The sequence below is a fragment of the Hymenobacter algoricola genome, assembly GCF_039539525.1.
Lineage (GTDB): Bacteria > Bacteroidota > Bacteroidia > Cytophagales > Hymenobacteraceae > Hymenobacter > Hymenobacter algoricola.
Genome location: NZ_BAABDH010000013.1, coordinates 1 through 53,456, shown reverse-complemented (window position 1 = coordinate 53,456; position 53,456 = coordinate 1). Strand labels below are relative to the sequence as shown.

The following is a 53,456-nucleotide window of genomic DNA, read 5'->3' as shown; positions in this document are numbered from 1 at the left end:
CGGAATTTAAGGGTCGAAATTTTGCTGCACTTATAGTAGCGGTTAGCAGGCTGCATAACAGTAAGTTACGCCCATTCTCTTGACTTCTGCTTCCTAAGCCCCTTCCTTTTTATCGACGCTCAGAAAGCGCAGCCGGCTGGCCTTGACCACGAATTCCTGGCGCAGCGGGGCCAGCGCGTAGCTCAGGCGGCGGTTGTTGTCGGTGAGGAAGGGCCGCTCGGTCTGGGCGCGCACCGTGAGCACGCGGGCCCCCAGCGCGTTGGCCACCACCCGCAGGCGCAGCTGACCCTGTTCCTGCACCAACCGGTAGTCGATGTCCTGCCCCCGGGTCCACTCACCGGACACGCGCACGTTCTTGGGGTTGTTGCTGGTCAGGTCAAACACCTTTTCCTCCCCGATAAACAGCTCCGGGTCGGTGGCCTTGAGCTCCAGCGTGGTGCGCGTGACGGGCAGCAGGCTCACGGTCTGGCTCCGCGGCGGCCGGCCCGCGCTGTCGTTGGCCTGCACGAACGTGAGCTGCAGAAAGCGCGCGGCCGTGAGGTCCCTGAAGCGGACTTTGGTGCGATAATACTGGTTGCCGACGGCCGTCAGCGAGTCGAGCAGGGTGAAGTCGGCGGAGCGGCGCAGGCGCAGCGGCGTCTGGGGCCGCCAGGTCTGCGGGTACACCAGCAGCTCGGCGGTTTCGTCGTCCTGGCGGTAGGCGAAGTACAGGTGGGGCTCATTCTGGACCAGCACCGTCTGCCGGCTCAGCGCGGCGCGGGCCGTATCGGTGCGGATAACCAGGTCGCGCAGCAGCGGCGCCTGGGCCCGGGCCGCGAAAGGGCCGCCTGCCAGCCCCAGCAGGGCGGCAAGCTTCAGGAAAAGACGAAAACCAGACAAAGCGGGCAAAAAAAGGCGGGACGGCCGCGGCCGCATACAAGAGCGGGCAAAGGTAGGGGCGGGGGCGGTTGACGGGAAAGTAATCAGAAAAATAAGCGGCGGCCCCGGTCCGGGGGAACGGTAGCCCTGCTTTCCCCGTACTGGCTGCAGGCCGTCGAAATCCCACCGGTTGCCGCGGCTGAAAATTGACCGCGGTCAGTAGCCGGGCCTGACAAGGGCCATTTTATTGCCTGAAGCAGCGGGTGACCTTTGCTTAATCAGGTTCTCAGGTTCAGAGCCCGCCGGCTGCTTTGGGCATCTCATTAGCTAGTTGCCTTCGCCTTATGGTCTTATCCGCATCCCTCCGGCCCACGGAGGAAGCCCTTGTACAACGCCTGTATGCCCGCGACGAGACAGCCATGACGCTGTTCTACGACGCTTACGGCAAGGCACTGCACAGCACCATCTGGCGCATTGTGAAGCAGGAGCAGCTGGCGCAGGATGTGCTGCAGGAGAGTATGGTCAAAATCTGGTTTTCCTTCGCCAGCTACGATGCCCAGCGCGGCCGGCTGTTTACCTGGGCCCTCAACGTGTGCCGCAACGTGGCCATCGACCACATCCGCACCAAGCGCCACCAGGCCGCGGTCCGCACCGAGGAGCTGGAAAAAAGCATGGCCCAGCACCAGGCGGCCCCGCCCACGTTTCAGCCCGAGCACATTGGCCTGCGCGAGCTGGTGGCCCGGCTCAGCCCCGCCGACCAGCACCTGATCGACCTGCTGTATTTCAACGGCTTCACCCAGGCGGAGGCGGCGCACGAGCTGGCCATTCCTCTGGGCACCATCAAAACCCGCGCCCGCAAAGCCATCGGCGCCCTGTCGCGCGCCGTGCGGTAAGCGCCCCTACCCGCGGATGCGGCGCAGCTTGCCCAGGTCGGGAATGATGATGCGGCCCCCGTCGATGGCAATCAGCTGGGCCTCGGCCCGATTGAGGTGGTAGAGCTGCGGGTAGCTGATCAGGGCATCGGCCAGGCGCTTGCCCACCGAGTGGTAGGCCAGCCGCAGCCGTAGCTGGTCGCGGGCTACCAGGTGCTGCGAGAGCAGGGCGGTAAACTGCCGGGAGGCCGCCGCCGGCTGGCCCAGCAGTGCCCGGAACCCCTGGAGCGGAAAAAAAATGATGACGCACTCTTCCAGGGTGCCGGCCGAGTGGGGGTAGGTAGGGCGTGTCGTCGAGGGAGTTGATGTGGCCCGCGTATTCGCCGGCCCCGCTCAGGCTGGTCACGTACGCGTTGCTGCCCTCGGCGGTTTTGAAGGTTTTGAGCCGGCCCGCGCGCAAAAAGTACACTCCCACCGGCACGTCGCCTTCCTGCAACAGCAGCGTGCGCTTCTTGTAGCGCGTCAGGCGGTGCTCGGCGGGCCGCCGCGTCTGCAGCTCGGTGAAGGCCAGCGCCGCCCCGGGCGGGCAGTGCCGGGCGGGCCGCCTGCTTGCGAAACCGTACCTCCACGGCCCGCCCGGTTATCTTCGATCAGCAGAATAGTTTTCATAGCGTGGGCGCGTGCAGCGGCAGGCAGACGGGAAACACGGAGCCCTGCTCCAGGGGGCTGGTAAAGTCGAGCTGGCCGCGCATCAGCTCCACGTAGCGGCGCACCATGTACAGCCCCAGCCCTGTGCCTGCGTCGAGCAGGTCTACAAACCCCAGGGATTCGGCTTCGGGCATGCACCCGGCCAGGGCGTGCCCCAGCCGGGCCCGGTCTTCTACCAGCGCGTCGTCGCCGGGGTTGGTGAAGGTGAAGCGGTGCTCCGGCCCTTCGAGCGTAGCAATCAGGGCCGGGCTTTGCCGCAGGAGCTGCCGGAGCTGCCGGTTCTGGTCGGTCAGGAAGGGGAGAGGATTGTGCGCCGGAATGTCGTCGGCAGGACCCGTGGGCGGGAAGAAAAGGCAGTGCAGGGGCTTACCGTACTTGCGGGCCAGCCCCCAGTAGACGGGCACCAGCGCCATGAAGTCGGCCGGCGCGGCGCGCAGGGGGGCAGCTCCCCGGTGGTGGCCGTGCTCGACTATCCGGAACTCGTCACCAAGCCCGGCCGGAACCTGCTCTGCACGCCCGGCAACGACGTGGAATCGACCACGGCCGAAGTAGGCTCGGGCGCCAATGTCGTGCTCCTCACCACCGGCCTGGGCCCGCCTACCGGCAACCCGATTGCGCCCGTGGTCAGGATTTCGAGCAACACGGCCCGGGCCCGGCGCATGCCCGATATCATCGACCTCAACCCCGGCTCGGTCATCGACGGCGAGGAAACCATCGGGCAGGCCGGGGACAGAATCCTGGACTACGTTGTCCGCGCCGCCAGCGGGGAGGAGGTCAGCGCCGTGCGCCACGGCCAGACCGACTTCATCCCCTGGAAGCGCGGCGTGTCGCTGTAGAGCTGCCGCCGGGTACCGAAAACGTTTCCGTTAATAAATCCGCCGGGCCTCACCCGGCTCCGGTGCTCCCCCGAATACCTTTACCCACCCTGCCGCCCGCGGCAACCACTTCGTTTTCATTGCCACTGCTATGAAAAAGCCTTTTTTGAACGACGACTTCCTGCTCCAGACCGAGACGGCCCGGCAGCTCTACCACGACTTCGCCCAGTCGATGCCCATCATCGACTACCACAACCACCTGCTGCCCGACCAGATTGCCCAGGACAAGCAGTTCGACAACCTGACCCAGATCTGGCTCTCCGGCGACCACTACAAGTGGCGGGCCATGCGCGCCCACGGCGTGCCCGAGCGCTACATCACCGGCGCCGCCTCCGACTGGGAGAAGTTCGAGAAGTGGGCCGAAACGGTGCCCTTCACCGTGCGCAACCCGCTCTACCACTGGACCCACCTGGAGCTGCAGCGCTACTTCGGCATCCACGAGCTGCTCAACAAGGACAGCGCCCGCCGCATCTACGACGAGTGCTCGGCCAAGCTGCGCACCCCCGAGTATTCGGTGCGCCGGCTGCTGCTGAAGATGAACGTGGAGACGCTCTGCACCACCGACGACCCGGCCGATTCGCTCGAACACCACCAGGCCATTGCCGCCGACCCGTTCGGGGTGCGCGTGCTGCCCACTTTCCGGCCCGACAAGGCCATGGCGGTGGAAGACGTGCCGGCCTACAATGCCTACCTCGACAAGCTGGCCGCCGCGGCCGGCGTGGTCATCCAGACCTACGACGACTTGCTGACGGCCCTCAAGCTCCGCCACGACTTCTTCCACGCGCTGGGCGCCCGCCTGTCGGACCACGGGCTGGAGCGCATGTACGCGGCCGAGTTTAGCGCCCGGCAGGTGGCGGCCGCCTTTCTGAAAGTGCGCGGCGGCAAGGCCCTGAACCAGGCGGAGGCGGAGGCGTTTAAGTCAAGCATCCTGCTCGACCTGGCGCGGCTGGATCACGCCCGCGGCTGGACCCAGCAGTTTCACCTCGGCGCCCTGCGCAACAACAACTCCCGCATGCTGCGCGCGCTGGGCCCCGACACCGGCTGGGACTCTATCGGCGACTTCGCCCAGGGCCGCCGCCTGTCCGCCTTCCTCGACCGGCTCGACAGCGAGGACCAGCTGGCCAAAACCATCCTCTACAACCTCAACCCCGGCGACAACGAGCTGATGGCCACGATGGTCGGCAACTTCAACGACGGCTCGGTGGCGGGCAAGGTGCAGCTCGGCTCCGGCTGGTGGTTCCTCGACCAGAAGGACGGTATGGAAAAGCAGCTCAACGCGCTGTCGAACATGGGGCTGCTGAGCCAGTTCGTGGGCATGCTCACCGACTCGCGCAGTTTTCTTTCCTACCCGCGCCACGAGTACTTCCGCCGCGTGCTCTGCAACCTGCTGGGCACCGACGTGGAAAACGGCGAGCTGCCCGACGACATGGCGCTGCTGGGCCAGATCGTGCAGAACATCTGCTACGGCAACGCCAAAAAGTACTTCGGCTTCGGTGCCGTGCCCAAAGCGGTGGTGGCGTCGGAGTTGGCGTAAGAAATATCAAAACCTCCTGTCATCCTGAGCAAAGCGAAGGACCTTCTGCCAATTGAACGATTAGCGTAGTTACGACTCGTGCAAGCGTGATAAGGTCCTTCGCAAGCTCAGGATGACAGGCGATAAAAAGTCAAGCCCCCCCCCAAAAAAATGAAGCAAGTCGTCACGTTCGGGGAAATCATGATGCGGCTTTCGCCCCCGCTGAACTACCGCTTTGCCCAGGCCGCCACGCTGGAAGTCAACTACGGCGGCGGCGACGCCAACGTGGCGGCGGCCCTGGCCGGCCTGGGCGTGCCCGCGGCCCACGTCACCTGCTTTCCCGCCAACGAGCTGGGCCAGGCCGCGGCCTCGCAGTTTCGCCGCTTTGGCGTGAACATGGACCACTGCGTATTTCAGGGCCAGCGCCTGGGCCTGTACTTTCTGGAAGTGGGCGCCTCGCTGCGGGCCAGCAAAGTGGTGTACGACCGCGCCGACTCGGCCTTTGCCAACCTCGACCCGGAATCGTTTGACTGGGCCGAAATCCTGAAAGACGCGCAGTGGCTGCACTGGACCGGCATCACGCCCGCCATTTCGGCCGCCGCCGCCCGGGCTACGGCGGATGCCATTCGCGTGGCCCGGCAGCTGGGCCTCACCGTGTCGGCCGACGTGAACTACCGCCGCAACCTGTGGCAGTACGGGCCGCGCGCCCAGGACGTGATGCCCGCGCTGGTGGCCGGCTGCGACGTGGTGGTGTGCTCGGAAAACGATGCCGCCGACCTGTTCGGCATCCAGGCCGCGGCCGGGGCCGAAAACAGCTTCGCCTCGATGGCCGCGCAGCTCATGGCCCGCTTTCCGCAGATCCGGCGGGTGATTTCGACCAGGCGCAAAACCCAGAGCGCCTCCCACGAGCGGATCAAGGGCCTGCTCTACGACGGCACCTACGTCGAAACGCCCTACTACGACATCACCCCCGTGGTGGACCGTATCGGCGGCGGCGACGCCTTTTTGAGCGGCTTCATCTACGGCTCTCTGCACTACGCCACCACCCGGGAGGCGCTGAATTTCGCCGTGGTAGCCTCGGCCCTCAAGCACACCATTCCCGGCGACGTGAACCTGATTACGGCCGCCGAAGTCGAGCACATCATGCTGGGCAATACCACCGGCCGCCTGGTCCGGTAAGCGCGTTTTTGGTTATTCGTTTTTGGCCCCAATGCCAACGCCGGAACGAAGGCCAAAAATGAATAACCAGATGGTTTTTAGTGGGTGACTTTTGGCTCTCAGCCCAAATACTGCCGGAACGATAGCCAAAAACCAAAAACGAATAACCAAAAACCAAAACATGCCCCGATTTACGCCCGCCCAAGCTTTCGACACCGTGCTGCGCACGCCCGTGGTGCCGGTGTTCTACCACGCCGACGCGGCCTACGCCCAGCGCATGCTGCGGGCCTGCTACGCGGCGGGCCTGCGGGTGTTCGAATTCACCAACCGCGGCGAGCAGGCCTTTGACGTCTTCACCGCGCTGGTCGGGTTCGTGCGGGCCGAGTGCCCGGAGCTGCTGCTGGGCATCGGCACGATTTACACCGCCGAGGATGCGGAGCGCTTCATTGCCGCCGGCGCCGACTTCGTGGTGCAGCCCTGCCTGACGGCCGAAGTGGCCGAAGTCTGCCACCGGCACGGCATCCCGTGGCTGCCGGGCACGATGACGATTTCCGAAGTCTACCAGGCCACCCGGCTGGGGGCGGCCATCGTCAAGATCTTCCCCGGCAACGTGGTGGGCCCCGGCTTTGTCAAAAGCCTGCGCGGGCCGATGCCGAACGTGCCGCTGATGGTGACGGGCGGCGTGGAGCCCACCGAGGACAGCCTGCGCGAGTGGTTCGGGGCCGGCGTGAATGTGGTGGGCATGGGCTCCCAGCTCTTCAGGGACGCCGACGATACCGCGGCCCTGACCCAGAAGATTGCCGGCCTGCTGGCTTTCGTGGGCACGCTGAAAAAGTAAGCTTTCGAGTACCGGCCGCCGCCCCTTGGCGCGGCCGTAGTTCCGCCCTCTGACTCCTGTTTCGATGATCCAGACTCCCGCCGCTGCTCCGCCCCCCTCCTCCACGGTAAACCAGACCATCGGCAAGTACCGCTGGACCATCTGCGGGCTGGTGTTTTTTGCCACCACGATCAACTACCTCGACCGGGCCGTTATCTCGCTGCTCAAGCCCTACCTGGAAACCGAGTTCAGGTGGAACTCCGGCGACTACGCCAACATCGAGCTGGCCTTCAAGGTGGCCTACGCCTTCGGCATGATGGGCGTGGGCCGCATCATCGACCGGCTGGGCACCAAGCTGGGCTACGCGCTGTCGACGCTGCTGTGGAGCCTGGCGGCCATGGGCCACGCCCTGGTCAGCAGCACCATCGGCTTCAGCGTGGCCCGGGCGTTTCTGGGCGTGTTCGAAGCGGGCAACTTTCCGGCCGCCATCAAGACGACGGCTGAGTGGTTTCCGCAGCGGGAGCGGGCCCTGGCCACGGGCATCTTCAACTCGGGCTCCAACGTGGGCGCCATCGTGGCCCCGCTGACGGTGCCGCTCATTGCCGAAACCATCGGCTGGAAGTGGGCCTTCCTCATCACCGGCGCCCTGGGCTTCGGGTGGCTGATTCTGTGGTTTATCTACTACGAAGTGCCTGCCCGCCACGCCAGGCTCACCAAAGCCGAGTTTGACTACATCCACACCGACGTCGACGACCTGGCCGCCGTGGCCGTCGAAAACCAGCCCAAGATTTCGTGGAGCCAGCTGCTGAAAGTGCGGCAGACCTACGCCTTCATCTTCGGCAAGTTCCTCACCGACCCGATCTGGTGGTTTTACCTGTTCTGGCTGCCCGACTTCCTCAACAAGCAGTATGGGCTGAAAGGCACCCAGGTGTCGTTGCCGGTGGCCATTGTCTACATCCTGTCGAGCATCGGCAGCGTGGGCGGCGGCTGGCTGCCGATGCGCTTCATCAAAGCCGGCATGCCGGCCTTCCGGGCCCGCAAAACGGCCATGCTGGTCATTGCCTTCTGCGTGCTGCCCATCGTGGCGGTGCAGTATCTGGGCCGCATCGACATGTGGCTGGCGGTGCTCGTTATCGGTATTGCCGCCGCGGCCCACCAGGCCTGGAGCGCCAACATCTTCACCACCGCCTCCGACATGTTTCCCAAGCGCGCCGTGGCCTCGGTGACGGGCCTGGGCGGCATGGCCGGCGGCCTGGGCGGCATCCTGCTCACGGCCCTGGTGCAGAAGCGCATGTTCGTCTACTACGAAAGCATCGGCCAGCTCGACAAGGCCTACTTCATCATGTTCCTGATCTGCGGCGGGGCCTACCTGACGGCCTGGCTGCTGATGCAGTTCTTCGCGCCCCGCATGAAGATGGTCAACTTCGACGCCGACGGCAACGCGTACTAATTCCCGAATTGTCTTCTCCCGGCGCTATGAAAAAACTGCCCTTGCTGCTGGCTTTGCTGCTGCTGGCGCTGCCGGCTCTCACGTTTGCCCAATCCAGGAAACAGATGGCCGCCGTGAAAGAAGTAGTGGGCCTGGAGCGGCCGCGCTTCGAGGCCCAGGTGAAAAAGGACTACGCCCTGCTGGATAAGTTCTGCGCCGCCGACCTGGTGTACACCCACTCCAACGGCCAGCAGAACAACAAAACGGAGGACGTGCAGTCCATATCCGGGACGGCAGGAGCGTGGACGACAAAATCGCGGTGGAAGCGCTGACCGTGCGCGTGCAGGCCGACGAGAAAACCGCCGTCGTCAAGGGCCCCGTCACCATCTGCCAGCCCAGCAGGCCCGACGGCTCGCCCAACGCAGTCCCCCTGAAGTAGGGGGTGTGCAGATGAAAGATGCCGGCAAAGGCTGGCAGGTTGTACTTTGGCAGTCGCAGAAGCAGCCGGAAGTCAAAAGCGAAGTCCCGGTTTCTTGCCCGCCCGGCCGGTTTCTCTCCTCTGTTCGGGGTGAGCCGGCCTTATAGTACCATTCCCACCCCGTTCCCCTCTCTCCTCAGCCCATGAGTACGCCCCACGAAAACACCCTGGCCCTGCCGGTCGGCACCACCCTCGACCGGTTTATCATGCGCAAGCAGGAAGACTTTCCCTACGCCACCGGGGAGCTCAGCCAGCTGCTGCGCGACCTGGCCCTGGCGGCCAAAATCGTGAACCGGGACGTCAACCGCGCGGGGCTGAGCAGCATCATCGGCAGCATGGGCCAGGAAAACGTGCAGGGCGAGCAGCAGCAGAAGCTCGACGTGGAAGCCAACATCCGCTTTATCCGGGCCCTGACCAACGGGCAGGAAGCCTGCGCCGTGCTCAGCGAGGAAGAGGACGACATCATCCATACCGGCAACTGCCAGGGCCGCTACGTGGTAGCCATCGACCCGCTCGACGGCTCCTCCAACATCGACGTGAACGTGAGCATCGGCACGATCTTCAGCATCTACCGCCGCGTGTCGCCCGCCGGGCAGCAGGCTACCCGCGAAGACTTTCTGCAGGGCGGCCGCGCCCAGGTGGCCGCCGGCTATATTCTCTACGGCTCCAGCACCATGATGGTGTACACTACCGGCGCGGGCGTGGTGGGCTTCACGTATGAGAATTCGCTGGGCGAGTTTTTCCTGTCCCACCCCAGCATCAGCATCCCGCGGGCCGGGCAGGTGTTCAGCTGCAACGAAGGCTACTGGTTCGACTACCCCGCGTACGTGCGCGAGTACCTGACCCAGTGCAAGCGCGACCAGCTCAGCGGCCGCTACGTGGGCTCGTTGGTGGCCGACTACCACCGCAACCTGCTCAAGGGCGGCATCTACCTGTATCCGCCCACCAAAAAGACGCCCGAGGGCAAGCTGCGCCTGCTCTACGAAGGCTTCCCGCTGGCGTTCCTCATCGAGCAGGCCGGCGGCCTGGCCTACGCCGGCACCACGCCCGTGCTCGACATCGTGCCCACCGACTTTCACCAGCGCAGCCCGCTGTTTATCGGCTCCGCCGACCAGGTGGCAAGCCTGCTGGCCTACGCCGCCGAGACGGCCTCGGCCCAGCGGGGTTTAGTAGCCCCCGCCGCCGAAAACTAATCTGCGCTAAGCTGCTTGTAGGAGGGTTCCAACCTTTGCTGCCTCTTTCTTTCGCCATGCCCAAAATCATTTCCCCCCAGGTCGAGTTCAGCAGCCTGCTGAGCCAGATGAAAACGGTTACGCCCGAAGTCTTTTCGGCCGACGGTAAATTCCTGAACCTGCTGGAAGGCCGCTGGCAGGAAATCGGCACGCCCCGCGAGTTCACCTCGCCCATCGACGGCACCCAGCTGGGCTGGATGCCGATGCTCGGCCACGACACGGCCCTGCGCGCCGTGCGCTTTGCCAAGGGCGAAGCCGCCGCCTGGGCTGCCACCGACCTCGACGAGCGCAAAGCCAAAGTGCAGGACTGCCTCAACCAGCTGCGCGAGCACGTGGAGCTGATCGGCAAGCTGGTGATGTGGGAAATCGGCAAAACCTACAAGCTCGGCTTCACCGACATCGACCGCTGCATCGACGGCGCCCAGTGGTACGTGGATACCATCGAAGGCATGCTGGGCAAGCGCACCCCGCTGGGGCTGGTGAGCAACATTGCCTCCTGGAACTACCCGTTTTCGGTGCTGCTGCACGCGGTGCTGGTGCAGGTGCTGGCCGGCAACTCGGTCATTGCCAAGACGCCCACCGACGGGGGCTTTATCTCGCTGAGCCTGTCGTTTGCCCTGGCCCGCCGCTGCGGGCTGCCCGTCACGCTGGTCAGCGGCTCGGGCGGGGAGCTGAGCGAAGTGCTGGTGAAGAACGACGCCGTCGACTGCATCTCCTTCGTGGGCGGGCGCTACAACGGCCGCAACATCGCCGACGCCCTGGCCTCCCAGGACAAGCGCTACATGCTCGAAATGGAAGGCGTGAACACCTACGGCATCTGGGACTACAGCGACTGGGACAGCCTGGCCGACCAGCTCAAGAAGGGCTACGACTACGGCAAGCAGCGCTGCACGGCTTACGTGCGCTTCGTGGTGGAGCGCCGCCTGTTCCCGCAGTTCGTCGAAACCTACTGGAACGCCATCAAGAGCCTGAAAGTGGGCAACCCCACGCTGGTCGACAACGCCGATGACAAGCTGCCCGAGCTGGCCTTTGGCCCCGTCATCAACCGGGCCCAGGCCGAAGACCTCGACCGGCTGTACGCCGATGCGCTGAAAACCGGCGCCACGCCCATCTACGAAGGCAAGCTCGACGAGAGCCTGTTTTTGCCCGGCCAGGACATGAGCGCCTACCGCGCCCCGCGGGCTTTGGTGAACCTGCCGCGGCAGAGCGAGCTGTACTTCAAGGAGCCCTTCGGCCCCATCGACTCCATCATCCTGGTCGACCGCGTCGAGGAGCTGGTAGGCGAGATGAACATCAGCAACGGCGCCCTGGTAGCCGCCGTGGCCTCCGACGACGCGAAGTGGGCCGCCCGCACCGCCAAGGAAGTGCGCGCCTTCAAGGTGGGCGTGAATAAGCTCCGCTCCCGCGGCGACCGGGAAGAAGTGTTCGGCGGCCTGGGCGAGTCCTGGAAAGGCGCTTTCGTGGGCGGCGCCCTGCTGGTGGAGGCCGTAACCCAGGGCGACAAAGCCGTGCGGGGCAACTTCGAAGACGCCCTGCTGCTGCCCGAGAAAATCTAGCTTCGTTAATTCTGAAAAAGGGAAAGACCCGGCTGATGCATCAGCCGGGTCTTTCCCTTTTACTCCTTTTAAGCAGCGCGTCATGCTCATCTGGCGTCCGCTAAGTCGCCGCATCTCGCGTGCTGACGTTGGATTGCTAGCCTGACATCAGCACGCGAGATTCCTCGGCAAGCTCGGAATGACGTTCTGGTTTTCTCCCTGCTAATACCCCCGACTTAAATCCACGAGGTTTTCCAGCTCTTCACCCGCCTGAAACCGGCGCAGATTAGTCAGAAACAGGTCGACTTTGCCCCAATCCTCGTTTTGCTGGCCGCCGCCGGAGTGCTGGGTCAGAATAACGTTCGGCAGCGTCCAGAGCGGGCTGGCGGCGGGCAGGGGCTCCACGGCCGTCACGTCGAGCACGGCGCCGCCGAGGTGGCCGCTGTGCAGGGCCCGGATCAGGGCGGGCTCGTCGGTGGTAGCGCCCCGGCCGATGCTGGCGTACACGCTGCCCGGGCGCATGGCGGCCACCATTGCCGCCGAGAAAAAGCCCGGTACGGTCCCCGGCAGGCAGTTGATAACCAGATCGGTAGCCGGCAGCGCGGCCCGCAGCTGCTCCGGTGTGTGCAGCTCGGCCAGGGCGCTGGTGCGGGCCAGCAGCTGCACCCGGCAGTCGAAGCCGCTGAGCTGCTGGTGCACGGCCCGCCCAATGGCACCCGCACCCAGGATAATGACTTTTTTGTGGCGCAGCAGCTGCAGCCGGGGCCGGATGGGCGCGCCCATCCACCGGTGCTGGCTCTGCAGCCGGGTCAGCTCGTGAATGTGCCGGTACAAAGCCAGGATGCCCGCCACGATGGTTTCGGCGCAGGGCCAGGCAAAGTAGTCGCCCACGTTGGCTACCGGGAAGGGCAGGCGCAGGGCCGCGTACCGCTCGAAGCCGGCCGAGTCGAGCTGCCAGAACTGCAGCTTCGGGGCCAGGGGCGCAAACCAGGCCGGCGGCGGGTTGCCCAGCAGCAGGTCGGCGGCCTGGAATTCGGCCGTTTGCGCCTCTTGCGGCAGCTCACTGGCGAATACGGCTTCAAGGGTGGGCGGCAGCTGCTGGCGCAGGTTAGCGCGGTTAACGGAGTCGAGAGCAGTATAAACGAAGAGCTTCATAGCGGGAGAGGGGCGCGGGGTAGTTGGCTGCAAGTACGCAGAACCCCGGCGGTAGATGCACCCGCCAGCGCGGCCCGCACCCATAAATTCAGGCGGGCCAAGCTTCTTTCCGAGAAAATTGGCGGGCCCATACGGAGCGCCATCATTTCTTTCCTGAACTTTGGCCTTTCCCAAAGCTGACGTTTATGAACCCACTTGTTGCTATCCGCGACTTCGACCAAAGCCTGTGGCTGGACTTTATCAGCCGCCCCATCCTCATCGACGGCAAGCTGCAGCGCCGCATCACCGACGAAGCCCTGCGCGGGGTGACCTCGAATCCGGCCATCTTCGCCAAGGCCATCGGCGACAGCACCGACTACGACTCGGCCATCAAGGCCCTGGCCCTGCAGGGCAAGACTACCGACGAAATCTACACCGCCCTGGCCGTGGCCGACGTGCAGGCCGCCTGCGACCTGTTTCGCCCCCTCTACGACGGCCCCGACCACGGCTCCGACGGCTACGTGAGCCTCGAAGTATCGCCCGAGCTGGTCAACGACACCGACGGCACCATCGCCGAGGGCCTGGCCCTCTGGCAAGCCGTGGACCGGCCCAACGTGATGATTAAGGTGCCGGCCACCCTCGAAGGGCTGCCCGCCATCCGCCGCCTCATTGCCGAGGGCGTGAACGTGAACGTGACCCTGATTTTCGGCCTGGAGCGCTACCAGCTGGTGGCCGAAGCCTTTATCCAGGGCCTCGAAGACCGGGCGAAAGCCGGCCGGCCGCTCCGCCGCATCGACTCGGTGGCCAGCTTCTTCCTCTCCCGCATCGATGTACTCATCGACCCCCAGCTGGAAACGATGGCGGCCGCCGGTGGTGAGAAAGGAGAGCTGGCGCAAAGCCTGGTGGGCGAGGTGGCCCTGGCCAGCGCTAAGCAGGCCTACCAGCTCTACAAGCAGATTTTCAGTGGCCCGCGCTGGGAAGCCCTGGCGGCCGAAGGTGCCGCAACCCAGCGCCTGCTCTGGGCCAGCACCGGCAACAAAAATCCCAAGTACGACAACCTGCGCTACGTCGACGGCCTCATCGGCCCGCACACGGTGAACACCGTGCCCGTCGAGACGCTGGACCTGTTCCGCACCCACGGCCAGGTGGCCGTGACGCTGGAAGACAACCTCGACCAGACCCGCGAAGTACTGCGCCGCCTGCCCGAGCTGGGCCTCGACCTGGAAGTCCTGACCCAGCACCTGGAAGAAGACGGCGCCACCAAGTTCAAGGAGCCCTTCGCCAAGCTGATGCAGTCCATCGAGCAGAAGCGCGCCCTGGCCACGGAGGCCACCGTGACCGGGCAAACCCTGCAGCTGGGCCCGTACCAGCCCGCCGTCGACGCCAAGCTTCAGGAGCTCAATGCCCAAGACTTCACCACTGGCTTCTGGGACAAGAAAGCTGACCTGTGGGTGCCGGACGAAGCCGGGCAGCACAGCATCCGCTCGTTTATGGGCTGGCTGCGCGTGGCCGAAACGATGGTGGGCGCCGTGCCCGAAATCGAGCAGTTTGTGCAGGAAGTAAAGGCCGCAGGCTTCAAGCACGTGGTGGTAATGGGCATGGGCGGCAGCACCATGGCCCCGATTGTGTTCAAAGAGTCGTTTGAGAAAAGCGCCGAGGGCCTGCCCATGTCGGTGCTCGACACCACCGACCCCGGCACGGTGCGCCAGATCGAGGAGTCGGTGCCGCTGGCCGACACGCTGTTTATCGTGGCCAGCAAGTCGGGCACCACGGCCGAGCCGCTGGCGTTTGGCGACTATTTCTACGACCGGCTCAAGCAAATCAAGGGCGACAAGGCCGGCGAGAACTTCGTGGCCATTACCGACCCGGGGTCCAAGTTCGTGACCTCGGCCACCGAGCAGGGCTACCGCCGCATCTTTCTGAACTTCAGCGAAGTGGGCGGCCGGTTCTCGGCGCTGTCGTACTTCGGACTGGTGCCGGCGGCGCTGTACGGGCTCAACATCGGCGAAATCCTGGAGCGCGCCATCCGCATGATGCGCGCCACCGGCGCCTACGGGGCCGTCGACCACAACCCCGGCCTGGCGCTGGGCGTGGCCCTGGGCGTGCTGGCCCAGCAAGGCCGCGACAAGCTCACCCTGATTGTGCCCGAGTCGCTCAGCGACCTGGGTTTGTGGCTGGAGCAGCTCATTGCCGAAAGCACCGGCAAGGAAGGCAAGGGCATCCTGCCGATCGCCGGCGAGCCGGCCCGCGAGCCGCAGGTCTACGGCCAGGACCGCGTATTCGTGTACGTGGGCTACAAGACCGACGCTGATGTCGACAACCGGACGACGCTGCTGGCCCTGGAAACCGCCGGCCACCCCATCATCCGCATTCTGATGGACGAGGCGCTGGACCTGGGCGCCGAGTTCTTCCGCTGGGAAGTGGCCACGGCCGTGGCCAGCGCCGTGCTCGGAATCAACCCCTTCGACCAGCCCAACGTGCAGGCCGCCAAAACGGCTACCGACAGCCTGATGCAGGTGGTGCAGGAGCAGGGCCGCCTGCCCGAAGGGGAGGCCCCGAAAGTCACCGAAGCCGGCGTGGCCTACTACACGGCCGTCACCGGCCAGAATGCGGCCGAAGTACTCCACAACTTCTTCGCCCAGGCCCGCCCCGGCGACTTTATGAACATCCAGGCCTACGTCACGGAGTCGGAAGCTCTGAACGAGAGCCTGCAGAGCCTGCGCACCCAGGTGCAGGAGCAGCTGCAGCTGGCTACCACGTCGGGCTACGGCCCGCGCTTTCTGCACTCCACCGGCCAGTACCACAAGGGCGGCCCCGACCAGGGTTTGTTCGTGCAGCTCACCCAGGACCATTCCCAAAGCGTGGATCTGGCGCTGCCCGGCCGTTCCTACACCTTCGGCACGTTCAAGAATGCCCAGGCCGCCGGCGACCTGCAGGCTTTGCACGACTACCACCGCCGCACGCTGCGCATCCACCTCGGCGCCGATGCCGAGCAGGGCCTGCGCACGGTGCTGACCGCGCTGCAGTCGGCCCCGCTGCGGGGGCAGGCGTAGGCCGTAGCCCGCCCGATCAAACAAAACCGCCGGGGCGCATGCTCCGGCGGTTTTGTTTGATCCAATGATGAATGACCGCGCTGCGGGCGCCCGGGCAGGGGGCTTCTGCCGTTCTTTGGCGCATGAAAAAAGCCTCTTCCTGTTTTCTGCTGGCCGCCGGCCTGCTGCTGGGCAGCTGCCAGACCACGCCGCCGGCCGCCGACCAATCCGCTGCTGGCGCGCCCACCGTCTCGGAAACGCCCGCCGCCGTCAGCGCTGCCCCGTCGGCCGACCAGGCCCGCGCGGCCGTCGCCAGCTACGTGCGGAGCCTGCCCAACGCGGCCCTCTACCAGCTCGACTCGGCCCGGGTGCGGGAAGCCGGCCCGCAGTGGCAGGTGCTGGTGCCCCGCACCGACTGGGCCCGGCGCCTGCCCAACAAAGCGGCCTTCAACGTCGACAAGCAAACGGGGGCCGTGAGCAACCAGCTGGTAAAATAAGAACAGGCCCGCCGGATTCCGGCGGGCCTGCTCCTGGCTGGTCAGGTTCGGGTTAGTGGGCTACCACCAGCCGCTGCACCGAGCTGCTTTTGCCGCTTTGCACCTGCAGGAAGTAGGTGCCGTTGGCCCAGGCGCGGGTGTCGAGCGTGTGGCTGGGGCCGGCAAAGGGAATGGTGTGCAGCAGGCGGCCGGTGAGGTCGTACACCTTGAGCTGGGCTTTGGCCGGGGAGGCCTGGGCCAGCTCGACCCGAACCTGGCTGCCGGCCGGATTGGGATACAGCGCCAGGACCAGGCTGGCGGCCGCTTTGGTAGGCGTTGGCGAAGTCGATTTCAGCTGCAGCACCCAGGTCTGGTTGCCGGCCAGCGCCGGCAGCGTCGGGCTCCAGCCGCTGAAGCCGCCCTGGGCGTCCACCGTTACCTGCCCGGCCGACTGCCCCGAGTACAGCTCCGTAACCTGATAAGAGCCCGCCGTCAACGACGACACGGCCAGTGATACGGCCGGCTGGCCGGCGGCGGCGCTGCCGAGGTTGGCCACGACTACCGAGGCTTCCTGCTCATAGACCCGCGCAAAGCTGAGCAGGCTGGTAGAAGGAGTGGTGGCCGGCACCAGGTAGCCCTTGCGCAGCGTCGGCTGGGCCGTGCGCAGGCTGATGAGCTTTTTGTAGTGGGAAAGCAGCGACGTCGGGTCGGCCTGCATGCTGGCCACGTTGTACTGCCCGTAGTTCGGGTTCAGCGCCCGCCACGGCGCGCCGGTAGTGAAGCCCGCGTTGGTGCTGGCCGTCCACTGCATGGGCTTGCGCTTGTCTTCGTCGACGCCGGTGCCGAGCATGCCCACTTCCTCGCCGTAGTACAGGAAGGGCACGCCGGGCATGGTCAGGTACAGGGCCGCGGCCTGCTTCATGCGGGCCAGGTTGCCGCTGAGCAGCCCCAGCACCCGGTTCTGGTCGTGGTTGGTCAAAAAGGTGCCGTACTGCAGCTTGGGGTAGGTGTTGTCGACCAGCATCAGCTGGTTGCGCAGCGCCGTGGCCGAACCCGAGTTTACGGCCGAGATAATGGCCGAGGACAGGTCAAACTCGAAGCAGGCATCGAGCCGGTCGTCGACCACGTAGGGCAGCACCGCCGCCGTGTTGGACCAGGCCTCGCCGATAGTGAAGGCGTTGGGATTCACGGCCCGCACCGAGTCGTGGAATTCTTCCAGGAGGCTCAGGGTTTCGGGCGTGTTTTCAATGGTCTGCCCGTTTTCTACCAGGTACTTCACTGCGTCCAGCCGGTAGCCGTCCACGCCTTTCTGCAGCCAGAAGCGGGAGGCGTCCCACATGGCGGCTTTCAGCTGCGGATTGCGCCAGTTCAGGTCGGGCATTTCGCTCCAGAAGTAGCCGTAGTAGTAGCTGCCGTTGCGCAGGTACCAGCCCGCCCCGGGCGAGGTGGCCGACCAGCGGTACCAGTCGCGGTAGGAGTTGGTGGGGCTGCTGGCCGACTGCGTAAACCAGGGGTGCCGGCTGGAGGAGTGGTTCAGCACCAGGTCGATAATGACCTTGATGCCCCGGGCGTGGGCGGCGGCCATAAACGTCTCAAACTCGGCCATGGTGCCGTAGTCGGGCTCGGTAGCCTTGTAGTTGGTCACGTCGTAGCCGTGGTAGCTCGGCGACTCCATCATGGGCATCAGCCAGAGCGCCGTCACGCCCAGGTCGGTGGTGGTGGCGGGGTTGCCGTCGTTGAGGTAGTCGAGCTTGGCGGTGAGGCCGGCAAAGTCGCCTTTGCCGTCGCCGTTGGTGTCGTAGAAGCTGCGCACAAACACCTCGTAGAACACCGCGTCGTTCCACCAGTGCGTGGCGTAGCTGGTGGGCGAGGGGCCGCAGGCGGTGCAGGTGCCGAAGCACAGCGTCGGGACGGTGTTGATGGGGGACGTGGCGTCCAGCACCCGGCTGCGGCTGCCCGCGCCGTCGTCGACGCCGCAGGCGGCGGGCACCTGCTCGGCGGCGGCCAGGGTGGTGCCATTCACGAATTTGTACTGAAACAGGCCGGGCGCGGGCAGCCCCAGCTGCACCTCGTAGATTCCGTCGCCGTTGCCGTCGCGCAGGGCAATGGTGGTCGGGTCCCAGTTGGCGCCGTAGCCGGCCATCGTCTGGAAGTTGCCGATAACGTGCACGCCGCCGGCCGCCACGGTTTGCCCGCGCATGTTCACCGACAGGGTCACCTGGGTCAGGCAGCCGCCGAAGCGCACGGGCGGCAGGCGCAGGCCGGTGGCGCCCAGCACCACCTGCCGGTTCACGTTGCCGCCGCCATCGGCGATGCCGCAGTCGGTAGAAACCAGCTCGGCCCCGGCCCAGGTGTTGCCGTTGACGAACTTATAGAGGTAGGTACCCGCCGGCACCGTCACGGTCAACTCATAAATCCGGTCATTGTCGGGGTCGGTGAGCACGGTCGTGGCCGGATTCCAGTCGGCCGAGAAGCCCGCCGCGGCCTGGAAGTTGCCCGCCACGTGCACGCCGGTGGCCGGCACGGTCTGCTGGCTCATGTCGACGCGGAACGTAAGCTGGGCGCTGCGGCCGGACAAGCTGAGCGTCAGCAGGAATATAAAAAGGAAGAAGTGCTTCATCGGCAGGTCCGGGGCTTTTAGTTGCGCAGTTAATTCTCTAAATATACCGCAATTGCAGCAACTCAGGGGAGAGAAAACGGGCAGTAGGGAGCCGGCCGGTTCACTGCCCAAACGGCCTCCACGAAGTTCAGCTTCGGCCCGGTCTGCCCAGGACGGCGCCGGTGGCGGCGGGCTACAGCACCAGCTGCTGGTGCAGGCGCTCCAGGGTTTGGGCGGCGTCCTGGCACAGGCCCGGGTGCACGGCCGAGGTTTGCACCACCGTGCTGCGCGTGGCCGTCAACCAGCGGAAGCGGGAGGCCAGCGCAAACTGCCCGATGGGGCCGCCTTCCCGCCGCCCGCGGCAGATCTGCTCGAAGGCCTGCAGGCGGCGGGTTATTTCGGCCAGGTCAAACTCGGGGCCGGCTACGGCGCGCAGGCGGGCTTCGGGCAGCGTGAAGCGGGTTTGCAGAAAGCCCTCGGCGGCGCAGTACACGATAACGCCCACGTTGAGGAACTCCTCGCGCTCCACGCGGGGCACTACGCGCAGCACGGCGTACTCAAATAAGTGCTTTCCGGGCATCTTGGGCTTCCTGAACAAAGGTTTCTGAGGCGGCGAGGCGGTTTTCCAAAAACTGCACGTAAGCCGCGCGCTGCTGCTCGGCGGGGGCGTCGTCGCCGGCTTCCGTCAGCCACTCGTCGGGAACCAGCGCCACGATGGCGCGCAGGCGCTCCGGGGTGAGGCAGGCGTGGCCCCGGGCATCGGCGGCGGCCAGCTCGGCCGCCCGGGGCAGCAGCACGTGGTCCTTGACCTGCGCGAACGGGCGGTGCCCGGGCCTTTCCCAGCCCGGGCCGGCGTGGTGCACGTACAGGGCCGCGCCGTGGTCGATCAGCCAGAGCTCCTTGTGCCACATGAGCAGGTTGGTGTTGCGGGCCGTGCGGTCCACGTTTAGCGTCAGGCAGTCGAGCCACACCACCAGCGAAGCCAGCTCGGGCTCCACGGTGGTGACCAGCGCGTCGAAGGTGATGGCGCCCGAGAGGTAGTGCAGGGCCAGGTTGCGGCCGGTGCTGGCCCGCAACAGGTCCTGGATTTCCTCGTCGGGCTCGGTGCGGCCAAAGGCCTCATCAAGCTGGCAGAACACCAGCTCCGGCACCCGCAGCCCCAGGGCCCGGGCCAGCTCGCCCACAATCAGCTCGGCTACCAGCGCCTTGATGCCCTGGCCCGCGCCCCGAAACTTGAGCACGTACAGAAAGCCGTCGTCGGCCTCTACCAGGGCCGGCAGGGAGCCGCCTTCGCGCAGCGGAGTCACGTAGCGCGTCACGTCAACGGTGCGCAGGTCAACAGGGGTAGGGGCAGCAGCGGGCATCGAGCAGGTAAAAAGCGGAAGTGGCCGGGCAAAGGACCGATAAGTAAGACAATTCTCCGCCGCCTGAGCCGTAGACAGGACCAGCTGCCGGAAAGCTTACCGAAGCTCAGCGGCCGCGGACAACGTTTGCTGCACGGCCGCCAGCACCGCTTCAATCTCGGCAAACAGCGGCCGGGCGGCCACGGCGGGCTGGGCACAGCGCTGCTGCAAGTCGCGCAACGGGGCGGCCGCGGCCGCGGCGGTAGCAGGGCAGCGGTCCAGCAGCTCCTCGAGCAGGCAGGCAAAGGCGCGCACCTCCAGCTGCTGCAGCGCCCGGGCCGTTTCCGCGTCCCGGACAGCGAAGAAGCCGGCGGCCCCAAAGTCGCCCAGCAGGCTTTCCCCGGGGGGCGTGGTCACGATGTTGTGGGCGTACAGGTCGCCGTGCAGGATGCCGCGGGCGTGCAGGTGGGCGGCGGCGGCGGCCACCCCGCGGGCAATGCGCAGGGCGGTGGGCAGCGTAAAGACGGCCGCGGGAGCGTACACGTCGCGGGTGCAGGAGGCGAAGCTGGGCGGCCCGGCCAGGTTGGTAAAGGCTGGATCAAACAAGGCCAGCACCAGCCCTTCCGCCTTGTGGGGGTGGCCGGCTATTTTCCCCGCCACGCCAATCAGGTGAGGGTGGGGGCCGGCGCTGATGCAGGCCGCCATTTCGGAGTGCGGCAGCCCGTCACTGGTCAGGGCGCCCTTGAACAGCTTGACGGCCACGGCCGTGGGCGGCGTGGCCCCGGCAGGCTGCCACTGGGCCCGGTAGATAACCCCGGAAGCGCCTTCGCCCAGCTGCTGCCCGATGGTCAGGCTGTCCCAGGCAATGGTTTTAATAGGATGTTGGGCCAGCGCGGCGGCTTCCAGCGCGTCGCAGAAGGGGTTGCCGGCGTAGGCCAGCCAGCTCAGCCGGGGCATGCTCAGCAGCCAGGCGGGCAGGGCGGCAAACTCGTTGGCCGCCAGGCGCAGCAGCTCCAGCCTGGTGCAGCGGGCCAGGGTTTCGGGCAGGGTGCGCAGGCGGTTGCCGGCCAGCATCAGCTTCTGCAGCTGGGCGCAACTGCCGATTTCGGCCGGTACTTCTTCCAGCTGGTTGTCAGTCAGAATCAGCCAGCGCAGCTGCGGGGGCAGGGCCGCGGCGGGCAGCGTCCGGATCTGGTTGGCCTTGAAGCCCACCATGCTCAGCTGCGGGCACTGCCCGAGGCATTCCGGGACGGCAGTAAACAGGTTGTCGGAGCAGAACAGGATACGCAGGTGCCGGAGCCGGCCCAGGTCGGCGGGCAGCGTGGCAAGGGCATTGCCCGACAGGTTCAGGATTTCCAGCGTATCGGCCAGGTCGAATATTTCGCGGGGAAACTCCGTCAGGCCCGCCGCCAGATCGAGGCGGCGGGTGCCGGCCAGCTGCCCGGTGCGGAGTTGTTCGAGGGTGTGCATGGGACAAAGGTCGGTCGGGAAGGCCGAAGCCGCCCGGTTTACCCGGTAGAAAAAACGGAAATGCCGGACTCGCCGCCAGCCCATACCGCCTGCCACGGCCGGCGGCTTACCGGCCGAAGTCGTCCTGCACCCGCACGATGTCGTCCTCGTCGGAAGGGCGCTCGGCGTCGGTATGTTGCCAGATTTCGGCGATGGTGCCCCAGCCGTCGAGGCCCACCAGGCGGTGCCGCTCCCCTTGGCGGAGCACAATCAGCTGCCCGGGCAGGTAGGTTTTCAGCTCGCCCTCGGTGTCGGTGGGGCTCGTGACTACGCCAACCGGGCCGTGCACCACCTTCCAGATTTCGGCCCGGCGGTGGTGGTACTGCCACGACAGGCGCTGGTGGGGCGCTACGAGCAGGATTTTGGGGCTTAGCTGACCCGCAATGCGCAGCTGCTCCACCGGCAGGCCGTCGAAGTAGGTATCGGCGAAATCCTGGGCCTGGGCTTCATCCAGCACGAAAAAGCCGCCCCAGGGCCGGGCCTGGTCCTGGCGGACGATGCCGAAGCCCCGCTGGCGGAGCTGCCGCTCGGTTTGCTGGAATAGCTGCTGCTTGGAAACTTCAGAGCTCATAAAGGCAAAGGTATAGGGAAATAGAACGGATGAACTGAAAGCAGAGAAGGCCGCCGCGCTAGGCGCCCACCGGCCGCGCCGGGGCCTGGTGCAACGACGAGCCCCGGATGATGAGCTCGGGCTTGAGCACCAGCGGCGGGGGCAGGTAGTCCGGGCCCCGCTTGAGCAGCTGCAGAAACAGGCGCACGGCGGTTTCGCCCATCTGCTCGGCCCGCTGGTCGACTACCGTCAGCTGGGGCTGCAGCATGGCGGTGAAGGGCTCGTTGCTGAAGCAGGCAAAGGCAATGTCCTGGGGCACGCGCCGCTGCTGCTCGCGCAGCACTTCCAGGGCCCCCACCGAGGGAATGGCGTAGGCGGCAAATACGGCGTCGAGGGTGGACTCGGTGCCGAGCAGGTGCAGCATGCCCTGGCGCCCGGCCGCGTGGGTGAGGGCGGGCAGGGAGTAGACGAAGCTGTCGGCGCAGGGCAGGCCGTGGGCGGCCAGCGCGGCCTGGTAACCCAGAAAGCGGTTGCGGCTGGTGTTCAGGTGCTGGGGGCCGGCCAGGTGCATGATGCGGCGGCAGCCCTGCTCGATAAGGTGGCTGACGGCCTGAAACGCGCCCTGAAAATCGTCGAGGACGACGGCCGTCGCCTGGGGCAGGGCCGGGGCGCGGTCGAAGAACACCAGCGGCACCCCCTGGCGGCGCACCTGCTCGAAGTGGGCTACTTCCCCAAACGTGGTGGCCGACACTGACAGCAGGATTCCTTCCACCTGCGCGGCCAGCAGCGTGTCGATGTTCTGCTGCTCCCGGCGCAGATCCTCATTCGACTGGCACATCATCACGCTGAAGCCTTCGCGGGTGGCTACTTTCTCGATGCCGTTCATCACGGCCGGAAAGAAGTAGCCGTTGATGTGGGGCACAATGACGCCCACGGTTTTGCTGTGCCCCCGGCGCAGGGCGGCGGCCAGCTGGTTGGGCCGGTAGCTGAGCTCCTGGGCGGCCTGCCGGACCCGCTGCTTGGTCACCTCGCTGATGTCGCGGTGGTCGGCCAGAGCCCGCGATACCGTGGACGTCGATAAGCTCAGGTGCCGAGCCAAGTCGCGAAGAGAAGTTTGCTGCTTTTTGGCGGCCATGGGTCCGTGCGTGAAAGGGTGCTAAGAATGCCCGATGGCGCTAAAGAACGACACAGATCCTGAGTACACCAGCAAAATTTCCGGATTCAGCCCATAATTGCGGGTCGGCCCCGTGCAGCAATGCCCATAATCCTTGCCGGCCCGGCCTGGCCCGGCCCCGTTTTGCCGCCGCCAATGCGGATCTTTGCCGCGGCGGTGGGCGTTGCTGGTGCGCTGCCCGGCCTGGTCGGGCTGCTTTTCTCCCTGCTTTCTGCGTTTTATATGGCTGCTGCCCGCCCCGATATCCAGACCGAAGCCGATATTAAGCGGCTCGTAGACGCGTTTTACGACAAAGTCAACGCCGACCCGCTGCTGGCCCCGGTCTTCAACGATTTTGCCCACGTCGACTGGCCGGCCCACCTGCCGCAGATGTACGATTTCTGGAGCAGCCTGCTGCTGCACACCTCGCGCTACCGCGGGCAGCCCTTTCTCAAGCATATTCCGCTGCCCATTGCCGGGGAGCATTTTCAGCGCTGGCTAAGCCTGTTTCAGGGCACCGTGGCGGAGCTGTTTGCGGGGCCGGTGGCCGATGAGGCCCGGCTGCGGGCGCAGAATATTGCCCACGTCTTCGAAAGCCGCCTGCGGCCGGATCCTCTTTCGCTGCTCTGATTTCGAGGCGGGAGCCCGGGGTGAGAGTCGGCACCCGGCAGTGGCCGGGCCCGGTGGCCCAGCAGCCGCAGGAACTACCCCGACCCGGCCGCAAAGCAAAAATCCCCCGGAGCAGGCTGCCCAGGGGGATTTCCATTATTCTCAAAACGAGGGGGTAGTAGTCCGTAGGGGAATCGAACCCCTGTTGGTAGAATGAAAATCTACTGTCCTAACCCCTAGACGAACGGACCGGATAAAGACTCCTTGTTCGTTTTGGTGATGCAAAGGTAATAACGTAGCGGTGCAGTGCAATACCTGCGGCAAACTTATGGCAGGATTTTAAGGGCGACGGCGGCCGGAATCCGGCGCCGCTTGCACTTAGGCAGAAAACAAAGGTGACTGGTACGCTGCCACAGAGGCTGTTTCAGCGGCCGGGGCCGGGCCGCCGGGCCGGCTAAGACAAAAGCTGGCCAGCCGGCCTGAACCAAAAAGCTGGAACAGCAAAAAGCCCGTCTCCAGGCAGGAAACGGGCTTTTTGCTGTTCTCAAAACGAGGGGGTAGTAGTCCGTAGGGGAATCGAACCCCTGTTGGTAGAATGAAAATCTACTGTCCTAACCCCTAGACGAACGGACCGGATAAAGACTCCTTGTTCGTTTTGATGATGCAAAGGTAGCAGCCGAATGCCCCGGCGCAATACCCGCTTCCAAAAAAAAGTGCCGCCGCAAGCAAATAGGCTGACTTTCAGGGGAAAAATTTTGCCGGTGCTGCCACATTGCGCTGGCTGCCGCGCCGCAGAAACCAGGATTGCGGCGGTGCCGGTAGCCGGCCGGACGGGCCTTTCGGCATTGGTATTCGGTAAGATCGGGATTGATTTGGCGAAGTTAGATGGGCCCTGTACCTTCGCTCCGCGTTTCCACTCGGCGCCACCGTGCGCCGTTAACCCCATTTTTCTCTAAATTATGGCTAAAATCAAAGTTGCCATCAACGGCTTCGGCCGCATTGGCCGCCTGACGTTCAAGTCGCTGCTCGGCCGCGACAACGTGGAAGTAGTCGCCATCAACGACCTCACCGATAATAAGACGCTGGCCCACCTGCTGAAGTACGACTCGGTACACGGCCGCTTCGACGGCACGGTAACCTACGACGAGGAAAGCCTGACGGTCAACGGCGTGCGCATCGCGGCCCTGGCCGAGCGTGACCCCAAGCTGCTGCCCTGGGGCAAAATGGGCGTGGACGTAGTCCTCGAATCTACGGGCCGCTTCGTGGATGAGGCCGGCGCCGGCCAGCACATCACCGCGGGGGCCAAGAAAGTCGTGATTTCGGCTCCGGCCACCGGCGACATTCCTACCGTCGTGCTGGGCGTCAACGAAGACATCCTGACCGGCGACGAGACCATCATTTCGAACGCCAGCTGCACCACCAACTGCCTGGCCCCGATGGCCAAGGTATTGGATGAGGTATTCGGCATCGAGAAAGGCTACATCACCACGGTGCACGCCTACACCTCCGACCAGAACCTGCAGGACGCGCCCCACAAAGACCTGCGCCGCGCCCGCGCCGCCGCTTACAGCATCATCCCGACCAGCACCGGCGCCGCCAAAGCCGTCGGCCTGGTGCTGCCCCAGCTGAAGGGCAAGCTCGACGGTCTGGCCATGCGCGTGCCCGTGCCCGATGGCTCGATGACCGACCTGACCGTGGTGCTGAAGAAAGAAGCCACCAAAGAGCAGATCAACGCCGCCCTCAAGGCCGCCGCCGATGGCCCGATGAAAGGCATCATTGAGTACACCACCGACCCGATTGTGAGCATCGACATCGTGGGCAACCCGCACAGCTGCATCTTCGACTCGGAGCTGACGTCGGCCAGCGGCACGCTGGCCAAGGTAATCGGCTGGTACGACAACGAAACCGGCTACAGCACCCGCACGGCCGACCTGATCCAGAAGCTGGGTGAGGCCATGACCAAGTAAGCGTTGCCGAAGGCGACCAAGTAGGAGAGGCCTGCCCGGTTCGGGCAGGCTTTTCTCATTTCTATTCCCTGCCCCGCACAGGGCGGCCAACCTTTCCCGGCCCGCCGCGTTTCTGCCGACTATGCCTGCCAAGCCCCGTATCTGCTTTCTGATCAATCCCAACTCGGGCACCGACCGGCGGCAGGACGTGCCCGCGCTCATCACCCACTGCCTCGATGCCGACGATGTGGACCACGAAATCCGGCTCACGCGCTATGCCGGCCACGCCGAGCAGCTGGCCCGGCAGGCCGCAGCCGAGGGGTTCCGTACCGTCGTGGCGGTGGGCGGTGATGGGACCGTGAACGAAGTGGGCCGCGGCCTGCTGGGCACCACGACGGCGCTGGGCATCGTTCCGCGGGGCTCCGGCAACGGGCTGGCCCGGCACCTGCGCATTCCGCTGGCGCTGCCCGCCGCCGTGCAGCGCGTGTGCCGCCCCACCTTCCAGCGCATCGACGTGGGCCACATCAACGGCCGGGCCTTTTTCTGCACCGCCGGGCTGGGGTTTGATGCCCACGTGAGCAAGTGCTTTGCCGAGGCCGGCACCCGCGGGCTGAGCACCTACGTGAAAGTGGCGCTGCGCGAGTACCGCCACTACCGCTCCACCGCCGTGACCGTGACGTTGAATGGAGAAACCCTGCACACCGACTGCTACGTGCTGGCCTTCGCCAACGCCGCCCAGTACGGCAACAACGCCTACATTGCCCCCCTGGCCGACATCCGGGACGGCCTGCTGGACCTGTGCCTGATTGACTCGCTGCCGATTGTGCGGGCGGTGCGCGTGAGCCTGGGTCTGGCGCTGGGCAACCTGCCGGCTTCCGGGGCGGCGGTGTTTCATACCAGCCGCCACATCCGGGTGCAGGCCGCCGCCCCGCTGGGCTTCCACGTCGACGGCGACTACGTGGCAGCGGCCCAGGACTTTGAAGTAGCGCTGACGCCGCTGGCCCTGGAAGTAGCCACCTAAAGCCGGGCAGTTGACGGCCTGATTGCGCAACTTGCGCCACCGGCGCCGCCCCAAGGCTAACGCCCCATTTCACTATTCCGCCGTTTCACCGCATGAAAGACGATAAAAACCGCCGCGGCCGCGAAGGCGTCGTGTACTCGACCAACTCCGACTTCGAGTACCAGCACGGCGCCGACGAAGAAACCCCGACGCTGCTGCCCCAGCAGCAGAACCTGCGCGTGCAGCTCGATAAAAAGGCGCGCGGGGGCAAGCAGGTCACGCTCATCACCGGCTTCGTGGGCCAGGACGCCGACCTGCAAACCCTGGGCAAGCTGCTCAAAACCAAGTGCGGCGTAGGCGGCAGCGCCAAGGGCGGCGAAATCCTGCTCCAGGGCGACTTCCGCGACAAAGTGCTGGCCGTGCTGCTGGAGCAGAAGTACAAGGCCAAGAAAGCCGGTGGGTAGAGTTAAGTAGTAATTAAGAATTAAAAAACGGGTCGTTCAGAGCTTATTACATGCGCCAGTGAATGGCTGGCTTTAGTTTCTACTGCTCAATTTTTAATTGGGCCAGCGCCCTTTCCACGTCTTCCGGCGTGTCGATGCCGATGGTTTCGAGGGTGGTTTCGGCCGTCAGGATGCGGTAGCCGTTTTCCAGCCAGCGCAGCTGCTCCAGGCTTTCGGCCAGCTCCAGCGTGGAAGGCGGCAGCAGGGTGATGTCGGCCAGCACGTCGGGGCGGTAGGCATACAGGCCGATGTGGCGCAGGTAGCGGTGGCAGCCCAGCCAGTGCGCCGCCTCGTGCTGGCGCTGGTAGGGCAGCGGGTGGCGGCTGAAGTACAGCGCGTAGCCCTGGGCATCGAGCACCACTTTGGGTAGGTGGGGACTGAACAGCTCCTCGGCGCTGATGACCGGCTTGACCAGCGTGGCCAGTTGGGGCCGGGGCTCCGTCTCAAACAGGGCCACCAGCGCGTTGATCTGGGCCGGATGAATGAAGGGCTCGTCGCCCTGGATGTTGATGATGCAGTCGGCCACCACGCCGAGCTGGCGGTAGGCGTCGAACACCCGGTCGGTGCCGCTGGGGTGGTCGGCGGCGGTGAGCACGGCCTCGCCGCCGAAGCTTTCCACGTGGCGCAGGATCCGCTCGTCGTCGGTAGCCACCACCACCCGGCTCAGGTGGGCCTGCCGGGCCTGCTCCACCACGCGCTGAATCATGGACTTGCCGCCTAAGTCTACCAACGGCTTGCCGGGCAGGCGGGTGGAGGCGTAGCGGGCGGGGATGATGCCGATGGCGTGGAGCATGGGAGCGGGTAGACAGGCCGGAAGAAAAGGTGCGGAGTCCGAAAGTAGCGGGATTTTGGCGGCCCAAGCAAAGTGGCGTCAAATTGGCTAAGCCCCTGGCCGGCGTCCGGCTCAGGCGGCTGCCGGGCAAAGTACCCGGCTACTCTGCTCGTTTGGGCTGTCTGGGCCAGGATTAATTTATTTATCTTTCGGCAGCATTTACTTTGCGGGCCGCGGGCTGCCCCACCTGTTTCATCCCGTGGCCTTTCCCTTGCAAACCGTCCGTATGATTCGCTTTTCGTTGCTGTTTGCCGCTTTCGCCTTCTCTGGTTTTGCCGCTTCCGCCGCTCTGCGGCCCCTTTCCCTGCCCGATTCTATCGGCGTGGAGTACCGCAACAATAAAGTGCTGATCAGGCACCGCGTGATGCCCGGCGAAACGCTCTACGGTATTGCCCGCCGCTACAAAGTACCCGTCGACCAGATCGTGGAAGCCAACCCCAAGCTGGAAGGCGCCCTCGGGGCGGGCCAGATTGTGCTGGTGCCGCGCCCCCGCGTGGTGCTTTCCACTCCCGCCGCCCCCAGGGCCACGGCGGCTGCCGCTGCCGCCCCCAATCCGGCCGCCAAAGGCCTTGCCACCGACGCCCGGGGCAACCGGGTGTACAAGGTGGAAAAAGGCCAGACGCTCTTCTCCATTGCCCGCAGCTTCGGCCTGACGCCCGCCGACATTGCCCGCCAGAATAACCTGGCCGCCACCGCCGGCGTCCGCATTGGCCAGACGCTGATAATCGTGCCCGCCGGCGGGGCATCAACCCCCGAGGCTGCTCCGGTGGCGGCGGCGGCGCCGGTGAAAGCCGCACCCACCCCGACCAACCGCCCCGAGCGGGCCGACGAAGGGGAGAAGGACAAAGAAAAGGACGCCGCCGCGGCCACGCCCCCGGCAGCCCCGCCGGCGGAGAAGGAAGAGACGCCCGAGCGCGCCAGTGAGATAGTGCGCAAAGTGAAGGAAAGCGGACTGGCGGCCGTCATCGAAGGCGGCGGCACCGACAAGTACCTGGCCCTGCACAAAACCGCCCCGGTGGGCACCATCATGCAGGTGCGCAACATCATGAACGGGCAGTCGGTGTACGTGCGCGTGATTGGGCAGCTGCCCGACACCGGCGAAAACAGCAACGTGCTGGTGCGCATCTCCCGCCGGGCCGTGCAGAAGCTGGCCACGCCCGACTCGCGCTTCCGCGTCGAAACCTCCTACGTACCGTAAGGGAGCTACAAGCTGTAAGCCTCAAGCGGCAAGCATCGGCAATTATCAGCATAAAAGCTTGCAGCTTGAGGCTTGTAGCTAACAACATGACCCACGCCCAGACCCTGCAGCTGCTGGAGGAGCGCTACGACCATTACGACCGGCCCGCTTTTATCCACAATGACCCCATCAGCATTCCCCACCGCTTCACCCAGCGGGCCGACGTGGAAATCAGCGCCCTGTTTGCCGCCCTGCTGGCCTGGGGCCGCCGGCCCACTATCATCAGTAAAGTCACCGAGCTGCTGCGCCGCATGGACGACGCGCCCCACCAGTTCGTCACCCAGCACCAGGACGAGGACCTCAAAAAGCTGCTCGGCTTCTGCCACCGCACGTTCTGCGACACCGACCTGCTCTACTTCGTGCACTGGCTGCGCTGGTACTATGCGGAGCATGATACCCTGGAAGATGCTTTTATGCATGGCAACACCCAGCGGGAGCGGCTGGAAAATTTCCATACCCTGTTCTTCAGCCTGCCCGACGCGCCCCAGCGCACCCGCAAGCACGTGGCCACGCCCGCCCGCGGCTCGGCCTGCAAGCGCGTGAACATGTACCTGCGCTGGCTGGTGCGCCCCGACGACCGGGGCGTCGACTTCGGCCTCTGGACCCGCCTGCCCGCGGCCGAGTTAATCTGCCCCATCGACGTGCACGTGGAGCGCCAGGCCCGGCAGCTGGGCCTGCTCACCCGCCCCGTGGTCGACTGGCGCGCCGCCGAGGAGCTGACCGAGAACCTGCGCCGCTTCGATGCTGCTGACCCGGTGAAGTACGACTTCGCCCTGTTTGGGCTGGGGGTAGAGGAGAAGCGGTAGCTAAGAGCGTGATTAATAACTGATGGACAAGGGTAACTACACGATTCAGGCATTTAGGCCAGTGGTTTCTTTAGGCGTTCTGCTGGGCGGCACACTGCTTTTTGCCGGGAGTATCTGGCTTTTGCCATACGGCCTGCACAACTCGAAAGTATTCCTGGTTGCCTGGGGGCTAATCTGGCTTGCGCTGGGGTGTTTTCTGATTAGAAAGCTGGCGGTTAAGCCAGTGTTCATGCTGTTAAATGCTGATTCACTCTCCATTCAGGCATCTGGCTCTCCAAGCAAGCAGCAGATTAAGCTTGACCAAGTAGCATCCTATCTATACGAGGACTTTAGCAACAACCAGCGGTTCCGGCTTCGACTGCAATCGGGGGAAAAGGTGGTGTTGCGTCATAACGACGTGTTGTGCCCCGATGACGATATACAGGCTTTAGCTAGGGAGTTTGAGCGCCTGGTGGGCCAGCAGAACTTTGGCGCCGAAGTGGGAGCAGGCTGGCCAATTCGGCGGGAAAAGACTTTTTTTGAAAAGCCGGCCGCTACAGTTGTGCTGGTCGTTTTTTCAGTTGCAGTAGCTTTCATACTTTGGTCAATCATTCACGACGGAAGACCAGTACGTGGTGGCTTATTTACTGCCATCGGCGGATACGTGGCCTATCTGGCAGCGTGGTGGGCTGCCGCCGGTCGCCGCAACCAGCAATCTGAATAGAAAACGGGGTAATCAATTATTAACCCCGGCGAATCTTTCGCCCCGCCCCGAATGTTTACTTTTGCATTCCTTTCTGAATAGACTCATTACGCAGTACCTGATTTGATTCTTCCCACTAATTTCGAGCAGAAGATCGGCTTCGCGCAGCTGCGCGAGATGCTAGACGGCTTGTGCCTGAGTGCCCTGGGCCGCCAGTTCGTGGCCAAGATGACCTTCCAGACCAAGCACGACCAGCTGCTGAAGCTGCTCCAGCAAACCGACGAGTTCCGCCTGCTGCTCAATAGCGGCGCCGACTTCCCCAGCCAGCACTACCACGACGTGCATCCCCACCTGGTGCGCGCCGCCCTGCCCGGCGCCTACCTCGACGTCACCGCGTTCTTCGCCGTCAAGATGAGCCTGCGCACCATCCGCCAGGCCCTCACCTTCTTCACCCAGGCCGAGGAAAGCCTCTACCCCACGCTGCGCCTGCTGGGCATCGGCGTGCAGGTCGACCGCAACCTGCTGGCGGGCCTCGACAAGGTGGTGGACGACGACGGCAACGTGCGCGACAACGCTTCGCCGCTGTTGTCGCAGCTCAAGCAGGAATTGATCGGCCGCCAGGGCCAGCTGCGCAAGCAGATTGCCGGCATCCTGCGCCACGCCAAGTCGGAGGGCTGGATTCCCGGCGACGCCGAGCCCACCATCCGCGGGGGCCGGCTGGTGCTGCCCGTCATTGCCGAGCACAAGCGCCGGGTGAAGGGTTTGATCCACGATGAGTCGGCCTCGGGGCAGACGGTGTTTATCGAGCCCGAAGCCGTGTTTGAGCTCAACAACGACATCAAGGACCTCGAAAACGGCTACCAGCGCGAGCTGATCCGCATCCTGACGGCCCTCACCGACCAGCTGCGCCCCCACATTCCGGACCTGCGCAAGGCCTACCAGTACCTGGGTTTGCTCGACTTCGTGCGCGCCAAGGCCCTGCTGGCCGGCCGCCTCGAAGCTACCCTGCCCACGCTGGACGCCAGGCCGCTGATCCGCTGGCAGACCGTGCGCCACCCGCTGCTCTACCTCACCTTCAAGGAGCACTTCAAGGACAGCCCCCGCGAGGTAGTGCCGCTCGACATTGAGCTCAATCCCGACCGCCGTATTCTGCTGATTTCGGGGCCCAATGCCGGGGGTAAGTCGGTGAGCATGAAAACCGTGGGCCTGGTGCAGTACATGCTGCAGTGCGGCCTGCTGATTCCGGCCGCCTATGGCTCGGAAGCGGGCATGTTCGACGACATCTTCCTCGACATCGGCGACGAGCAGAGCCTGGAAAACGACCTGAGCACCTACTCCTCCCACCTGCTGAGCATGAAGCAGTTTGTGACCCTGGCCAACAAGCGCAGCCTGGTGCTCATCGACGAGTTCGGCACCGGAACCGAGCCGGCCCTGGGCGGCGCCATTGCCGAGGCCGTGCTGGATCAGCTCAACCGCGCCCGCGCCTTTGGGGTCATTACCACCCACTACACCAACCTGAAGAACTTCGCCGAGCGCACCGAGGGCGTGGTGAATGGCGCCATGCGCTACGACCCCGAGCGGCTGCAGCCTTTGTACCGGCTCGAAATCGGCAAGCCGGGCTCGTCGTTTGCCATCGAAATTGCCCGCAAAATCGGTTTGCCCAAGCAGATCGTGGAGCGCGCCACCCAGCTCGTGGGCAAGGACAAAATCCGCTACGACCGGCTGCTCGAAGGCTTGGAGAAGGAAAAGGCCGACCTGGAGCTGCGCACCGCCGAAGCCGAAAAAGCCGAGCGGCGCATGAAAAAAGCTGCCCAGGAATACCAGGACCTCAAGAAGCACCTCGACGAAACCACCCTCGAAGTGCTGCGCGACGCCAAGGCCAAGGCCAAGCTGCTGCTCCGCGACACCAACCAGCAGATTGAGGCGACCATCCAGGAAATCCGCCTCGGCCAGGCCGACAAGGAAAAAACCAAGGACGCCCGCTTCAAGCTCGACACCTTCGTGCGCGAAAAGCTCCAGATGGAGCCGCCCAAGCCCAAAGCCACCCGCGAGCTGGCCGACGCCAGCACCCTCAAGGCCGGCGACAAAGTAGCCCTGATCGGGCACGACGGGCACGGCGCAATCATGAGCGTGAAGGGCAACACGGCCGAGGTGAGCTTCGGCGGGATGAAAACCATCGTCAAGGTGGCGCAGCTCGAAAAGCTGGGCCGGGCCGAAATCCGGGAGCGGGAGAAAAAGTCGGAGCGCCTGAGCTACGCCGTATCGGGCGCGGGCATCGACATGACGGGCCGCATGAGCAACTTCAGCCCCAACCTCGACCTGCGCGGGGAGCGGGCCGAAGATGCCCTGCACAAGATCATGGCCTTCGTCGACGATGCCGTGATGTTCGGCATTCCCGAGCTGCGCGTGCTGCACGGCCGCGGCAACGGCGTGCTGCGCCAGGTGGTGCGCGACTACCTGCGCTCCGTGCGCGCCATTGCCAGCGTCGCCGACGAGCACGCCGACCGGGGCGGCGACGGCGTCACCATTGCCGTGCTGCGCTAGGTGCGGCTTTAGTCGTTAGTGGTCGTTGGCGGTGCCACGACTTCAAGTCGCGGCACCACTTTGTCACCAGGCTCAGCCCTAGCCCCAAATACAAAAAAGGTGGCGCCCGAACCGGGCGCCACCTTTTTTGCTTCACCTTTTTACGGCGTGTCAAAAAGGTGAAGCAAAACCGGGATTGGCTTTGCTTCACCTTTTTGTGAGTGTTCAAAAAAGTAAAGCAAAGCCTGAAAGTACTTTGCTCTGGGTTCTTTCGACTTCCTGAGCCGCTTCACTATGAATCTGTTCAGGAAGTCAGAAAAAAGAATCTGCTCGGCATGGCGTTCGTTTTACTTCCTGAGCAGCTTCTATAAAAGAAGGCAGCCCCCGATTCGGGAGCCGCCTTCTTTATGGGTGAGCAAGCAGCAGACTACTCCACTACCACGCGGCTAACCTGGGTCGATTCGGGCGTTACGATCTGGACCAGGTACAGGCCGGCGCGCAGGGCCGTAGCGTCCACGCTCACGTCCTGCCCGTTCAGGGGCTGGGTTTGCGTCAGCACTACGCGGCCGGTGGCGTCGCGCAGGGTGATGGTGGCCGTGCGGCTTTTGGCCGCCTCGGTGCGCAGCTGGAACTTGCCCGAGGTTGGGTTCGGGTAGATCTGAATGCTGCTCTGCTGCACGGTGGCTTTCCTGTTGCTCAGCACCAGGCTGCAGGGCGTGATGCCGCGGTTCTGGTCGGTGATGCGGCGGTAGAACTCTTGGTAGTAGGTGTTCACGATTTTGGCGTCGTGCACGATGAGCGTGTTCTCATCATTCTCCGTGTTGGCCGACAAACTCCAGTTGTGCGAGCCCACGAATACCTGCGGGTCGGAGGCCGCAGCGCCGGCGTCCATAATGGCGTACTTGTGGTGCATGATGCCGGCCACGTTATTGACCATGATGCGGGTGCCCAGGGAGGTTTTGATGGTGCGGAAGATTCCGCCCGAAGCCGCGCTGCTGGTCGTGTCGTCCACCAGTACTTCCGAGCAGCCGGCGATGTTGCGCAGGGCTACCTGGTCGCGGATGGCGCGGCCGATGTCGCTCTGGGTGATGAGCATGGTGGCAATGTGCAGGTCGTTGTCGGCAGTCTGGATGGCTTCGATCAGGCGGCCGTTCACGTTGTCGGTCGGCGAAAACCACGACTCGACGGTTTTGCCGCCGATGTTGAGGTAGTGCGGGGTGTTGTCGGATTTGCGCGAGCCGAAGACGGCCGTAGCGGCCGTGCCCCCGCCCCACATCTCGTTCATCTCCACCGTGTACACCCGGGCCAGCGACTGGTCCTGAATGGCAATCGAGTTGTTGCGGTCGGTGCTGAGCTGGGCGGGCGTCCAGTTGGTCGAGCCCGTCCACACCCACGGAATGTTGGGGTTGGCGCTGTTGGCATCAATAATCACAAACTTGTTGTGCATGATGTTCATCGTCGTGTTGCGGGCCAGGCGGGGCACGGTAGCCGTCAGGTTCTGGACGCTGGCGTTGGTGTTGGTGCCTTCGAACAGGATCCGCACGGCGACGCCCCGGGCGTGAGCGGCATTCACGGCCGCCAGAATCACCGGGCTGTTCCAGTTATAGATGGAAATATCGAGCGTCTGGGTGGCTTTGTTGATGTAGCGGGCGATGGTGTCGGCAATGGCGCCGTTGGGCAGGTACACGGCATTGTTGCCGGGCAGGGCCAGCGCGGTGTTGACGGGGTTGGTGAAGTAGGAGCGCATCTTGCCCGACGACAGCGAAGCCGTAATCATGGGTACTACCCGCGACTCTGACAGGCCCACCGCGTTGGTGGAGCTGGCCTTCACGTGGTAGATCGTGGCCGGCTGCAGCCCGCTGATGGCCAGGCTGTGCTGGGTCACGATGGCGGCGTTGGTAACGGCCAGGAACGGGCCCGTGGCCGCAGTGCCGTACTCCAGCTTGGTGCTGCCCGAGTTCTGGGTCACGAAGCTCACCGTGAAGCCCGAGGTGCTGATGTTGGTGGGCAGGGGCGTGGTGAGCAGGTTGGGCGTGTTGCCCTGCTGGAAGTCGGTGTAGCGGCGGGGCAGCAGCTGGTAGCCGGTGGTGCCGGGGGCCGTGTTGGTAAACTGACTCATGATGCCGATGGCATCAAACACGCCGGTCGGGGCGGGCTTGCCGATCAGGCCGTCGGCCCCGGTCGAGGCCGCGTTGATGTAGGCCGTCAGCGCCGCGTTGTTGTTGATGCGGTAGGTGGTGCTGGAAAAAGCCGACACCGGTCCGCCGGCGGTAGTGGTGATGGACGTGACGTTGTTGAGGCGCACGAGCTGGCCCTCATACTGCTCGGCAAAAGCCGCCGTGAGGCCGGTCGCCGGAAACGGCACCGGCGTGGGCAGCGGCCGGTTGCCGGCCAGCACCGCAAACGAGGTCACCGGATCAAACTCCAGCAGGCCACGGTAGTCCTTCATCACGCCGGTCACGATGAGGCTGTCGCCGGGGCGCACGTTGCTCATGCCCGGCGAGTAGGCGGCGATGCCGCCCGTGCCGTCCTGCAGGTAGCGGATCACGCCCAGCTCCGCGCCGTTGGTCACCACGCCGCGGACCGTAACGGTCGCCCCCGACTGGTTGAAGGCCGGCGCCTGGGCCCGGGCCGCCGCAATGGTAATTGCCGTCTGGGCCCGGGCCGCCGGCAGCGTTACCCCGAGGCAAAGCAGGGTTAAGAGAGTAAATTTTTTCATGAAAACCGTAAAAGTGGCAACAGAGAAGTTGGGCGGTAAATTAGGGGGCAAATATGCTGATTTTCAGGCAATACATTGCCAGTCTCCGGGTTACGGAGATGTTACAAAATTCTGGTCTGGGGGTGAGCCGGGCGGAAAGCGGGGTTGCTACTCGTCTTTCTCCGCCTGGGCGTTGCGGCCGCCCCGGGTGGAGCTGCGCTTCTTGGTGTCCGTAATCATGGGCACGGCGGCGGTGGCCGAGGTGCCCACGGCATTGGTCGACGACACCTTCACGTAGTACACGGTACCGGGCTGCAGGTTGGTCAGCACCACGCTGTGCCGGGTGGTGGGCGTGGCGTTCATCACCACGGTGCCCAGCTCGGAGGTGCGGCCGTATTCCACCTTCGTGTCGCCGGCATTCTGGGTGGCGAAGGTGACGGTGAACCCGTCGCGGCTCATGTCGGTCGGGATGGGCTCCCCCAGCACGTTGGGCAGGCCGCCGCCCAGCAGCATGTCGCTGTAGAGGCGGGGCAGCAGCTGGTAGCCGCCCGAGCCGCTGGGCGCAAACTGCCCCATAACGCCCATCAGGTCAAAGTCGCTGCTCGGGGCGGGCTTGCCCACGATGCCCAGCTCGCCGGCCGAGGAGTTGCTGATGCGAACCGTAGCGCCGCGCTGCCCGTTGAGCAGGTAGTTGGTGTTGCCGTTGAAGGTCATGATGGCCACGCCGCTGGGCGTAGTGACGGCCATGTTCGACTTGATTTTGACCAGCCGGCCTTCGTAGGCCTCACTGTATACCTGCATCATGTTGGCGGCCAGCACTTCTACCGGCACCACGCGGCGCCCCGCGGCCAGCTTGCGCACCGACGTCACGGGGTCCATTTCGAGCAGGCCGTTGTAGTTCTTGAGCGTGCCGCGCAGCTCCACGCTGTCGCCGGGAATCAGGGCGGAAAAGCCCAGCGCCGAGCTGGAAAAAGCGGCTAAGCCAGCCTCCCGGTCCTGCACGTAGCGCACCGCCCCGAGCTCCGGGCCGTTGGTCACCGTGCCGCGCACCGTTACGGTAGCCCCCGGACCCGCCGCCCGGGCGGCGCTGATGCTCATAACGGACTGCGCGTGAGCTCCGGTGGCTGCACCGAGCAGCACTGCCAAAAACGTAACGTTCTTCATGCAATAAAGTGAGGCGATGGGGAGAGGACTGGGGAAGGGATTTTTGCAAATATGCCTATTCCCGGCCTGATTTCATGAAGAGTTGGAATTAAAAAGGCCGGTTTATCCGGCTGCAAGGCCAGGAATTCGTAAAGTGCCGGGCTCACAGAATATTCACCTCCGGGTGCAGCTCCACGCCGAACTTTTCCCGCACGGAGGCAATAATTTCCTGGGCCAGGTCGCGGATGTCGGCTCCCTGGGCACCGCCGTGGTTGACGAGCACCAGCGCCTGCTGGTCGTGTACGCCGTGGGCCCCGAAGCGGCGGCCTTTCCAGCCGCACTGCTCAATCAGCCAGGCCGCGGGCACCTTCACGCCCCCGGGCACCGGGTAGCCGGGCAGGCTCGGGTGCTCAGCTTTCAGGGCGTCAAACTTGGCCTGCGACAGCTCGGGATTTTTGAAAAAGCTGCCCGCGTTGCCGATCCGGGCCGGGTCGGGGAGCTTGCTGCGGCGGATGCGGATGACGGCCTCGCTCACGTCCTGGGGCGTGGGCGCGGCGTCGATGCCCATGTCGGCCAGGGTGGTGCCGATGGCGCCGTAGCTGACGTTGAGCTGGTGGCGGCGCCGCAGCCGCAGCACCACGCCCGTGACGATGAACTGACTGCGCAGCGGCCCCTTGAACACACTTTCGCGGTAGCCGAAGCCGCACTGCTCGTGGCTGAAGGTGCGCAGCTGGCCGGAGCTGATTTCCACGGCCTCCAGGTGGTCGAACGTGTCCTTGAGCTCGGCCCCGTAGGCGCCGATGTTCTGCAGGGGCGCCGCGCCTACCGTGCCCGGAATCAGCGACAGGTTTTCGATGCCGCTCAGGCCCTGGCTCAGCGCGTACTCCACCATGCCGTGCCACGACTCGCCGGCCCCGGCCCGCACCAGGGCCGTGTCGGTGGCCTCATCCTGGGCCGTTATTTCCAGGCCCCGGATTTCGTTTTTGAGCACCACGCCGTCGAAGTCCTGGGTGAAGAGCAGGTTGGAGCCGCCGCCGAGCACGAGCTTCTCGGCCTGCTGCACCTCGGGCAGGGCCAGCAGGGCCCGCAGCTCGTCCACGCTGCCGAAGCGGGCCAGCAGCCGGGCTTTGACGTCGAGGCCGAAGGTGTTGTAGAGGCGCAGGGAAACGTGGTGTTCGAGCAGGGGAGCAGGCATGGCAAAGCGGCTGGATGTGGGGCAAAGGTAGCGGGCGGGGAGGGGTTGCCGGTTGATGGACTGTTCCAGCGGGCGTGCCCTGCAAAAAGAGAAGGACCGTTGTGCAGAGCAGGTGGCGCAGCAAGCCCGGGACGAAGCATCTTGCGTACGGACGATTGGTCCTCACCCCAACCCCTACGCCGGCCGCTTAATGCGCGGAATGAAAAAAGAGAGGAGCATCAATTACCCCTCATACGTCAGCGCGCGGGATTTCTCGGCAGGCCCGGAATGACGTTCTTTCGGGTTGACCAAAAACCAAGCTACCGCACCCGGTAGCCGCTCAGGGCGTAAAACAGCAGGTACACGTAGCAGAGCATGGGCACCACGAAAGCCACCTGCAAGCCGCCGCCGTGGGTGGCAATAAAGCCCATCAGCGGCGGAATCAGCGCTCCGCCCACGATGGCCATAATCAGGTAGGAGGAGCCCTGCTTGGTGAACTGCCCCAGCCCCGTGATGGCCAGCGGGAAGATGACGGGCCACATAATGGAGTTCATCAGCCCGCAGAGCACAATCAGCCACAGGGCCGTTTCGCCGTGGCTGAGCAGGGAGGCGCCCACCAGGGCCGCGCCGGCCGCGCACACTGCTACCAGCAGGGCGCGGTTGTGAAAGCGCAGCAGCAGCGGAATGCCCACTAGGCGCCCGATCAGGGAGCCAAACCAGTACGACGACACCAGCACCGCGCCCACGGCTTTGGTGAAGCCGCCGGTGGTGTCAATCGGCTCGGCCTGCTGGCCGAACAGCACCAGGGCGTAGTTGGTGGCCACGTTCAGCCCCCGCACCAGGCTCTGGGTGAAGGCCGACAGCTGCTGGATGCCCTGGCTTTCGCCGTAGCGGATCAGAAACGAGCCCAGGCCAACTTCGACGCCCACGTACACGAAAATGGCCACGATGCCCAGCACCAGGTGGGGAAAGCCCAGGGCGCTGGTGCGGCGGGTAACGGGAAGCGCGTCGGCAGTCGGCGCGTCGTCGGCTTCAATGCCCTCGATGTCGGGCAGCTTGACCAGGAAGAAGAACACGCCCGCCAGTACCACCAGAAACGCCGCTAAGCCCATGTAGGGGCCTTTTACCAGCTGGGCCTCTTCGCCCAGGCGCTGGGCCAGGGGCAGCGCCGCCAGCCGGGCCTTCAGCGCCACCGAGCCCCCAAACAAGATCAGGCCGCCCACCAGCGGGGAGAGGCTGCCGCCGAAGTTGTTGGCCACGCCCACGATGCTCACCCGCGCCGCCGCCGACCGGGCCGGGCCCAGCACGCTCACGTAGGGGTTGGCTGCCACCTGCAGCAGGGTGATGCCCGCGCCCAGCACCGCCAGGGCCGTCAGAAACAGGCCGAACTGCCGGGAGTCGGCGGCCGGAATGAACAGCAGGGCCCCGCCGGCCATCACCAGCAGCCCCACCACGATGCCGCGCTGGTAGCCGAGCTTTTTGAGCACCCAGCCCGCGGGCAACGACATCAGAAAGTAAGCCCCGAAAAAGGCCGACTGCACGGCCGACGACTGCAAATCGGTGAGCTGGCAGACGTCCTTGAGGTAGGGCATCAGCACGTCGTTGAAGTTGGTGACGGCCCCGAACAGGAAAAACAGGGTGGTCATCAGCAGCATCGGCCCGGCGTAGGAGCGGGCCGGGGCAGTGGCCGCGGCGGGAGCGGAGGTAGAAACGGGAACGGCCATGCAGGCGGAATTGGGAAAGAAGTGGGCCTTAAAGATAGGAATTCGTGCGAAGCGTCCGGTTTCCGGACCAGCCGCCGCCAGCTGCGGGTCCGGAAACCGGAAAATCACCGCCGGAAAAAACCGACCTTTGCGCTTCACTCGCTCTTAACGCCCCGCTCCATGTCCGAAAACCGCCGCGACGCCTCCTTTTTTATGACGGCTACCACCCAGTTTGGGCTGGAGGAAGTCTTGGCCCAGGAGCTGCGCGACCTGGGCGCCAAAATCGAGAAGATCGGGCAGCGGGCCGTGGAGTTCACGGGCACCAAGCAGCTGCTCTACGAAGCCAACCTGTGGTGCCGCACCGCCGTGCGCATCCTCAAGCCCTTCGCCCACTTCCAGGCCCCCGACGAGAAAAGCCTCTACCGTGAGGTCGGCCGCCTCGACTGGAGCGAGTACATCGGCGCCGAGCAGACCTTCGCCATCACGGCCGTGGTCAACAAGTCCACGTTCGAGCACTCCCTGTATGTGGCCCAGCTCACCAAGGACGCCATCGTCGACCAGTTCCGCAACCGCACCGGCGTGCGCCCCAGCGTCGACGTGAAGACGCCCGACATCCGCCTGCACCTGCACATGATTGAGAACGAGGTGGTGCTCAGCCTCGACTCCTCGGGCGACTCGCTGCACCGCCGCGGCTACCGCCAGCAGACCAACGCTGCCCCGCTCAACGAGGCCCTGGCCGCGGGTCTGCTGCTGCTGGCCGGCTGGGACGGCAAAAAGGCTCTGATTGACCCCATGTGCGGCTCGGGTACCCTGCTCACCGAGGCGGCCCTCATTGCCCAGCGCATTGCCCCGGGCCTGTACCACCAGGGTAAGTTTGCCTTCGAAAACTGGCCCGACTTCGACCGCGCCCTCTGGGAATCGGTGCGGATGGACGCCCGCAGTGCCCGCCTCGACGAGCCCCAGGCCTACCTGGCCGGCTCCGACCTGTCGGCGGAATTCATCGAGCTGGCCCGCGAGAACGTGGCCGCCGCCGACCTGGAAGACTTCATCCGTTTGGCCGTGCGCGACGTGAAGGACGCCAAAGCCCCCGCCGGCGAAGCGCCCGGCCTGGTGATGATGAACCCGCCCTACGGCGAAAGAATCGGGGACGAAGAGGAAATGGAAGGGCTGTACAAAACCATCGGCGACACGCTCAAAACCAGCTTCCAGGGCTACGACGCCTACATCTTCACCGGCAACCTGCAGGCCGCCAAGCGCGTGGGCCTGAAGGCGTCGCGCCGCATTCCGCTCTTCAACGGCCCGATTGACTGCCGCCTGCTCAAGTATGAGCTGTACCAGGGCACCCGCAAAGCCGCCCGGCCGGAGCAGGAAATGCCCAAGGAAGGTCTGGAAAGCTAGGAAATGCCCTTGCGTGCGACCCGCTGCTGAGGGCAACGCCCGCCGGCGGGCCGAGGTGAAGTCTTGGTTTTTGTTGCGTCATTTATTGCTAGTATTGCAGCGGCGGACGGCTGTCCGGCACCTGAATTCCTGCCTCGAAAATTCCCATTCCTCTTTCCATGAAACAACGCTATTTCAGCCTGCTGCTGGCTTTGTTGCTCCCGCTGCTGGCCGCCGCCCAGCCCGCCCCGGCCATCACCCGCATCAACCCGACCAACTGGTGGGTGGGCATGAAAAATCCCGGCCTGCAGCTGCTCGTGTACGGTCCCCAGGCCGGCACGCTGACGTATACCATCACCTACCCGGGGGTGAAGCTGGTGAAAACCAATACGGTTGAAAACCCCAACTACGCCTTCCTGGACCTGACTATTGCCGCCACCGCCAAGCCCGGCCGGGTGCAGATTATCGGCAAGAAAGGCAGTCAGACCATCACCCAGACCTGGGAGCTGAAGGCCCGCGACAATACCCCCAAAGCCCAGGGCGTCACGGCGGCCGACTTTATCTACCTGGCCATGCCCGACCGGTTTGCCAACGGGGATGCCTCGAACGACAAGTTCGCCGATATGCGCGACCCGAACCTGGACCGCGCCAACCCGTTCTTCCGCCACGGCGGCGACCTGCAGGGCGCCGCCCAGCGCCTGGGCTACCTCAAGGATCTGGGCGTGACGGCCGTCTGGTTTACGCCCCTGATTGAGAACAACCAGCCCCTGACCAACGAGGGCGGCACCATGCGCGCCTCCTACCACGGCTACGGCTTCACCGACCAGTACAACATCGACAAGCGCTTCGGCGGCAACGAGGCCTATAAATCCTACGTGCAGCAGGCCCACGCCGCCGGCCTGAAGGTGGTGCAGGATGCCGTGTACAACCACGTGGGCAACACCCACTGGATTCTGCAGGATCTGCCCATGAAAAGCTGGCTGCACCAGTGGCCCACCTACACCAATACCTCGTACCGCTACCACCCCATTACCGACCCGCACGCGGCCCAGATTGACCGCAAGATCAGCCTCGACGGCTGGTTTGTGCCTTTCCTGCCCGACCTCAACCAGGGCAACTCGTACGTGGCCAACTACCTGATTGAAAACGCCATCTGGGTGGTCGAAAACTTCGGTATCGATGCCTGGCGCATCGACACCTACATGTACAACGACCAGCCCTTTATGAACCGCTGCAACGCGGCCCTGCTGGCCGAGTACCCGCGCCTGCACATCTTCGGCGAGTCGATGGTGAACAACGTGGTCGACCAGGCCTACTACACCCGCAACAACATCAGCTTCCCCTTCAAGTCGAATCAGCCCGGCACCATCGACTTCGTGCTGGAAGATGCCATGCTGGCCGCCCTGCGCGAAACGGGCACCCCGGCCGCCACCGGCTGGGACGGCGGCGCCCAGCACGTGTACCAGACCCTGGCCCAGGATGCCGTGTACCAGGATCCGACCAAGCTGGTGACCCTGCTCGACAACCACGATAAGAATCGGTTTCTCTCTGAAGTCGGCGACGATCTGGACAAGTACAAGATCGGGATGACCTGGCTGCTGACCACCCGCGGCATTCCGTCGATGTACTACGGCACGGAAATCCTGATGAAGAACTTCAAGGACCCGACCGACGCCGAGGTGCGCCGCGACTTTCCCGGCGGCTGGGCCGGTGACAAGGAAGACAAGTTCACCGCCGCCGGCCGCTCGGGCCGCGAAAACGAGGCTTTCGACTTCGTGCGCAAGCTGGCCACCTACCGCCGCGACCATAAGGTGCTGCACGGGGGCAAGCTGATGCAGTACCTGCCCGAAAACGGCCTCTACGCCTACTTCCGCTACGATGCTGCCGCCACGGTGATGGTCGTGACCAACTCCACCGACAAGCCCGCGGCCCTGCCCACGGCCCGGTTTGCCGAGCGCATGAGCGGCTTTGCCAAAGCCCGCAACGTGCTGACCGGCGAAACCCTGGCCAGCCTGGCCACGCTGCAGCTGCCGGCCAAGACGGCCCTGGTGCTGGAGCTGCTGAAATAGGCCGCCGGGGTGCACTGCCCGGCCCGGAATCTGCCGTTGCGGCAGGTTCCGGGTCTTTTTTTGGGGCGTGCGGTGGGATGTCAGAGCCGGGCGCCGGTGGTGCCGCCCGGGCAAACGGAGGATTTTGCCTATACTCAACCGCTGATTCCTTACCCCTCCCCTAAAGCCGACCTTGCTGCCATGAACCAGATTACCACCTACGCCCAGCAGTTCCAGACCTTGCTCGTACTGTATCTGCCCCGCGTGTTTATGGCCTTGCTGGCGCTGGTTATCGGCTGGTGGGTTATCGGGCGGGTCAGCCGGCTCATCACCGTGTCCACCGCCCGGCTCGACGTGTCGCTCCGCTCGTTTCTGACCAGCCTGGTCAACATCGTGCTCAAGGTGCTGCTGCTGATTTCGGTGGCCGGCATGGTGGGCTTCGAGACGACTTCGTTCGTGGCCATCCTGGGCGCGGCGGGCCTGGCCGTGGGCCTGGCCCTGCAGGGTACGCTGGCCAACTTCGCCGGCGGCGTGCTCATCCTCATCTTCAAGCCCTACGTGGTCGGCGACGTGATTGAGAGCCAGGGCAAAACCGGGGAGGTGCGCGAGATTCAGATCTTCAACACTATCCTCGTCAACCCCCAGGGCGACACCATCATCCTGCCCAACGGCGCCACGTCCAACAACGTCATCGTCAACAAAACTGCCCAGAACCGGGCCCTGGTGGAAATTCCGGCCGAAATTGACGGTGCCAACGAACTGGCCGCCGTGCGCGCCTGGGCCGTGCCGCTGATGCTGGCTGACGCCCAGGTGCTGCCCGACCCGGCGCCGGAAGTAGTGGTGACGGCCCTCAAGCCCGGCGGCATGAGCGTGGCTTTCCGGGCCTACACCCGCGCCGGCCAGAGCATACCCGCTTACGGGCGCCTCATCGAGCAGCTCCAGCGGGCCCTGGCCCAGCAGGGCGTGAAAGGCCCCGTGCCGGTGTCGCACACCTATACCCGCGTGCTGCCCGACTAGCCGGTCAGCCAGTGGGGGCTACGAAAACGGCCGGCCCCGGGAAGTTCCGGGGCCGGCCGTTGGGCATTGAGTAAGCCGGAGAGGCTACTGCGCCCCGTGCAGCAGCGGACTATCGGTGCTGCAGGTGGGCGGGCAGGGAGCCGCCATATCGTAGAGCAGGCCCTCGGTCATGTCGGCGCCTTTGCCGTTGACACCGACCAGCACGAAGCATTCCAGATTTCCCTCTTTCAGGCCCTTATACACCCGAATGCCGATGCAGCCGGGCTGCTCGAGCAGCTCCCGGTACACGTGGGAGCTGAAGTAGCCGGCCTGGACACTGCCGGCATGATCAGCCTGGTAGTGCATGGTCATTTCAACGGCCTTGCCCAGCGGAATAAGGGCGCCGGCGGGCAGCACCGGTGCCTGCAGCTTTTCACCCGGCTTGGCCAGCAGAATGCTGCGGTAGCTGTTGGGTGGGCACTTAGAGGCTTCGTCGGCCAGCAGGCCCTCGGTCATGTCGGCCCCCTCGCTGTTCACCCCGACCATCACAAACGTGTTGTTGCCCCCGCTGTCGGTGCCGTGGTAGAGGCGCAGACCCTGGCAGTCGGCCTGGCCAAGCAGCTGGTTGAAGATGCGGGCTTCGGTGAAGGCCGCCCAAATCTCCTGCGGATTCGCCTCCTGAAAGCGGGTAGTCCACTCCACGGCCTGGGCCGAGGAAATAACCTGCCCGGCCGGAGCCGTGGCGCTGGCCCGCACGGACATTTCATTCACGGCCGTTTTCTTTTCTGCGCAGCCCGCCGCGCCCAACACCAGCATTCCTCCCACCATCCAGGTAAAGCCTTTCTTCATTGATTTAACTACTTTAAGTGTGGTTTGAATCGGCAAGCTATATATTCTTGGGGGATAATATAGGCCCTGGTAAGCGGCCGGCCCGGCGGCCACGGGGTGGTTACGGCCGGGTTTGGAAGGGAAAGGGTTCAGGGGAAAAAGTGTAGCTTGTTCTATAGCCCGCGGCCCGGGGACGTGGTACCGGATTCCTGGCTCGCGGGGCACGATTTCAGTCCGCCCGCGGTTGATATACCTTCCGGCCCGCGCCCCAACTCCCGTTTTACCGTCGTATTTTTACCCCATGTTATTTGCTCCCGAAGCCCTCACGCCGACCCTCGAATCGGCCCGGCGCGTCCTGAAACAGTATTACGGCTACGACTCCTTCCGCCCCATGCAGGAGGACATCATCGCCAACATTATGGCCGGCCACGACACGGTGGTGCTCATGCCCACCGGCGGCGGCAAGTCGGTGTGCTTCCAGGTGCCGGCCGTGGTCATGGAAGGCGTGTGCGTGGTCGTGTCGCCGCTGATTGCCCTGATGAAGGACCAGGTGGAGGCGCTCAAGGCCAACGGCATCTCGGCCGAGTACATCAACAGCAGCGTGGGGCAGAGCGAGCAGAACAGCATTGCCGGCGACTGCCTCAACGGCCACCTCAAGCTGCTCTACGTGAGCCCCGAAAAGCTCGTTTCGGCGGGCTTTACGCAGTTTTTGAAGCGCCTGCGCATCAGCATGTTCGCCATCGACGAGGCCCACTGTATCTCGTCCTGGGGTCATGACTTCCGGCCCGAGTACACCCAGCTCAAGCTGCTGCGGGAGCAGTTTCCGCAGGTGCCCATCATTGCCCTCACCGCCACCGCCGACCGCCTCACCCAGCGCGATATCCAGCAGCAGCTGCGCCTGCACGAGCCCCGGGTGTTCCTCTCCAGCTTCGACCGGCCCAATATCAACCTCATCGTGCGTCCGGGCCAGGACCGCGTAGCCGGCATCCTGGAATTTATCGAGCGGCACCCGAATGAGTCGGGCATCATCTACTGCCTCTCGCGCAAGCAGTGCGAAACCCTCACGGCCAAAATTCAGCAGAAGGGCGTGAAGGCCGGCTTCTACCACGCCGGCATGACCTCCAACCAGCGCAGCGCGGTGCAGGAAGGCTTTCTGAAGGACGATTTGCAGGTCATCGTGGCCACCATCGCCTTCGGTATGGGCATCGACAAGAGCAACGTGCGCTGGGTGATGCACTACAACCTGCCCAAGAATATCGAGGGCTACTACCAGGAAATCGGGCGCGGGGGCCGCGACGGGGCCCCGGCTACGGCCGTGCTGTTCTACAGCTTCGCCGACGTGATGAGCCTGCGCGACATGCTCACCAAGGACAACCCCAGCCTCACCCAGCTCAACCTGACCAAGCTGGAGCGCATGCAGCAGTTTGCCGAGGCCGCCAGCTGCCGCCGCAAGATCCTGCTCAACTACTTTGGCGAAACCCTGCCCCAGGACTGCGGCAACTGCGACATCTGCCGCAACCCGCCCACCACGTTTGATGGGACGCTGATTGCCCAGAAGGCGCTGTCGGCGGTGGTCCGGATGCGGGAGCGGGGCAGTATCGGTTTGCTCATCGACGTGCTGCGCGGCATGCGCAACCAGGCCGTACTCAGCGGGGGCTACGACCAGATCAAAACCTACGGGGCTGGCGCCGACCTGCCTTATCTGGACTGGTACAGCTACATCCACCAGATGCTGAATGACGGCCTGCTCTACATTGCCTACGAGGAAGGCTACGCGCTGAAAATTACCGAGCTGGGCAAGCGCGTGCTGCAGGGCCAGCGCCAGCTGCCGATGAAGAAATTCCAGCCCGCCGAAAAAGCCGAGAAGCTGCCCAAAGGCAAGAAGGCGCCCCGCGGCAGCGGCAAAGCCACCGACGCGGGCACCGATCTGTTCGACAAGCTGCGCAGCCTGCGCAAGCGCATTGCCGACGAGCAGAACGTGCCGCCCTACGTGGTGTTCTCCGACGCCACGCTCCAGGAAATGGCGGCTGAGCGGCCCACCTCCCGCGTGGCCATGCTGGCCATTTCGGGCGTGGGCATGAAGAAGTTCGAGAACTACGGCGAGCAGTTCATCCGCGAAATCCTGGCCCAGGGCGGCGCGCCCACCCCCGACGACGCCGCCGAGGCTGACCAGCAGACCAGCCTCGACCCCGAGGATGAGCAGGTGCCGCGCGCCCGCAAAACCCGCGAGGCCGGCGACACCCACGAAAACACCTTCCAGCTCCACCGCCAGGGCCTCACCATCGACGAAATTGCCGAGCGCCGCACGCTGAGCCCCGGCACCATCCGCGCCCACATCGAAACGCTCTACGCCAAGGGCAGCCCGATCCGGCTGGAGGAGTTTCTGAGCCACGAGGAGTACGCCGAAATCATGACGGCCCGGGCGCAGCTCGGCGGAGAGCCCCAGCTGCGCGACCTGTTCGACCACCTGCGCGAGAAGTACGACTACTTCAAGCTCCGCCTTGCCGGGCTGTACCAGAAGCGGCTGGGCGGGAAATAGGAGTGGGTTTTCTGCTGAAGCGAATAATCCGTTTGAATCCTGGTCAGTGGCCGGGAGGCAGCCGGGCAGCCGGAACTTTTTCAGTAAAAAATTAAAGCTAATTGAATTAGTAAACCTGCGGGTTTGTTGCTAATTTCACGAGCCGGTATCCCTTTGATGTCGAAGTCTTTCCCGGCCCTTCTGACCGATGATTAACACGAACCTGAAATTCTGGCGGCGCGAACTGAGCCTGACGCAGGCGCAGATGGCCGAAAAGCTAAGCATAAAACGCTCCCTGGTAGGAGCTTACGAAGAAGGTCGTGCCGAGCCTAAGCTCAGTACCCTGGTCAACATGGCCCGCCTGTTCGGTATCACCCTCGACTCGCTGGTGACGAATGACTTTACTAAGAAGAGCGTGCAAAAGGCCGCCCTACGCCAGATTACGCCCATTGCCTCCGAAGACCCGAACCCGACGCGGCCGGCCGGCAACCTGCGCATCCTGGCCCTCACCGTGGACAAGGAGCAGAACGAGAACATTGAGCTGGTGCCGCTGAAGGCCGCGGCCGGTTACCTCAATGGCTACGCCGACCCCGAGTTTATTGAGGAGCTGCCCAAGTTTCGGCTGCCCATGCTGGGCAGCGGTGGCACCTACCGCGCCTTCGAAATTGCCGGCGACTCGATGCTGCCTATTGCTTCGGGTACCGTCATTGTGGGCCGCTACGTCGACGACTGGCTGACGCTGAAGGACGGCACGCCCTGCGTGGTAGTGAGCAGCAAGGAAGGCATCGTGTTCAAGCGCGTCTTCAACCGGCTCAAGGAAGGGGCCACGCTCTCGCTGCACTCCGACAACCCGGTGTACTCGCCCTACGAAATCGACGTGGAGGACGTGGTGGAAATTTGGGAAGCCAAGTCCTACATCAGCAGCACGTTCCCTATTGCCGACCTCTCGCTTACCCGCCTGGCCAGCATCGTGCTCGACCTGCAGCAGCAGGTCAGCACCATGCGCAAGGTGTAGGACTACTGCCCGCGGGCAAGCTGGATCAGCTGCGTCACTCACAAGGAGGCCAACCCGTTACGGCGGGTTGGCCTTTGTGCTTCCGAGAGAGTTTCTAACTTCACCGGGCCTTGGTGCGTATGCCGTAGGCCATTGCCTTCCATATTTAATTCGACGCCCTGCCATGCTGAAATATATTCCCGCTACCGACCGTCATCATGCTGTCCCCGTTAGCTGGCTGAGTAGCTACTTCCTGTTCTCCTTCGCGGATTATCACGACCCCCAAAACATCCATTTTGGACCGTTACGCGTGTTCAACGATGATAGCATTGCGCCCAACTCCGGCTTTCCCCAGCATCCGCACTCCGAGATGGAAATCGTGACCCTCGTCCTGGACGGGGAGGTAACCCACGAGGATACGATGGGCAACCAGACCACCATTCCGAAGGGCGAAGTGCAACGCATGACGGCCGGTACCGGCCTGGCCCACGGCGAAATGAACCGCACCGACAAGCCTCTGCACATCTACCAGCTGTGGTTTGTGCCCAACCAGAAGGGGCTGGCGCCCAGCTACGAGCAGAAAGACCTGGATTTCCTGGATACCAAAAACGAGCTGGTGCCGCTGGTATCGGGGCAGAAAGTGCTGGAAGATGTAGTATATATGAACTCTAACTCCACCATCTACTGGGCGAACCTGAAGGAGGACAAGGAGATTGAGTTCAAGACCTTCCCCATCCGCAATACCTTTATTTACGTGAAGGAAGGCACAATTTACGTGAACGGTACCGAGCTGGGGCCCAACGACCAGGCCCGCATGACCGATGAGCACGTAGTGCAGATCCGGGCCAGAAAGGACGCGCAACTCATCCTGATTGATCTGCCCGGGACAGAAGCCAACTACTAACTACCGGGCCGCTGCCCATTCCATGACGACCAATTTTCCGGATTCCCTGGTGCCCGCCAACGACGCTGCCCGGCTGCGTACACTGCACCAGTACGACATCGTCAATACGACGTCCGAGCCGATTTTCGACGACTACACGGCCTGGGCCGCGCAGCTGTTCAATACGCCCATCTCCCTGATTTCCCTCGTCGATGACGAGTACGTGTGGTTTAAATCCGTGACCGGCGCCGAGGGTATTCCCGGGCTGCCGCGGGCAGAAAGCATGTGCTCGGCAGCCATTCTGCAGAACGAGCCGGTAGTCACGTCCGACTACAAGCCCGAAAGCTGCACCCTGATCCGGCCCGACGTAGCCCAGGCCATCGGGCTGAAGTTCTACGCCGGGGCGGCGCTGCAAATGCCCGACGGAGCCCGGATCGGTATGCTGGCCGTCATCGGCCGGGAGTTTCGCCTGCTCACGGACCGGGAAGCCGCCGTGCTGGCCCGGCTGGCCGCGCTGGTCAGCCAGACCATTGAGCTGCGGGTGCGCTATCTGCGCGCAGGGCAGCAGGAAGAATGGGAGCGGGCTCAGGCCGAGCTGGCCGACACGCTCGATGAAAACTCTGCCCTGGCCCGCTACCTGAACTCCCGCAACGAGGGCATCGACTACGACGACGACGAAGTAGCCCAGCTCATTGAGCGGCGCCTGGAGGGCCTGACGAAAGTGCTCGAGCGGCGCATGGCGCAGGCGACGGGATAAGCTGCCAGCTTGGGGAGGTGATGGGCTTCGCGCGCTAGCAGGCTTCAGCGCCAGCGGGCAGCATCCATGCCCAGCGTCACAAGCAGAGCGTGCGGTAGCGTGACGACGGACGCAACCACAAGCGCCAAGCTCACGAAAACGGAGCTGGGTGCTGCCTGCGACCAAGCTATACCATAGAGTATGGCCAACCCCGTGGTGCTAACCAGCAGCAGCGGGGCGGAGCGGCGTAAAAAAAAGCCTAATTCAATCCGTAACAAAAGCTGACGGCTATCCGCTGGCCGACCCATAAGCTGATTCATACGCAGTACGTGCTGCAAGCTATGCCAGAAGATAAAGTACACTCCCGCCGAAAATAACGGAGAGAGTACGAGCAGCAGGGCCGTGAGCAACAGCACCTCCAGCATGTCCGTGCGGGCCAAAACGCCGCGTCCTTGCTGGAAATAGCTGGTCCAGAGTACCAGGTGCCCTATTCCTACCAATGCAACCACCACCACTGAAGCCTGCTGAACGGCGCCTGCGCTGATGGGCAGGGCGCCGGCCAACGTCAACAAGCCGTTGATAATAGCACGCGTCTCCTCAGGCCAGTGTCCCAGGGGCACGGCAAACAAAAGCGCGCCGCGCAACAGACTGTGGGCTACCCAGTGGCCGCGATTTGCGAAAAAAACCGAAGCATCAGCCGAACCCCAGTGCCAGGCCGTGAGCCCAAAAAACAGGGCGACGGTAGCCGCCGGCTGCCACCACCACAGCAAACCCACCAGGGCGGCCAGCCCCAGGTAACCAAACAAAAAGCTGGCCCAGTACCGAAATCGGCTTCTGACCAAGGCCGGATGAGTAGCTGGCACCACAAATTGGTCGCAGGCCCCGTGGGCAACCCCTAGCACGAGCAGCCCAATGAGGAGCAGAGGAGCCAGCAGCCAGGGGGCCACGCCGGGGGCCAGCAACTGAACCACTACCGCTGTCAGTACCGCCACGTAGGAGGCCCGGCGCGGCACCGCGGCACTCCACGCAGGCAAGAGGATTGAAGTAGCCGGGGCCATGGTTTTTGGGGGTGATATCTCCGCTCTCATAACCGGTTGTGCAATGTTTGGCGCCAAAATCCTCTCTAATAAGTATTCCCGCCTCCCGCAAAGTGCTTGTGGAAAGCGGGAATAGCTTTTAAGAGCGCCCGAAGGATTCCTCAGAGCACCGGTAGCACCGGGTGGGACGCTTACCACCTGGTGCCGCCGGTGTTCTTGGCCGCCTACGCTACGCCGTGGGCGCTAGCTCACGGACGGCCGCCGCACTTTTACCGGAGGCCGCAATGCCGTAAATTACCAGGCCAAATCCAATTTTGTTGATAGCGTCGGCGATGTTATAGAACAGGTCGACGTTACCCGGCTGCCAGCCTAAGCCGGTGTTCAGCCAGCCGCCCGGCATGCACATGTAGCCGATCGGGTAGATGGCCCAGCCAACGAGGACGAACCACGCCAGCGCCCGGATACCCTTGATGACAATGGCGTCGCCGGTACTGTTGGCCAGCTGCGCTACCTCGCCAAACCAGGCGGTGTAGAGGATATACACGTAGCCCAGCGTGGAGAGCGTACCCCACAGCATAGAGTGCCCGGCGGTACCATCGGCAAAAGCTTCGCCGATATAGCCGGTCACCAACATGAACACGGAGGCAGCAATAAGCTTCCACAACAAGCTGATTTTGGCTCCCGCCGCTTTGGTCAGCAGGTAGAACTCCACGCACATCAGCGGCACGGTAAGCGTCCAGTCGATGTAGCGCAGAGCCGTGGGCGTCTTACCGGTAGCCAGGTAATAGTCGCGCATGTAGTAATAGTGAATGGCGGCAATGCCCGTGATAAGGGCTGATACCAATAGGGAAAGCTTCCACTTGCCCTCTACTGCCCCACGCTCGGCGAAGAAGAAGACCGAGGCCGCCAGCATCGCCATGTACCCGGTGAAAAATGTGAAAGCAATCGGGTCATCAACCCGAATATCGACCAGACCGAACAGTACTGTTGTGAGCATTTTGTTGAATGTTTTAAGGTGAATTGTTAAACAGATACATATATAGTCAAAAATTGTTTTAACAATGCAAGACTTAGTGGAGTAGAGGCTAACTATTTTTCATCCTATCGGCCATGAGGTGCTATATGTGGAATCAGGTAAGCTGTTGCCAAGCCAGGCAAAGTGCTGATAGCGTGATACTATTGGTGAGGCCGCAGCGGATGGCTCACCAATACCTTGTTCTCCGTGCGATTAGGATCAATCCGCATTGCAGAGCAGAGCCTATACCGCGGTCCGCAGCAGGAATCACAAGTAGCCCCGGCCGGGCTGGCCGCTCCTGAACTCCCGCAACCAGGGCCTCAACTACGAGGACGAGGAAGTAGCCCGGCTCATTGAGCGGCGCCTGGCGCAGGTGACGGGACAAGGGTTGCTCCCCATAAAAAAGACCCAACGTAATTGCTGGGCCTTTTTTATGGGCTCAAAAGCCCAGTTCCTTTGCAAGGTCTATAAAGCCTTGTAAGGCCTTTTTCGTTAGGTTTTCTATCATCAGCTGCTGAAGTGAGAACTTGAAATAGCGGTGAGGGTCATTCGGCAGCCAGTCTTCAAATACATACATAGCAAAGTAGAAACAACTGGTATAATCAGCTTGAGCATATTGCGCGTCGATAAAGCTGAAGAGACGACTTCGTAAAGCTTCCTGGTGAATGTATGAAAGGATGAGCTTGCTCAGATCATCGAGAAGGAAGTACGCCTCGTCAACCTCCTGCCACACTCATTCCAACTCTGGAAAAGCCTGATGGACGGCCGCTTGCAAATGCTTTTGACGGTTGTCAGCTAGGGCGTGTTCTCAAGAACGTTCGGCATGGCAAAGTCGTAATAGGCTTATTTTCAAGATGAATGCTGACCGTACGTTGCTCACCGATAATCATTGGGCAC

At 64.0% G+C, this 53,456-nt stretch carries 45 protein-coding genes, 2 tRNA genes and 2 pseudogenes; 27 read left to right on the top strand and 22 right to left on the bottom strand.

The window, feature by feature from the left end; all coding sequences use genetic code 11:
* Positions 1 to 93: 93 nt before the first annotated feature.
* Positions 94 to 879: a hypothetical protein gene (locus ABD842_RS03315; protein ID WP_345110031.1), complete on the bottom strand. Its 786-nt coding sequence runs from the start codon at positions 877 to 879 to the stop codon at positions 94 to 96.
* A gap of 323 nt (positions 880 to 1,202) precedes the next feature.
* Between ABD842_RS03315 and ABD842_RS03310 the strand changes: the two genes are divergently transcribed.
* A complete protein-coding gene (locus ABD842_RS03310; protein ID WP_345110028.1) occupies positions 1,203 to 1,751 on the top strand; it encodes an RNA polymerase sigma factor in 549 nt (182 codons plus the stop codon).
* A 6-nt stretch (positions 1,752 to 1,757) separates the two neighbouring features.
* On the opposite strand, the gene ABD842_RS03305 is transcribed toward ABD842_RS03310, so the two are convergent.
* The 3 genes and pseudogenes from ABD842_RS03305 to ABD842_RS03300 form a co-directional block, all read right to left on the bottom strand.
* On the bottom strand, positions 1,758 to 1,898 hold the full coding sequence (locus ABD842_RS03305) for a hypothetical protein (protein ID WP_345110025.1): 141 nt from the start codon (positions 1,896 to 1,898) through the stop codon (positions 1,758 to 1,760).
* A gap of 184 nt (positions 1,899 to 2,082) precedes the next feature.
* Positions 2,083 to 2,256: pseudogene (locus ABD842_RS21165) on the bottom strand (cyclic nucleotide-binding domain-containing protein); the annotation flags it as partial.
* Positions 2,257 to 2,395: 139 nt separating this feature from the next.
* Positions 2,396 to 2,842, bottom strand: a complete 447-nt coding sequence (locus tag ABD842_RS03300; RefSeq protein WP_345110022.1) for a sensor histidine kinase — start codon at positions 2,840 to 2,842, stop codon at positions 2,396 to 2,398.
* Here ABD842_RS03300 and ABD842_RS03295 point away from each other — a divergent pair.
* The 9 genes and pseudogenes from ABD842_RS03295 to ABD842_RS03255 form a co-directional block, all read left to right on the top strand.
* Positions 2,841 to 3,274, top strand: a pseudogene (locus ABD842_RS03295) (altronate dehydratase); the annotation flags it as partial. The gene ABD842_RS03300 and the pseudogene ABD842_RS03295 sit on opposite strands and share 2 nt — an antisense overlap.
* 130 nt (positions 3,275 to 3,404) lie before the next feature.
* Positions 3,405 to 4,847, top strand: coding sequence for a glucuronate isomerase (uxaC, locus tag ABD842_RS03290; RefSeq protein ID WP_345110016.1), 1,443 nt, complete (start codon positions 3,405 to 3,407; stop codon positions 4,845 to 4,847).
* A gap of 150 nt (positions 4,848 to 4,997) precedes the next feature.
* Positions 4,998 to 6,005: a PfkB family carbohydrate kinase gene (locus ABD842_RS03285; protein WP_345110014.1), complete on the top strand. Its 1,008-nt coding sequence runs from the start codon at positions 4,998 to 5,000 to the stop codon at positions 6,003 to 6,005.
* A gap of 160 nt (positions 6,006 to 6,165) precedes the next feature.
* The gene (locus ABD842_RS03280; protein ID WP_345110011.1) at positions 6,166 to 6,822 is read left to right on the top strand and encodes a beta/alpha barrel domain-containing protein; all 657 of its coding nucleotides are present in this window, start codon (positions 6,166 to 6,168) and stop codon (positions 6,820 to 6,822) included.
* 64 nt (positions 6,823 to 6,886) lie between these two features.
* Positions 6,887 to 8,251 (top strand): MFS transporter, encoded by a 1,365-nt coding sequence (locus ABD842_RS03275; RefSeq protein ID WP_345110008.1) that lies wholly within the window; start codon positions 6,887 to 6,889, stop codon positions 8,249 to 8,251.
* Between the two features lie 26 nt (positions 8,252 to 8,277).
* Complete coding sequence (locus ABD842_RS03270; protein WP_345110006.1) at positions 8,278 to 8,562, top strand: nuclear transport factor 2 family protein; 285 nt, start codon at positions 8,278 to 8,280, stop codon at positions 8,560 to 8,562.
* Positions 8,532 to 8,669 (top strand): hypothetical protein, encoded by a 138-nt coding sequence (locus ABD842_RS03265; protein ID WP_345110003.1) that lies wholly within the window; start codon positions 8,532 to 8,534, stop codon positions 8,667 to 8,669. The genes ABD842_RS03270 and ABD842_RS03265 overlap by 31 nt, the downstream gene beginning before the upstream one ends.
* Positions 8,670 to 8,851: 182 nt before the next feature.
* The gene (fbp, locus tag ABD842_RS03260) at positions 8,852 to 9,901 is read left to right on the top strand and encodes a class 1 fructose-bisphosphatase (protein WP_345110001.1); all 1,050 of its coding nucleotides are present in this window, start codon (positions 8,852 to 8,854) and stop codon (positions 9,899 to 9,901) included.
* Positions 9,902 to 9,957: 56 nt separating this feature from the next.
* Positions 9,958 to 11,496 (top strand): aldehyde dehydrogenase family protein, encoded by a 1,539-nt coding sequence (locus ABD842_RS03255; RefSeq protein WP_345109999.1) that lies wholly within the window; start codon positions 9,958 to 9,960, stop codon positions 11,494 to 11,496.
* 201 nt (positions 11,497 to 11,697) lie between these two features.
* On the opposite strand, the gene ABD842_RS03250 is transcribed toward ABD842_RS03255, so the two are convergent.
* Complete coding sequence (locus tag ABD842_RS03250; protein ID WP_345109997.1) at positions 11,698 to 12,630, bottom strand: D-2-hydroxyacid dehydrogenase; 933 nt, start codon at positions 12,628 to 12,630, stop codon at positions 11,698 to 11,700.
* 185 nt (positions 12,631 to 12,815) lie between these two features.
* On the opposite strand from ABD842_RS03250, the gene ABD842_RS03245 reads away from it, so the two are divergent.
* A complete protein-coding gene (locus tag ABD842_RS03245; protein ID WP_345109994.1) occupies positions 12,816 to 15,662 on the top strand; it encodes a bifunctional transaldolase/phosoglucose isomerase in 2,847 nt (948 codons plus the stop codon).
* Positions 15,663 to 15,784: 122 nt separating this feature from the next.
* Positions 15,785 to 16,138 carry a hypothetical protein gene (locus ABD842_RS03240; RefSeq protein ID WP_345109991.1) on the top strand — a complete coding sequence of 118 codons (354 nt, stop codon included), beginning with the start codon at positions 15,785 to 15,787 and terminating at the stop codon, positions 16,136 to 16,138.
* Positions 16,139 to 16,190: 52 nt separating this feature from the next.
* On the opposite strand, the gene ABD842_RS03235 is transcribed toward ABD842_RS03240, so the two are convergent.
* From ABD842_RS03235 to ABD842_RS03210, 6 genes are all read right to left on the bottom strand, one after another.
* Complete coding sequence (locus ABD842_RS03235; protein ID WP_345109989.1) at positions 16,191 to 18,737, bottom strand: alpha-amylase family glycosyl hydrolase; 2,547 nt, start codon at positions 18,735 to 18,737, stop codon at positions 16,191 to 16,193.
* A 172-nt stretch (positions 18,738 to 18,909) separates the two neighbouring features.
* On the bottom strand, positions 18,910 to 19,296 hold the full coding sequence (locus tag ABD842_RS03230) for a DUF3037 domain-containing protein (protein ID WP_345109987.1): 387 nt from the start codon (positions 19,294 to 19,296) through the stop codon (positions 18,910 to 18,912).
* A complete protein-coding gene (locus ABD842_RS03225; RefSeq protein WP_345109984.1) occupies positions 19,274 to 20,080 on the bottom strand; it encodes a HipA family kinase in 807 nt (268 codons plus the stop codon). Before ABD842_RS03225 ends, ABD842_RS03230 begins: the two co-directional genes overlap by 23 nt.
* Positions 20,081 to 20,176: 96 nt before the next feature.
* Positions 20,177 to 21,529, bottom strand: coding sequence for a leucine-rich repeat-containing protein kinase family protein (locus ABD842_RS03220; protein ID WP_345109982.1), 1,353 nt, complete (start codon positions 21,527 to 21,529; stop codon positions 20,177 to 20,179).
* 106 nt (positions 21,530 to 21,635) lie between these two features.
* Positions 21,636 to 22,139: a cupin domain-containing protein gene (locus tag ABD842_RS03215; protein WP_345109979.1), complete on the bottom strand. Its 504-nt coding sequence runs from the start codon at positions 22,137 to 22,139 to the stop codon at positions 21,636 to 21,638.
* 58 nt (positions 22,140 to 22,197) lie between these two features.
* On the bottom strand, positions 22,198 to 23,217 hold the full coding sequence (locus tag ABD842_RS03210) for a LacI family DNA-binding transcriptional regulator (protein WP_345109976.1): 1,020 nt from the start codon (positions 23,215 to 23,217) through the stop codon (positions 22,198 to 22,200).
* A gap of 210 nt (positions 23,218 to 23,427) precedes the next feature.
* Here ABD842_RS03210 and ABD842_RS03205 point away from each other — a divergent pair, with 210 nt between their 5' ends.
* On the top strand, positions 23,428 to 23,901 hold the full coding sequence (locus ABD842_RS03205; RefSeq protein WP_345109973.1) for a group III truncated hemoglobin: 474 nt from the start codon (positions 23,428 to 23,430) through the stop codon (positions 23,899 to 23,901).
* Positions 23,902 to 24,059: 158 nt separating this feature from the next.
* On the opposite strand, the gene ABD842_RS03200 is transcribed toward ABD842_RS03205, so the two are convergent.
* Positions 24,060 to 24,131: transfer RNA gene (locus ABD842_RS03200), tRNA-Glu, on the bottom strand.
* A gap of 310 nt (positions 24,132 to 24,441) precedes the next feature.
* Positions 24,442 to 24,513, bottom strand: a tRNA-Glu gene (locus ABD842_RS03195).
* Between the two features lie 326 nt (positions 24,514 to 24,839).
* Here ABD842_RS03195 and gap point away from each other — a divergent pair.
* The 3 genes from gap to ABD842_RS03180 all read left to right on the top strand — a co-directional run bounded on the left by gap (position 24,840) and on the right by ABD842_RS03180 (position 27,290).
* A complete protein-coding gene (gene gap, locus ABD842_RS03190; protein ID WP_345109970.1) occupies positions 24,840 to 25,847 on the top strand; it encodes a type I glyceraldehyde-3-phosphate dehydrogenase in 1,008 nt (335 codons plus the stop codon).
* A gap of 121 nt (positions 25,848 to 25,968) precedes the next feature.
* Positions 25,969 to 26,847: a diacylglycerol/lipid kinase family protein gene (locus tag ABD842_RS03185; RefSeq protein ID WP_345109967.1), complete on the top strand. Its 879-nt coding sequence runs from the start codon at positions 25,969 to 25,971 to the stop codon at positions 26,845 to 26,847.
* 92 nt (positions 26,848 to 26,939) lie between these two features.
* Positions 26,940 to 27,290 (top strand): translation initiation factor, encoded by a 351-nt coding sequence (locus ABD842_RS03180; RefSeq protein ID WP_345109964.1) that lies wholly within the window; start codon positions 26,940 to 26,942, stop codon positions 27,288 to 27,290.
* 79 nt (positions 27,291 to 27,369) lie between these two features.
* On the opposite strand, the gene kdsB is transcribed toward ABD842_RS03180, so the two are convergent.
* Positions 27,370 to 28,122 (bottom strand): 3-deoxy-manno-octulosonate cytidylyltransferase, encoded by a 753-nt coding sequence (gene kdsB, locus ABD842_RS03175; protein ID WP_345109961.1) that lies wholly within the window; start codon positions 28,120 to 28,122, stop codon positions 27,370 to 27,372.
* Positions 28,123 to 28,387: 265 nt separating this feature from the next.
* Here kdsB and ABD842_RS03170 point away from each other — a divergent pair, with 265 nt between their 5' ends.
* From ABD842_RS03170 to ABD842_RS03155, 4 genes are all read left to right on the top strand, one after another.
* On the top strand, positions 28,388 to 29,359 hold the full coding sequence (locus tag ABD842_RS03170; RefSeq protein ID WP_345109959.1) for a LysM peptidoglycan-binding domain-containing protein: 972 nt from the start codon (positions 28,388 to 28,390) through the stop codon (positions 29,357 to 29,359).
* Positions 29,360 to 29,445: 86 nt separating this feature from the next.
* Positions 29,446 to 30,204 carry a TIGR02757 family protein gene (locus ABD842_RS03165; RefSeq protein ID WP_345109956.1) on the top strand — a complete coding sequence of 253 codons (759 nt, stop codon included), beginning with the start codon at positions 29,446 to 29,448 and terminating at the stop codon, positions 30,202 to 30,204.
* Positions 30,205 to 30,226: 22 nt separating this feature from the next.
* A complete protein-coding gene (locus ABD842_RS03160) occupies positions 30,227 to 30,907 on the top strand; it encodes a hypothetical protein (RefSeq protein ID WP_345109953.1) in 681 nt (226 codons plus the stop codon).
* A gap of 102 nt (positions 30,908 to 31,009) precedes the next feature.
* A complete protein-coding gene (locus ABD842_RS03155) occupies positions 31,010 to 33,430 on the top strand; it encodes an endonuclease MutS2 (RefSeq protein ID WP_345109950.1) in 2,421 nt (806 codons plus the stop codon).
* 406 nt (positions 33,431 to 33,836) lie between these two features.
* On the opposite strand, the gene ABD842_RS03150 is transcribed toward ABD842_RS03155, so the two are convergent.
* The 4 genes from ABD842_RS03150 to ABD842_RS03135 all read right to left on the bottom strand — a co-directional run bounded on the left by ABD842_RS03150 (position 33,837) and on the right by ABD842_RS03135 (position 40,148).
* The gene (locus tag ABD842_RS03150) at positions 33,837 to 36,128 is read right to left on the bottom strand and encodes a phospholipase D-like domain-containing protein (protein ID WP_345109947.1); all 2,292 of its coding nucleotides are present in this window, start codon (positions 36,126 to 36,128) and stop codon (positions 33,837 to 33,839) included.
* A gap of 147 nt (positions 36,129 to 36,275) precedes the next feature.
* A complete protein-coding gene (locus tag ABD842_RS03145; RefSeq protein WP_345109944.1) occupies positions 36,276 to 37,271 on the bottom strand; it encodes a fibronectin type III domain-containing protein in 996 nt (331 codons plus the stop codon).
* A 142-nt stretch (positions 37,272 to 37,413) separates the two neighbouring features.
* A complete protein-coding gene (gene murB, locus ABD842_RS03140; RefSeq protein ID WP_345109942.1) occupies positions 37,414 to 38,445 on the bottom strand; it encodes a UDP-N-acetylmuramate dehydrogenase in 1,032 nt (343 codons plus the stop codon).
* A gap of 299 nt (positions 38,446 to 38,744) precedes the next feature.
* On the bottom strand, positions 38,745 to 40,148 hold the full coding sequence (locus ABD842_RS03135) for a sugar MFS transporter (RefSeq protein ID WP_345109940.1): 1,404 nt from the start codon (positions 40,146 to 40,148) through the stop codon (positions 38,745 to 38,747).
* Positions 40,149 to 40,307: 159 nt separating this feature from the next.
* On the opposite strand from ABD842_RS03135, the gene ABD842_RS03130 reads away from it, so the two are divergent.
* The 3 genes from ABD842_RS03130 (at position 40,308) to ABD842_RS03120 (ending at position 44,569) form a co-directional block, all read left to right on the top strand.
* The gene (locus ABD842_RS03130) at positions 40,308 to 41,525 is read left to right on the top strand and encodes a THUMP domain-containing class I SAM-dependent RNA methyltransferase (RefSeq protein ID WP_345109937.1); all 1,218 of its coding nucleotides are present in this window, start codon (positions 40,308 to 40,310) and stop codon (positions 41,523 to 41,525) included.
* A gap of 158 nt (positions 41,526 to 41,683) precedes the next feature.
* A complete protein-coding gene (locus tag ABD842_RS03125) occupies positions 41,684 to 43,573 on the top strand; it encodes a glycoside hydrolase family 13 protein (RefSeq protein WP_345109934.1) in 1,890 nt (629 codons plus the stop codon).
* Between the two features lie 180 nt (positions 43,574 to 43,753).
* Entirely contained in the window at positions 43,754 to 44,569 is an 816-nt protein-coding gene (locus ABD842_RS03120; protein ID WP_345109931.1) for a mechanosensitive ion channel family protein, read from the top strand.
* An 84-nt stretch (positions 44,570 to 44,653) separates the two neighbouring features.
* Here the strand turns inward: ABD842_RS03120 and ABD842_RS03115 are convergent, their stop codons facing one another.
* Positions 44,654 to 45,397, bottom strand: coding sequence for a hypothetical protein (locus tag ABD842_RS03115; RefSeq protein ID WP_345109928.1), 744 nt, complete (start codon positions 45,395 to 45,397; stop codon positions 44,654 to 44,656).
* A 280-nt stretch (positions 45,398 to 45,677) separates the two neighbouring features.
* Between ABD842_RS03115 and recQ the strand changes: the two genes are divergently transcribed.
* From recQ to ABD842_RS03095, 4 genes are all read left to right on the top strand, one after another.
* Positions 45,678 to 47,915, top strand: a complete 2,238-nt coding sequence (gene recQ, locus ABD842_RS03110) for a DNA helicase RecQ (RefSeq protein WP_345109925.1) — start codon at positions 45,678 to 45,680, stop codon at positions 47,913 to 47,915.
* A gap of 187 nt (positions 47,916 to 48,102) precedes the next feature.
* Complete coding sequence (locus ABD842_RS03105) at positions 48,103 to 48,909, top strand: helix-turn-helix domain-containing protein (protein ID WP_345109923.1); 807 nt, start codon at positions 48,103 to 48,105, stop codon at positions 48,907 to 48,909.
* 163 nt (positions 48,910 to 49,072) lie between these two features.
* Positions 49,073 to 49,792: a pirin family protein gene (locus tag ABD842_RS03100; RefSeq protein ID WP_345109921.1), complete on the top strand. Its 720-nt coding sequence runs from the start codon at positions 49,073 to 49,075 to the stop codon at positions 49,790 to 49,792.
* A gap of 22 nt (positions 49,793 to 49,814) precedes the next feature.
* Positions 49,815 to 50,528 carry a GAF domain-containing protein gene (locus ABD842_RS03095; RefSeq protein ID WP_345109916.1) on the top strand — a complete coding sequence of 238 codons (714 nt, stop codon included), beginning with the start codon at positions 49,815 to 49,817 and terminating at the stop codon, positions 50,526 to 50,528.
* A 44-nt stretch (positions 50,529 to 50,572) separates the two neighbouring features.
* On the opposite strand, the gene ABD842_RS03090 is transcribed toward ABD842_RS03095, so the two are convergent.
* From ABD842_RS03090 to ABD842_RS03080, 3 genes are all read right to left on the bottom strand, one after another.
* Positions 50,573 to 51,565 (bottom strand): Brp/Blh family beta-carotene 15,15'-dioxygenase, encoded by a 993-nt coding sequence (locus tag ABD842_RS03090; protein WP_345109914.1) that lies wholly within the window; start codon positions 51,563 to 51,565, stop codon positions 50,573 to 50,575.
* A gap of 208 nt (positions 51,566 to 51,773) precedes the next feature.
* Positions 51,774 to 52,541, bottom strand: a complete 768-nt coding sequence (locus tag ABD842_RS03085) for a bacteriorhodopsin (RefSeq protein WP_345109912.1) — start codon at positions 52,539 to 52,541, stop codon at positions 51,774 to 51,776.
* 457 nt (positions 52,542 to 52,998) lie between these two features.
* A complete protein-coding gene (locus ABD842_RS03080; protein ID WP_345109909.1) occupies positions 52,999 to 53,292 on the bottom strand; it encodes a hypothetical protein in 294 nt (97 codons plus the stop codon).
* Positions 53,293 to 53,456 lie beyond the last annotated feature (164 nt).

Bases quoted from the DNA above. Each gene is read 5' to 3' on its own strand.
- ABD842_RS03310 (WP_345110028.1), top strand. From the start codon at position 1,203: ATGGTCTTATCCGCATCCCTCCGGCCCACGGAGGAAGCCCTTGTACAA.
- uxaC (WP_345110016.1), top strand. From the start codon at position 3,405: ATGAAAAAGCCTTTTTTGAACGACGACTTCCTGCTCCAGACCGAGACG.
- ABD842_RS03285 (WP_345110014.1), top strand. From the start codon at position 4,998: ATGAAGCAAGTCGTCACGTTCGGGGAAATCATGATGCGGCTTTCGCCC.
- ABD842_RS03280 (WP_345110011.1), top strand. From the start codon at position 6,166: ATGCCCCGATTTACGCCCGCCCAAGCTTTCGACACCGTGCTGCGCACG.
- ABD842_RS03275 (WP_345110008.1), top strand. From the start codon at position 6,887: ATGATCCAGACTCCCGCCGCTGCTCCGCCCCCCTCCTCCACGGTAAAC.
- ABD842_RS03270 (WP_345110006.1), top strand. From the start codon at position 8,278: ATGAAAAAACTGCCCTTGCTGCTGGCTTTGCTGCTGCTGGCGCTGCCG.
- fbp (WP_345110001.1), top strand. From the start codon at position 8,852: ATGAGTACGCCCCACGAAAACACCCTGGCCCTGCCGGTCGGCACCACC.
- ABD842_RS03255 (WP_345109999.1), top strand. From the start codon at position 9,958: ATGCCCAAAATCATTTCCCCCCAGGTCGAGTTCAGCAGCCTGCTGAGC.
- ABD842_RS03250 (WP_345109997.1), bottom strand. From the start codon at position 12,630: ATGAAGCTCTTCGTTTATACTGCTCTCGACTCCGTTAACCGCGCTAAC.
- ABD842_RS03245 (WP_345109994.1), top strand. From the start codon at position 12,816: ATGAACCCACTTGTTGCTATCCGCGACTTCGACCAAAGCCTGTGGCTG.
- ABD842_RS03240 (WP_345109991.1), top strand. From the start codon at position 15,785: ATGAAAAAAGCCTCTTCCTGTTTTCTGCTGGCCGCCGGCCTGCTGCTG.
- ABD842_RS03235 (WP_345109989.1), bottom strand. From the start codon at position 18,737: ATGAAGCACTTCTTCCTTTTTATATTCCTGCTGACGCTCAGCTTGTCC.
- ABD842_RS03230 (WP_345109987.1), bottom strand. From the start codon at position 19,296: ATGCCCGGAAAGCACTTATTTGAGTACGCCGTGCTGCGCGTAGTGCCC.
- ABD842_RS03225 (WP_345109984.1), bottom strand. From the start codon at position 20,080: ATGCCCGCTGCTGCCCCTACCCCTGTTGACCTGCGCACCGTTGACGTG.
- ABD842_RS03220 (WP_345109982.1), bottom strand. From the start codon at position 21,529: ATGCACACCCTCGAACAACTCCGCACCGGGCAGCTGGCCGGCACCCGC.
- ABD842_RS03215 (WP_345109979.1), bottom strand. From the start codon at position 22,139: ATGAGCTCTGAAGTTTCCAAGCAGCAGCTATTCCAGCAAACCGAGCGG.
- ABD842_RS03205 (WP_345109973.1), top strand. From the start codon at position 23,428: ATGCGGATCTTTGCCGCGGCGGTGGGCGTTGCTGGTGCGCTGCCCGGC.
- gap (WP_345109970.1), top strand. From the start codon at position 24,840: ATGGCTAAAATCAAAGTTGCCATCAACGGCTTCGGCCGCATTGGCCGC.
- ABD842_RS03185 (WP_345109967.1), top strand. From the start codon at position 25,969: ATGCCTGCCAAGCCCCGTATCTGCTTTCTGATCAATCCCAACTCGGGC.
- ABD842_RS03180 (WP_345109964.1), top strand. From the start codon at position 26,940: ATGAAAGACGATAAAAACCGCCGCGGCCGCGAAGGCGTCGTGTACTCG.
- kdsB (WP_345109961.1), bottom strand. From the start codon at position 28,122: ATGCTCCACGCCATCGGCATCATCCCCGCCCGCTACGCCTCCACCCGC.
- ABD842_RS03170 (WP_345109959.1), top strand. From the start codon at position 28,388: ATGATTCGCTTTTCGTTGCTGTTTGCCGCTTTCGCCTTCTCTGGTTTT.
- ABD842_RS03165 (WP_345109956.1), top strand. From the start codon at position 29,446: ATGACCCACGCCCAGACCCTGCAGCTGCTGGAGGAGCGCTACGACCAT.
- ABD842_RS03160 (WP_345109953.1), top strand. From the start codon at position 30,227: ATGGACAAGGGTAACTACACGATTCAGGCATTTAGGCCAGTGGTTTCT.
- ABD842_RS03150 (WP_345109947.1), bottom strand. From the start codon at position 36,128: ATGAAAAAATTTACTCTCTTAACCCTGCTTTGCCTCGGGGTAACGCTG.
- ABD842_RS03145 (WP_345109944.1), bottom strand. From the start codon at position 37,271: ATGAAGAACGTTACGTTTTTGGCAGTGCTGCTCGGTGCAGCCACCGGA.
- murB (WP_345109942.1), bottom strand. From the start codon at position 38,445: ATGCCTGCTCCCCTGCTCGAACACCACGTTTCCCTGCGCCTCTACAAC.
- ABD842_RS03135 (WP_345109940.1), bottom strand. From the start codon at position 40,148: ATGGCCGTTCCCGTTTCTACCTCCGCTCCCGCCGCGGCCACTGCCCCG.
- ABD842_RS03130 (WP_345109937.1), top strand. From the start codon at position 40,308: ATGTCCGAAAACCGCCGCGACGCCTCCTTTTTTATGACGGCTACCACC.
- ABD842_RS03125 (WP_345109934.1), top strand. From the start codon at position 41,684: ATGAAACAACGCTATTTCAGCCTGCTGCTGGCTTTGTTGCTCCCGCTG.
- ABD842_RS03120 (WP_345109931.1), top strand. From the start codon at position 43,754: ATGAACCAGATTACCACCTACGCCCAGCAGTTCCAGACCTTGCTCGTA.
- ABD842_RS03115 (WP_345109928.1), bottom strand. From the start codon at position 45,397: ATGAAGAAAGGCTTTACCTGGATGGTGGGAGGAATGCTGGTGTTGGGC.
- recQ (WP_345109925.1), top strand. From the start codon at position 45,678: ATGTTATTTGCTCCCGAAGCCCTCACGCCGACCCTCGAATCGGCCCGG.
- ABD842_RS03105 (WP_345109923.1), top strand. From the start codon at position 48,103: ATGATTAACACGAACCTGAAATTCTGGCGGCGCGAACTGAGCCTGACG.
- ABD842_RS03100 (WP_345109921.1), top strand. From the start codon at position 49,073: ATGCTGAAATATATTCCCGCTACCGACCGTCATCATGCTGTCCCCGTT.
- ABD842_RS03095 (WP_345109916.1), top strand. From the start codon at position 49,815: ATGACGACCAATTTTCCGGATTCCCTGGTGCCCGCCAACGACGCTGCC.
- ABD842_RS03090 (WP_345109914.1), bottom strand. From the start codon at position 51,565: ATGGCCCCGGCTACTTCAATCCTCTTGCCTGCGTGGAGTGCCGCGGTG.
- ABD842_RS03085 (WP_345109912.1), bottom strand. From the start codon at position 52,541: ATGCTCACAACAGTACTGTTCGGTCTGGTCGATATTCGGGTTGATGAC.